At 51.0% G+C, this 55,339-nt stretch carries 64 protein-coding genes (1 of these 64 cut by a window edge); 13 read left to right on the top strand and 51 right to left on the bottom strand.

The genetic code is table 11. The annotated features are described in order from the left end of the window. The 5 genes in view from mnmE to rpmH are tightly spaced (at most 26 nt apart) and all read right to left on the bottom strand, a layout consistent with a single transcriptional unit that may run on beyond the window. Positions 1–751, bottom strand: the 5' portion of a protein-coding gene (mnmE, locus tag EJE49_RS00310) for a tRNA uridine-5-carboxymethylaminomethyl(34) synthesis GTPase MnmE (protein WP_124948415.1). Its footprint begins 587 nt before the window's first position; only the first 751 of its 1,338 coding nucleotides appear in the window; it begins with the start codon at positions 749–751; its stop codon lies off the left edge, out of view. Next, positions 738–2,384, bottom strand: a complete 1,647-nt coding sequence (yidC, locus tag EJE49_RS00305) for a membrane protein insertase YidC (protein ID WP_124948414.1) — start codon at positions 2,382–2,384, stop codon at positions 738–740. The genes mnmE and yidC overlap by 14 nt, the downstream gene beginning before the upstream one ends. 26 nt (positions 2,385–2,410) lie before the next feature. Further along, positions 2,411–2,620 (bottom strand): membrane protein insertion efficiency factor YidD, encoded by a 210-nt coding sequence (gene yidD / locus EJE49_RS00300; protein ID WP_124948413.1) that lies wholly within the window; start codon positions 2,618–2,620, stop codon positions 2,411–2,413. Next, positions 2,605–2,964 carry a ribonuclease P protein component gene (rnpA, locus tag EJE49_RS14385; protein ID WP_223246666.1) on the bottom strand — a complete coding sequence of 120 codons (360 nt, stop codon included), beginning with the start codon at positions 2,962–2,964 and terminating at the stop codon, positions 2,605–2,607. Before rnpA ends, yidD begins: the two co-directional genes overlap by 16 nt. A gap of 18 nt (positions 2,965–2,982) precedes the next feature. Further along, positions 2,983–3,129 carry a 50S ribosomal protein L34 gene (gene rpmH, locus EJE49_RS00290; RefSeq protein WP_087448179.1) on the bottom strand — a complete coding sequence of 49 codons (147 nt, stop codon included), beginning with the start codon at positions 3,127–3,129 and terminating at the stop codon, positions 2,983–2,985. Between the two features lie 677 nt (positions 3,130–3,806). Between rpmH and dnaA the strand changes: the two genes are divergently transcribed. The 4 genes from dnaA (at position 3,807) to EJE49_RS14375 (ending at position 9,219) form a co-directional block, all read left to right on the top strand. Beyond that, positions 3,807–5,144 (top strand): chromosomal replication initiator protein DnaA, encoded by a 1,338-nt coding sequence (gene dnaA, locus EJE49_RS00285; RefSeq protein WP_124948412.1) that lies wholly within the window; start codon positions 3,807–3,809, stop codon positions 5,142–5,144. Between the two features lie 218 nt (positions 5,145–5,362). Continuing rightward, positions 5,363–6,469: a DNA polymerase III subunit beta gene (gene dnaN / locus EJE49_RS00280; protein WP_124948411.1), complete on the top strand. Its 1,107-nt coding sequence runs from the start codon at positions 5,363–5,365 to the stop codon at positions 6,467–6,469. Positions 6,470–6,549: 80 nt separating this feature from the next. Beyond that, complete coding sequence (gene gyrB, locus EJE49_RS00275) at positions 6,550–8,946, top strand: DNA topoisomerase (ATP-hydrolyzing) subunit B (RefSeq protein ID WP_124948410.1); 2,397 nt, start codon at positions 6,550–6,552, stop codon at positions 8,944–8,946. 129 nt (positions 8,947–9,075) lie between these two features. After that, on the top strand, positions 9,076–9,219 hold the full coding sequence (locus EJE49_RS14375; protein ID WP_189941562.1) for a hypothetical protein: 144 nt from the start codon (positions 9,076–9,078) through the stop codon (positions 9,217–9,219). Between the two features lie 232 nt (positions 9,220–9,451). Here EJE49_RS14375 and EJE49_RS00270 read toward each other — a convergent pair whose 3' ends face one another. The 5 genes from EJE49_RS00270 to EJE49_RS00250 form a co-directional block, all read right to left on the bottom strand. Next, positions 9,452–10,063 carry a hypothetical protein gene (locus tag EJE49_RS00270; RefSeq protein WP_124948409.1) on the bottom strand — a complete coding sequence of 204 codons (612 nt, stop codon included), beginning with the start codon at positions 10,061–10,063 and terminating at the stop codon, positions 9,452–9,454. A gap of 70 nt (positions 10,064–10,133) precedes the next feature. Beyond that, positions 10,134–10,334 (bottom strand): CsbD family protein, encoded by a 201-nt coding sequence (locus tag EJE49_RS00265; RefSeq protein ID WP_124948408.1) that lies wholly within the window; start codon positions 10,332–10,334, stop codon positions 10,134–10,136. 259 nt (positions 10,335–10,593) lie between these two features. After that, entirely contained in the window at positions 10,594–11,007 is a 414-nt protein-coding gene (locus EJE49_RS00260) for a BON domain-containing protein (RefSeq protein ID WP_223246664.1), read from the bottom strand. A 166-nt stretch (positions 11,008–11,173) separates the two neighbouring features. Then, on the bottom strand, positions 11,174–11,644 hold the full coding sequence (locus tag EJE49_RS00255) for a hypothetical protein (protein ID WP_124948407.1): 471 nt from the start codon (positions 11,642–11,644) through the stop codon (positions 11,174–11,176). A gap of 122 nt (positions 11,645–11,766) precedes the next feature. Further along, the gene (locus EJE49_RS00250; protein ID WP_124948406.1) at positions 11,767–12,315 is read right to left on the bottom strand and encodes a hypothetical protein; all 549 of its coding nucleotides are present in this window, start codon (positions 12,313–12,315) and stop codon (positions 11,767–11,769) included. A 356-nt stretch (positions 12,316–12,671) separates the two neighbouring features. Between EJE49_RS00250 and cls the strand changes: the two genes are divergently transcribed. Then, positions 12,672–14,060, top strand: a complete 1,389-nt coding sequence (gene cls / locus EJE49_RS00245; protein WP_223246663.1) for a cardiolipin synthase — start codon at positions 12,672–12,674, stop codon at positions 14,058–14,060. An 11-nt stretch (positions 14,061–14,071) separates the two neighbouring features. Here cls and EJE49_RS00240 read toward each other — a convergent pair whose 3' ends face one another. The 17 genes from EJE49_RS00240 to EJE49_RS00160 form a co-directional block, all read right to left on the bottom strand. After that, complete coding sequence (locus tag EJE49_RS00240; protein ID WP_124948405.1) at positions 14,072–15,256, bottom strand: AI-2E family transporter; 1,185 nt, start codon at positions 15,254–15,256, stop codon at positions 14,072–14,074. An 11-nt stretch (positions 15,257–15,267) separates the two neighbouring features. Further along, positions 15,268–15,546 (bottom strand): YqjK-like family protein, encoded by a 279-nt coding sequence (locus EJE49_RS00235; protein ID WP_124948404.1) that lies wholly within the window; start codon positions 15,544–15,546, stop codon positions 15,268–15,270. Further along, positions 15,543–15,935, bottom strand: coding sequence for a phage holin family protein (locus tag EJE49_RS00230; protein WP_124948403.1), 393 nt, complete (start codon positions 15,933–15,935; stop codon positions 15,543–15,545). The genes EJE49_RS00235 and EJE49_RS00230 overlap by 4 nt, the downstream gene beginning before the upstream one ends. Positions 15,936–15,945: 10 nt before the next feature. Next, positions 15,946–16,260, bottom strand: a complete 315-nt coding sequence (locus EJE49_RS00225; RefSeq protein WP_124948507.1) for an ElaB/YgaM/YqjD family protein — start codon at positions 16,258–16,260, stop codon at positions 15,946–15,948. Between the two features lie 121 nt (positions 16,261–16,381). Continuing rightward, a complete protein-coding gene (locus EJE49_RS00220; protein WP_124948402.1) occupies positions 16,382–16,597 on the bottom strand; it encodes a hypothetical protein in 216 nt (71 codons plus the stop codon). 22 nt (positions 16,598–16,619) lie between these two features. Continuing rightward, on the bottom strand, positions 16,620–16,766 hold the full coding sequence (locus EJE49_RS00215; protein WP_124948401.1) for a lmo0937 family membrane protein: 147 nt from the start codon (positions 16,764–16,766) through the stop codon (positions 16,620–16,622). A gap of 42 nt (positions 16,767–16,808) precedes the next feature. Continuing rightward, positions 16,809–16,961 carry a DUF3309 family protein gene (locus EJE49_RS00210; protein ID WP_370685808.1) on the bottom strand — a complete coding sequence of 51 codons (153 nt, stop codon included), beginning with the start codon at positions 16,959–16,961 and terminating at the stop codon, positions 16,809–16,811. Positions 16,962–17,046: 85 nt separating this feature from the next. After that, on the bottom strand, positions 17,047–17,997 hold the full coding sequence (locus tag EJE49_RS00205) for an OmpA family protein (RefSeq protein ID WP_124948399.1): 951 nt from the start codon (positions 17,995–17,997) through the stop codon (positions 17,047–17,049). An 18-nt stretch (positions 17,998–18,015) separates the two neighbouring features. After that, positions 18,016–18,411: a DUF4398 domain-containing protein gene (locus EJE49_RS00200; RefSeq protein WP_223246662.1), complete on the bottom strand. Its 396-nt coding sequence runs from the start codon at positions 18,409–18,411 to the stop codon at positions 18,016–18,018. A 316-nt stretch (positions 18,412–18,727) separates the two neighbouring features. After that, positions 18,728–19,171, bottom strand: coding sequence for an outer membrane lipoprotein (locus EJE49_RS00195; protein ID WP_124948398.1), 444 nt, complete (start codon positions 19,169–19,171; stop codon positions 18,728–18,730). Positions 19,172–19,235: 64 nt separating this feature from the next. Further along, the gene (locus EJE49_RS00190; protein ID WP_124948397.1) at positions 19,236–19,550 is read right to left on the bottom strand and encodes a hypothetical protein; all 315 of its coding nucleotides are present in this window, start codon (positions 19,548–19,550) and stop codon (positions 19,236–19,238) included. Between the two features lie 161 nt (positions 19,551–19,711). Then, positions 19,712–21,082: a sensor histidine kinase gene (locus tag EJE49_RS00185; protein ID WP_124948396.1), complete on the bottom strand. Its 1,371-nt coding sequence runs from the start codon at positions 21,080–21,082 to the stop codon at positions 19,712–19,714. Then, the gene (locus EJE49_RS00180; RefSeq protein WP_124948395.1) at positions 21,069–21,758 is read right to left on the bottom strand and encodes a response regulator; all 690 of its coding nucleotides are present in this window, start codon (positions 21,756–21,758) and stop codon (positions 21,069–21,071) included. Before EJE49_RS00180 ends, EJE49_RS00185 begins: the two co-directional genes overlap by 14 nt. Positions 21,759–21,765: 7 nt before the next feature. Beyond that, positions 21,766–24,861, bottom strand: a complete 3,096-nt coding sequence (locus EJE49_RS00175) for an efflux RND transporter permease subunit (protein ID WP_124948394.1) — start codon at positions 24,859–24,861, stop codon at positions 21,766–21,768. 11 nt (positions 24,862–24,872) lie between these two features. Beyond that, entirely contained in the window at positions 24,873–26,021 is a 1,149-nt protein-coding gene (locus EJE49_RS00170) for an efflux RND transporter periplasmic adaptor subunit (protein ID WP_124948393.1), read from the bottom strand. A 3-nt stretch (positions 26,022–26,024) separates the two neighbouring features. Continuing rightward, a complete protein-coding gene (locus tag EJE49_RS00165; protein WP_189941557.1) occupies positions 26,025–27,296 on the bottom strand; it encodes a TolC family protein in 1,272 nt (423 codons plus the stop codon). 97 nt (positions 27,297–27,393) lie between these two features. Then, positions 27,394–30,060, bottom strand: a complete 2,667-nt coding sequence (locus EJE49_RS00160; protein ID WP_124948391.1) for a bifunctional diguanylate cyclase/phosphodiesterase — start codon at positions 30,058–30,060, stop codon at positions 27,394–27,396. Between the two features lie 252 nt (positions 30,061–30,312). On the opposite strand from EJE49_RS00160, the gene EJE49_RS00155 reads away from it, so the two are divergent. Continuing rightward, entirely contained in the window at positions 30,313–30,501 is a 189-nt protein-coding gene (locus EJE49_RS00155; RefSeq protein WP_124948390.1) for a hypothetical protein, read from the top strand. A 55-nt stretch (positions 30,502–30,556) separates the two neighbouring features. On the opposite strand, the gene EJE49_RS00150 is transcribed toward EJE49_RS00155, so the two are convergent. From EJE49_RS00150 to EJE49_RS00130, 5 genes are all read right to left on the bottom strand, one after another. Next, the gene (locus EJE49_RS00150) at positions 30,557–30,880 is read right to left on the bottom strand and encodes a hypothetical protein (protein WP_189941555.1); all 324 of its coding nucleotides are present in this window, start codon (positions 30,878–30,880) and stop codon (positions 30,557–30,559) included. 201 nt (positions 30,881–31,081) lie between these two features. Beyond that, positions 31,082–33,676, bottom strand: coding sequence for a type I DNA topoisomerase (gene topA, locus EJE49_RS00145; protein WP_124948389.1), 2,595 nt, complete (start codon positions 33,674–33,676; stop codon positions 31,082–31,084). Between the two features lie 14 nt (positions 33,677–33,690). Beyond that, positions 33,691–34,152 carry a Smg family protein gene (locus EJE49_RS00140; RefSeq protein WP_124948388.1) on the bottom strand — a complete coding sequence of 154 codons (462 nt, stop codon included), beginning with the start codon at positions 34,150–34,152 and terminating at the stop codon, positions 33,691–33,693. Between the two features lie 10 nt (positions 34,153–34,162). Then, positions 34,163–35,257 carry a DNA-processing protein DprA gene (gene dprA, locus EJE49_RS00135; protein ID WP_223246661.1) on the bottom strand — a complete coding sequence of 365 codons (1,095 nt, stop codon included), beginning with the start codon at positions 35,255–35,257 and terminating at the stop codon, positions 34,163–34,165. Then, positions 35,241–36,248 (bottom strand): LysM peptidoglycan-binding domain-containing protein, encoded by a 1,008-nt coding sequence (locus EJE49_RS00130; RefSeq protein WP_124948387.1) that lies wholly within the window; start codon positions 36,246–36,248, stop codon positions 35,241–35,243. The genes dprA and EJE49_RS00130 overlap by 17 nt, the downstream gene beginning before the upstream one ends. Positions 36,249–36,357: 109 nt before the next feature. Between EJE49_RS00130 and def the strand changes: the two genes are divergently transcribed. The 3 genes from def to htpX are packed head-to-tail and all read left to right on the top strand — an operon-like array spanning position 36,358 to position 38,689. Then, entirely contained in the window at positions 36,358–36,861 is a 504-nt protein-coding gene (def, locus tag EJE49_RS00125) for a peptide deformylase (protein WP_124948386.1), read from the top strand. Positions 36,862–36,870: 9 nt separating this feature from the next. Beyond that, on the top strand, positions 36,871–37,812 hold the full coding sequence (gene fmt / locus EJE49_RS00120) for a methionyl-tRNA formyltransferase (protein WP_124948385.1): 942 nt from the start codon (positions 36,871–36,873) through the stop codon (positions 37,810–37,812). Between the two features lie 28 nt (positions 37,813–37,840). After that, on the top strand, positions 37,841–38,689 hold the full coding sequence (htpX, locus tag EJE49_RS00115; protein WP_124948384.1) for a zinc metalloprotease HtpX: 849 nt from the start codon (positions 37,841–37,843) through the stop codon (positions 38,687–38,689). Here htpX and EJE49_RS00110 read toward each other — a convergent pair whose 3' ends face one another. From EJE49_RS00110 to metX, 6 genes are read right to left on the bottom strand one after another with little or no spacing between them, the layout of a single operon-like run. Beyond that, complete coding sequence (locus tag EJE49_RS00110; protein ID WP_124948383.1) at positions 38,690–39,298, bottom strand: ABC-type transport auxiliary lipoprotein family protein; 609 nt, start codon at positions 39,296–39,298, stop codon at positions 38,690–38,692. It abuts the gene before it with no gap. Between the two features lies 1 nt (position 39,299). Next, positions 39,300–40,238, bottom strand: a complete 939-nt coding sequence (locus EJE49_RS00105; RefSeq protein WP_124948382.1) for an MlaD family protein — start codon at positions 40,236–40,238, stop codon at positions 39,300–39,302. Then, positions 40,228–40,992 carry an ABC transporter ATP-binding protein gene (locus tag EJE49_RS00100; RefSeq protein ID WP_124948381.1) on the bottom strand — a complete coding sequence of 255 codons (765 nt, stop codon included), beginning with the start codon at positions 40,990–40,992 and terminating at the stop codon, positions 40,228–40,230. Before EJE49_RS00100 ends, EJE49_RS00105 begins: the two co-directional genes overlap by 11 nt. 1 nt (position 40,993) lies before the next feature. Next, positions 40,994–42,109 carry an MlaE family ABC transporter permease gene (locus tag EJE49_RS00095; protein ID WP_124948380.1) on the bottom strand — a complete coding sequence of 372 codons (1,116 nt, stop codon included), beginning with the start codon at positions 42,107–42,109 and terminating at the stop codon, positions 40,994–40,996. An 11-nt stretch (positions 42,110–42,120) separates the two neighbouring features. Then, entirely contained in the window at positions 42,121–42,702 is a 582-nt protein-coding gene (gene metW, locus EJE49_RS00090; protein ID WP_124948379.1) for a methionine biosynthesis protein MetW, read from the bottom strand. Beyond that, positions 42,702–43,844, bottom strand: a complete 1,143-nt coding sequence (metX, locus tag EJE49_RS00085; protein ID WP_124948378.1) for a homoserine O-succinyltransferase MetX — start codon at positions 43,842–43,844, stop codon at positions 42,702–42,704. Before metX ends, metW begins: the two co-directional genes overlap by 1 nt. A 17-nt stretch (positions 43,845–43,861) precedes the next feature. Here metX and EJE49_RS00080 point away from each other — a divergent pair, with 17 nt between their 5' ends. Beyond that, complete coding sequence (locus EJE49_RS00080; RefSeq protein ID WP_124948377.1) at positions 43,862–44,341, top strand: hypothetical protein; 480 nt, start codon at positions 43,862–43,864, stop codon at positions 44,339–44,341. A 9-nt stretch (positions 44,342–44,350) separates the two neighbouring features. On the opposite strand, the gene EJE49_RS00075 is transcribed toward EJE49_RS00080, so the two are convergent. From EJE49_RS00075 to msrA, 8 genes are all read right to left on the bottom strand, one after another. Beyond that, positions 44,351–45,805: an EAL and HDOD domain-containing protein gene (locus EJE49_RS00075; protein ID WP_124948376.1), complete on the bottom strand. Its 1,455-nt coding sequence runs from the start codon at positions 45,803–45,805 to the stop codon at positions 44,351–44,353. A 55-nt stretch (positions 45,806–45,860) separates the two neighbouring features. Next, positions 45,861–46,643 carry an HvfC family RiPP maturation protein gene (locus EJE49_RS00070; RefSeq protein ID WP_124948375.1) on the bottom strand — a complete coding sequence of 261 codons (783 nt, stop codon included), beginning with the start codon at positions 46,641–46,643 and terminating at the stop codon, positions 45,861–45,863. Beyond that, a complete protein-coding gene (locus tag EJE49_RS00065; RefSeq protein WP_124948374.1) occupies positions 46,633–47,466 on the bottom strand; it encodes an HvfB family MNIO-type RiPP peptide maturase in 834 nt (277 codons plus the stop codon). The genes EJE49_RS00070 and EJE49_RS00065 overlap by 11 nt, the downstream gene beginning before the upstream one ends. A gap of 6 nt (positions 47,467–47,472) precedes the next feature. Further along, complete coding sequence (locus tag EJE49_RS00060) at positions 47,473–47,772, bottom strand: HvfA family oxazolone/thioamide-modified RiPP metallophore (RefSeq protein WP_124948373.1); 300 nt, start codon at positions 47,770–47,772, stop codon at positions 47,473–47,475. Between the two features lie 81 nt (positions 47,773–47,853). Beyond that, positions 47,854–48,105 carry a pentapeptide MXKDX repeat protein gene (locus EJE49_RS00055; protein WP_124948372.1) on the bottom strand — a complete coding sequence of 84 codons (252 nt, stop codon included), beginning with the start codon at positions 48,103–48,105 and terminating at the stop codon, positions 47,854–47,856. A gap of 63 nt (positions 48,106–48,168) precedes the next feature. After that, positions 48,169–48,942: a molybdopterin-dependent oxidoreductase gene (locus tag EJE49_RS00050; RefSeq protein ID WP_124948371.1), complete on the bottom strand. Its 774-nt coding sequence runs from the start codon at positions 48,940–48,942 to the stop codon at positions 48,169–48,171. Positions 48,943–48,952: 10 nt separating this feature from the next. After that, complete coding sequence (locus EJE49_RS00045; protein ID WP_124948370.1) at positions 48,953–49,546, bottom strand: cytochrome b/b6 domain-containing protein; 594 nt, start codon at positions 49,544–49,546, stop codon at positions 48,953–48,955. After that, positions 49,543–50,217, bottom strand: coding sequence for a peptide-methionine (S)-S-oxide reductase MsrA (gene msrA / locus EJE49_RS00040; protein WP_189941553.1), 675 nt, complete (start codon positions 50,215–50,217; stop codon positions 49,543–49,545). The genes EJE49_RS00045 and msrA overlap by 4 nt, the downstream gene beginning before the upstream one ends. Positions 50,218–50,337: 120 nt before the next feature. Between msrA and EJE49_RS00035 the strand changes: the two genes are divergently transcribed. Next, positions 50,338–50,955 (top strand): RNA polymerase sigma factor, encoded by a 618-nt coding sequence (locus tag EJE49_RS00035; protein WP_223246660.1) that lies wholly within the window; start codon positions 50,338–50,340, stop codon positions 50,953–50,955. An 8-nt stretch (positions 50,956–50,963) separates the two neighbouring features. After that, positions 50,964–51,590 (top strand): DUF1109 domain-containing protein, encoded by a 627-nt coding sequence (locus EJE49_RS00030; RefSeq protein WP_223246659.1) that lies wholly within the window; start codon positions 50,964–50,966, stop codon positions 51,588–51,590. A gap of 3 nt (positions 51,591–51,593) precedes the next feature. Here the strand turns inward: EJE49_RS00030 and EJE49_RS00025 are convergent, their stop codons facing one another. The 5 genes from EJE49_RS00025 to EJE49_RS00005 form a co-directional block, all read right to left on the bottom strand. Beyond that, a complete protein-coding gene (locus EJE49_RS00025; protein WP_124948367.1) occupies positions 51,594–51,914 on the bottom strand; it encodes a DUF2442 domain-containing protein in 321 nt (106 codons plus the stop codon). 9 nt (positions 51,915–51,923) lie between these two features. Further along, entirely contained in the window at positions 51,924–52,190 is a 267-nt protein-coding gene (gene dhiT / locus EJE49_RS00020; RefSeq protein WP_124948366.1) for a type II toxin-antitoxin system toxin DhiT, read from the bottom strand. Positions 52,191–52,542: 352 nt separating this feature from the next. Further along, positions 52,543–52,857, bottom strand: coding sequence for a hypothetical protein (locus tag EJE49_RS00015; protein WP_124948365.1), 315 nt, complete (start codon positions 52,855–52,857; stop codon positions 52,543–52,545). After that, complete coding sequence (locus EJE49_RS00010) at positions 52,844–53,137, bottom strand: BrnT family toxin (protein ID WP_124948364.1); 294 nt, start codon at positions 53,135–53,137, stop codon at positions 52,844–52,846. Before EJE49_RS00010 ends, EJE49_RS00015 begins: the two co-directional genes overlap by 14 nt. 634 nt (positions 53,138–53,771) lie before the next feature. Next, positions 53,772–54,545 (bottom strand): nuclease-related domain-containing protein, encoded by a 774-nt coding sequence (locus EJE49_RS00005; protein ID WP_124948363.1) that lies wholly within the window; start codon positions 54,543–54,545, stop codon positions 53,772–53,774. Between the two features lie 104 nt (positions 54,546–54,649). Here EJE49_RS00005 and EJE49_RS14045 point away from each other — a divergent pair, with 104 nt between their 5' ends. Then, the gene (locus EJE49_RS14045; protein WP_189941551.1) at positions 54,650–54,820 is read left to right on the top strand and encodes a hypothetical protein; all 171 of its coding nucleotides are present in this window, start codon (positions 54,650–54,652) and stop codon (positions 54,818–54,820) included. The last annotated feature ends 519 nt before the right edge of the window (positions 54,821–55,339 follow it).

The following is a 55,339-nucleotide window of genomic DNA, read 5'->3' as shown; positions in this document are numbered from 1 at the left end:
TACCGGCAATTGCAGTGACTATAGCCAGATCTTCACCTGCCAGCCGGTTAAGCAAACTCGACTTTCCTACATTGGGTTGACCAATCAGAACAACGCGAATTCCATCGCGTAACAGACTGCCCTGGCGGGCTGACTGCTCGATTTCCAGCAATTGTTGCTTAATCTTCTCTAAACGCTCGAATGCTTTAGCTGCTTGTAAAAATTCCAGCTCTTCTTCAGGGAAGTCTAGCGTTGCTTCAACCAGCATACGCAAATCGATAAGACTTGCGACTAACGTATCAATCCGATTTGAAAATTCACCGGTAAGTGAACGAATTGCAGAACGTGCAGCCTGCGCCGAGCTAGCATCGATTAAATCAGCGACACTTTCAGCTTGCGCCAAATCCAGCTTGTCGTTCAAAAAAGCACGCTGAGTAAACTCACCTGGATTAGCCAAGCGCGCACCCAATTCCAGGCAACGTTTTAATACAAGATTGAGTACTACGGGGCCGCCGTGTCCTTGCAGCTCAAGAACATTTTCACCGGTAAACGAATGTGGTGCAGGAAAATATAGCACGACCCCTTCGTCCAGAACAGTGTCATCTCCGTCCAGAAAATGTGCAAAATGTGCGTGTCTTGGTTCTGGAGTCATGCCCAGCAAAGGCAGAAAAAAAGGCGTTAAATTTGAACCGGAAATCCGAATAATACCTATGCCACCGCGACCAGGCGCGGTGGCAATTGCAGCTATGGTATCGCGATCAGCGTTTTGCATGGCCGGCTTGAGCGGCCTCGTATTTACGCGTGATGACCCATTGTTGACTGATCGACAATACGTTATTCACAACCCAATACAAAACCAAGCCCGCAGGGAAGAAGAAAAAGAAAATACTGAAAGCAACTGGCATTATCATCATAACCTTCGCCTGGATAGGATCTGGAGGTGTTGGATTCAGTCTTGTTTGCAATATCATGGTTAAGCCCATGATGATAGGTAATACATAGAACGGATCCGGTGCCGACAAGTCATGAATCCAGCCTATAAATGGCGCTTGACGCATCTCCACACTGCCCAATAATGCCCAGTAAAGCGCAATAAATACCGGTATCTGCACAACGACAGGCAAGCACCCTCCCAACGGATTAACTTTTTCTGTCTTATACAAATCCATCATTGATTGATGTAATTTCTGCCTATCATCGCCATGCAACTCTTTTAACCGTTGCAGCTTAGGTGCAAGACCACGCATCTGGGCCATAGACTGATAGCTTTTTGCTGACAACGGGAAGAACATCAGTTTTATCAGTATAGTCAGAATAACGATTGCCCAACCCCAATTACCAACAACACCATGTATCTTTTGCAGTGCCCAGAAAATTGGTGCGGCAATTGGCGTCAACCAGCCATAATCAACTACATAATCTAAACCAGGTGCTAATGCAGTTAATGTTTTCTGAATCTGCGGGCCTACATACATGGGCACTTCAAATGACAGCGTTGAGCCTGGTTGAACCTTACCTTCAGGTAAAATCACACCAGCACTGTATTGATTGTTACCAATGGCTTTTGCGTAAAACTCGCGTTTGCCGCCATTTTTCGGGAGCCAGACGGATACAAAATGATGTTGGACCATACCTATCCAGCCATCATTGGCAAATTTAGGATAATCCTGCTCACCTTTATCCAGTTTTTTGAATTCTATTTTCGTAAACTTGCTTGCTTCTGTATACAAAGCAGGACCGGTAAATGTATGAACTAAACTCGACTCACCTTCTGGTGTTTTACCGTCACGCAATAGCTGAAAATACGCATCTACCGGCACAACATTAGCGCCTGGATTTGTAATTTGATACGCTACATCAATCTTATAACTATCGCGATGAAAGGTATAAAGCTTGGTTACTTTAATCCCTGTCTGAGCATCTACCCAAACCAAAGGCACCGTAAGACTCTGCTGACCTTGTGCTAACTGGTAGTTGCCAGGAACAAGCGTAAACAACGATTTATGATTAGGTAAACCCGCGCCTATTAAACCGGTCTGAGCTACGTAGGTATGATCTGGACTTTGCTCAAATAGAAATAATGGCTTATTTTTATCCAATGGATCTTGGTATTTCAACAGTGCCAAGCTTCGCAAATCACCACCATTTGCATCAATAACCGCACGCACCAGGTCAGTAGTTACTACTGCTTGCGCAGCCACTGGTAAATGATTCGCTGTATTATTAGGTGCGGCTGATACGGTAGCGGCCTGTGTCAGTGTAGGTACTGGTGCGTTAGCGTTAGCATTTGCAGGTGCGGTAACTGTTGCTGCCGGCTGTGGGGCATCTTGCTTTTGCCACGCTTCCCATAACATTAATAATGAAAAAGAAAACACAACAAAAAGAATAAGTCTCTGAGTATCCATAAATGTAACGCTTAGCTATAAAAAGATTAAGGTACTGGATCGTAACCACCAGGATTACGTGGATGACAACGTGAAACACGTTTAATTGCTAACCAGCCGCCTTTAAACGAACCATGTTTCGCAATTGCTTCAACCGCAAATTGGGAACATGTAGGCGTAAATCGACATCTTGGCCCCAACATAGGACTAATAGTGTACTGATAAATCTTTACAATTAGAATCAGGAGTTGAGACATCGTTTGGTTTTTTGCAATAAATGAATCAGTTCGTTTCGAACTAATAAAGATTCACTTCTATTGAATGGCTTTGTTACTCGCACAATATAATCCAATGCTGGTAACTCTGGTCGCTGTAAACGGAAAACATCCCTTACTATACGTTTAGCCAAATTCCGTGCTACTGCCGTGCGCAATTGCTTTTTACCAACAACAATACCTAATCGTGCAGTTTCCATTATATTAGGTTTGGCGTAGACGTTTAAAAAACGGCCTGTTTTACCACAGCGGAAATTAAAAACGGATGAAAACTCATCCGTTTTTAACAATCGGTTACTTCGCGGAAAAGTATACCGAATATTCATCTGCTAACTATCTGCGAATTACCGAGATTCACCTACGGCAAGACGAACACGACCTTTAGCACGACGTGCATTAATCACTGCGCGACCGCCTTTGGTTCTCATTCTGACTAAAAAACCATGGGTACGCTTGCGGCGAATAACGGAAGGTTGGTAAGTGCGTTTCATAACAAAATCCTAATATAAATAATTCCGTAGAACATAGCATTAGACTATTTTATTACCCTTGTTGTCAAGATAAAACATTGCCTCTTGATAAAATTAAAAATGACGGTATTCAAATAATTAAATCTTAAGATTTTAAGCAATTAGATGTTAATAAGATTATATATAAATTCAATAACAATAATAAGAGCCGGAAATTTTACCAAATAAGTCATTATTTTTACTATAAAACAATTGGTTAAATCACTATTAAAGCTGTTGTCAAATCCTTTTTGGGTTGTTGATGAATTGTGGATAACTATTTTTTTCATAAATAAAATCAAGTTATGCACAAATTGTATTCCAGTTATACCTGTATTAAATGTAGTGAATTTTGATGATTATTTAGTATTTAACATATTGAATTATATGATAATAGATGCTTATATATTATTGTTTTGTAATTTTATCTTGCTGACTTAAATTGATGCGGATTTAGATACACCACATATTGAATTAAAAATAGTGTAAAAGTTGATAGATATCTTTTTGTGCGGGGATTAAACTTAACACAGTTTTTGAACTGAAAATTACAACATATCTTTACCTTGTTTGTAGTTACAAATTCCTCCTTATTTTAGCTATATAAAATTACTTTTATCTGTATTTATTATTTTGGTTTCCAATTTTGAACTTACGTTATGAATGAATTTTGGCAAGACTCTTTATCCAAACTCGCCCATGAGCTACCCGCTCAACAATTTAACACCTGGATAAAACCTTTAAAGCCAGTAGTAACCAATAATGAATTAAGCCTAATGGCACCTAATCGTTTTGTATTAGATTGGGTTAAAGATAAATTTCTAAACCGGATCGAAGAACTTGCGCTTGATTATTTTGGTGCATCGACGGTTATTAATCTTGCGGTTGATACCGTAGCTAAAAACAAACCCAGCACAGCTACTAAATCTGTTTCGAAAACAGTTGAGCCAGTTATTGCTGCCCAAAGAAAAGAAGCCCCTAAGCGACTCAACCCTGCTTTTAGTTTTGATACGCTGGTTACAGGAAAAGCCAACCAATTGGCCCGTGCTGCTGCTATTCAAGTTGCAGAAAACCCTGGTACCGCATATAACCCTTTGTTTATTTATGGTGGTGTAGGTCTAGGTAAAACACACTTAATTCAGGCAATAGGTAATTTTGTGCATGCGAATAATCCAGAAGCGCGGATTAGTTATATACATGCAGAAAATTATGTATCAGACGTTGTTAAAGCCTATCAGCATAAAACTTTTGATGAATTCAAGCGCCATTACCACTCTTTAGATTTGTTATTAATAGATGATATCCAGTTTTTTAGTGGAAAAAATCGTACGCAGGAAGAATTTTTCTATGCTTTCAATGCGTTAATTGAAGCCAAGAAACAATTAATTATTACCTGTGACACCTATCCTAAAGAAATTGCCGGCATGGAAGATAGGTTAAAATCAAGATTCAGTTGGGGATTAACCGTCTCAATTGATCCACCTGAATTAGAGATGCGTGTTGCCATCTTGTTAAAGAAGGCCAAAGCTGAAGGGATTACCCTGGAAGAAAACATAGCATTTTTCATTGCCAAACAGGTCCGTTCCAATGTCCGCGAACTAGAAGGCGCACTTAAACGCGTGTTTGCCTATTCACGGTTTTCGAATCGCCCTATAACCTTGGAATCGGCTAAAGAAGCACTTAAAGATTTGTTAGCAGTACAAAGTCGGCAGATTTCTATCGAGAATATTCAGAAAACGGTAGCTGACTATTACAAGATAAAAATTATTGACATGCATTCCAAAAAAAGAACACGAGCACTGGTTCGACCAAGACAAATTGCCATGTCATTAGCGAAAGAGTTAACTAGCATGAGTTTGCCGGATATTGGCGCTGCGTTTGGTGGACGGGATCATACAACAGTATTACATGCATGCCGCAAAGTCACTGAACTTAAAGAAGAAGATGCTAATATAAACAGGGAATACGCATTATTACTACAAGTCCTTACTAGTTGATATATGCATAATATCGAAATACAAAATACGTATAACTTGATATTAGTTTGTGGATAAGCGCTGTTTTTAAAAAGTTGTAATAGTTATCCACAATTGATTCACACTGCTATCAGTCTTTATTAACACCATTAAGATTTAAATAACAGATTGTTTATAAAGTTAAATAATGACTTATTAGTATAAATTGAACTCTCTTATTATTGTTATTAAGGTTATATATGTTATTACTAGAAACTAATCGAGACGCTTTATTAGGGCCACTGCAAACAGTGACGGGGGTCGTTGAAAAAAGACATACCCTACCTATCTTGTCTAATGTACTAATTGAAAAATCACATAATCAATTATCTATGTTGGCAACGGATCTTGAGATACAAATTAAAATCATTACCGAGACCAATTCAACTGAAGGTGATTTTGCGATTACGGTTGCTGCCAAAAAAATGGTTGATATCTGTCGTGCTTTTAATGACAAAGCGATTATTTCATTAGAAGCGAATGACAACCAACTGCAAATTAAATCCGGAAAAAGCCGTTTTAATTTGCAGACACTGCCTGCCCAAGACTTTCCCACTATTGAAACCAGTGTCGATGCGGATAATCATATTAAAATTGCGCAAAAAACATTAAAAAACCTGATTTCCATGGTGCAGTACGCTATGGCGCAACAGGACATTCGCTATTATTTGAATGGCATGTTGCTGGTGTTGGAAGGCAATAAAATAACGGTAGTCGCAACTGACGGTCACAGACTCTGTCTGGCTGCGGATACATTGGTAGAATCAGCAACCAAGCAGGAAATTATTATTCCGCGTAAAACCATCCTGGAATTGACCAAATTATTGGGTGATACAGAAGAGCTGGTAACGGTAACGATATTTAAAAATCAAATCAGGTTTGATATTGGAAACATTCAGCTGATATCTAAAGTAATTGATGGAAAGTTTCCTGATTACAACCGCGTCATCCCCACTACACACAAGAACATACTGACCGCCGACAGGCTGCCTTTACAGCAGGCTTTACAACGTGCAGCCATTCTATCTAATGAAAAATTCCGTGGCGTGCGCTTGGTGCTCAGTCAGAATGAGCTGAAAATAGTATGCAACAATAATGAGCAGGAAGAAGCCCAGGACGAAATAGAAGTTAATTATGATGGCGATCCGCTTGATATCGGATTTAATGTTTCCTATTTGCTGGATGCATTAAATCATTTGAGCACCGAAAAGATTAATTGCCATTTCGGCGACGCCAGCAGCAGTATGTTGATGACAGTTCCTGATAATGCCAATTACAAATACGTTATAATGCCAATGCGTATTTGATTTTTAAATAGTTATTTTAAGTTATCGTTACACCCCTATGTTCCACGTGAAACATAATTATCGATTGAGTGTGTCTATATATGAATAAAGAATATGATTCAAACAGTATCCGCATTTTAAAAGGTTTAGATGCCGTACGTAAGCGTCCAGGTATGTATATTGGCGATACGTCCGATGGAACTGGATTGCATCATATGGTGTTTGAAGTATTAGATAATGCAATCGATGAGGCACTTGGTGGTTATTGTGATGACATCAAAGTTATTATTCATGCGGATAACTCCGTATCCGTTACTGATAATGGACGCGGTATTCCGGTAGATATAAAACAGGATGATGAATTCAAGCGCTCAGCTGCTGAAATCGTCATGACTGAATTACATGCCGGTGGTAAATTTGATCAGAATTCTTATAAAGTATCGGGCGGCTTGCATGGCGTGGGCGTGTCAGTGGTTAATGCACTGTCAGACTGGCTGAAATTGCGCATATGGAAAAATGGCCATGTGTATCAGATGGAGTTTCGCCAAGGGGATGCAGTTAGTCCTCTGGCAGAAACCGGTAAAACGGATCGGCATGGTACCGAAGTGCATTTCTTTGCATCAAAAGAAACATTTGGTCTGATTGAATTTCACTATGATATTTTAGCGAAACGTATCCGTGAACTGTCTTTCCTGAATAACGGAGTGAAGATAGAGCTGATTGATCAGCGTGATGGCAAAAGTGAAAATTTCGCTTTTTCCGGCGGTGTTCAAGGGTTCGTTCAGTACGTCAATCGCAACAAAACAGTTTTACACCCTCATATATTTTACGCAATGGGTGAAAAGGACGGCATGACGGTAGAAGTTTCCATGCAATGGAATGACTCCTATGCAGAAACGGTGCAATGCTTTACTAACAACATTCCCCAGCGTGATGGTGGTAGCCACCTTACCGGTTTGCGTACCGCGATGACACGCACGCTGAATCAGTATATTGAACAGAATGAGTATGCGAAAAAAGCAAAAATAGATACTACTGGCGATGATATGCGCGAAGGCCTGACTTGCGTGTTGTCAGTAAAAGTACCAGAACCAAAATTCTCCTCACAAACAAAAGATAAACTGGTTTCATCCGAGGTACAACCTGTAGTTTCCGAAATCGTCAGTCAGAAACTGACAGAATATCTGTTAGAAAATCCGAACGACGCGAAAATTATTGTTAATAAAATTATCGATGCAGCCCGTGCGCGTGATGCAGCACGTAAAGCGCGTGAAATGACACGCCGTAAAGGTGTGTTAGACGGTATGGGCTTGCCTGGAAAGCTGGCAGATTGTCAGGAAAAGGACCCTGCCCTGTCGGAAATTTACCTGGTCGAGGGTGATTCCGCAGGAGGATCTGCTAAACAAGGACGTGATCGTAAATTTCAGGCGATCTTGCCACTCAAGGGTAAGATATTAAACGTTGAAAAAGCGCGATTCGATAAACTGGTTTCCAGTCAGGAAATCGTAACCCTGATTACTGCTCTGGGCACAGGTATTGGAAAAGATGAATACAATGCGGATAAATTACGCTATCACCGCATTATTATCATGACTGATGCGGACGTGGATGGATCACACATTCGAACCTTGCTGCTGACGTTCTTTTACCGTCAAATGCCGGAATTGGTAGAGCGTGGTCATATTTATATCGCACAGCCACCTTTGTATAAAGTAAAGTTTGGCAGAACTGAACGTTACCTTAAAGATGAACATGAATTAAAAGCATTTTTGCTAGCTGAAGCCACTAAAGAATCAAAACTGATAACGGCAGAACAAGGCGGTACGGAAATCAGTGGCGCAGCATTAGAAAATATCGCCAAATCGTATTTGCTGGCAGAAGCTGTAATCGAACGCATGAGCCGGGTTATCGATGGCTCAGTAATGCATACCTTAATGGATATTGCACCTATCTCACTGGCAAATCAGGCTGATGCCGAGCAGGCAGCCAAAGTGTTGAAAGCTGCGATACAGGATCCGGCGGTAACAATTGAGGCTGAATATAACGCTGAAAATGAGGTTTATTCACTTAAAATCAATCGCCGTCATCATGGCAATGTGCAAGTAACCCGACTGGATGCTGATTTTGTGGAGAGTGGTGATTATGCCCAGATCCGTGAAACCAGCCAGGTGCTACAAGGTTTATTGGGACAAGGTGCCAAAGCTGTACGTGGTGAAAAAGAACAGTCAGTATCAAGCTTTAAAGAAGCGCTGGAGTGGCTGCTTAATGAAGTAAAACGCGGCTTGGCAATCCAGCGCTATAAAGGTCTGGGCGAAATGAACCCAAGTCAACTGTGGGAAACCACGATGGATCCGACGGTACGTCGTTTAATGCGTGTGCAAATTGACGATGCTATCAGTGCAGATGAGATATTCGTTACGTTAATGGGTGATCAGGTCGAACCACGTCGTGCATTTATTGAAACGAATGCTTTGGGTGTACGAAATCTAGATGTGTAAGTTGCTGTAATCGTCCACAAAGTTTATATATTTTCGGACACAGCGAAAGTCGTGTGTAACTGCCGGTCAGCTATCCAAAGTATGAATAGCTGACTGGCAGTAAAAGCGACAAAATTATTCAGTTACTTCATGGCCTATCACACCACCAACGGCTGCCCCGCCATCGTACCTGCAGGGCTGCCACCTGTTGCCACCGACGGCACCTACTCCAGCACCGATTGCAGTATTTTTATCCAGATTAGTCATACCTGCGCACCCACCGAGAATAAATAGCATGGTTGCAATTGCACAATTTTTGAATAGTGTTCATTTGGAATGAGACCTTTGCACGATGTAGCGAGCGCAGTTCAGATGAGGCGGAAATCAGCGAAAAAGCGGAGTGTACAAATAGTACATGAGCATTTTGAGCTGATTTTCAACGAAATATGAACAAGCGCAGTAATCGTGCAAAGGTCTCGGAATACCTCTTCATTTATTAACCGGTACTCAAGCAGATACGGGTGGATTATTTTCCGTAATGCATCTTTGCGTCGCTTGAGCACATATCCTTAGCGTTGCCGGCTAGTGCGTCACATCTTGTTTTTTCGACAGCATAATCAGCATCGCGTTTATCAGCAGCGGCATCTTGACGGGCTTCGCTGCCTATCTTTTTTGCTTTCATTTGTGCATCTGCCGATTTTTCATTGGCTGTTGTATTGGCCTCTGCACTTGTGAGTTGTGCTTTTGCATCAGACTTAGCGCTTATCAGCGCGGCTTTGGCTTCTTTTACACAGACATCCTTGATATTCCCTGCTTTGTCATCACAGCGTTCAATGGCTACGGCATAATCTGCCTTGGCCTTGATGACTATGGCATCATAGCGCGCTTGCTTTGACGGCCTATAGCTAGCATCGAGTTCTGCCTGAGCAACGTTTTTCTTGCCCTTAGCATCAACGACACAGATATCCTTGGCATTATCAGCATACACATTGCAATTGTGTTTGGCCGTTTTATACTCAGACTTAATAGTTTGTGTTATTGATTTATATTCAGTTTTCGACATGTTTTGTGCCATGGCGTTAACGCTATAAACAAGGCTGATTGCCAGAGTGATGGCACTAATATTGATTTTAGTCATTATGTTATTTCCTTAAGCAGGATTTAAATACGAAATTGGTAATTCATCACTGTTGCTGTGTTGCGCCAGTTCATTTTTGACTGGCTTGCCAATCTGCAATTTGCTTCTCGGTTTCATCTTTGGTAATGCCGTAGAGTTCCTGAATTTTGCCGGATAGCTGCTCACGTTTACCGGCAATGACGTCCAGATGGTCGTCACTCAACTTCCCCCATTGTTGCTGAATATTGCCTTTTAGTTGTTTCCAGTTACCTTCAATTCGATCCCAGTTCATGTTAATCACCTCTTAAAATTTAAATATTGGGACTTGCCGGAAGGTGCGAAATTGCACTGCGGCATTGCATGTTCACAGTCTCAATATAACCAAGTTTATGGTGGGGATAAGGTTGCGTCTGTGCGCTGGCGAACAAATAAAAAGCCCTGCTTAAGCAGGGCGTTAGAAGATACACGGAGGGGAATTATGTCACGAATTAAACGGCAATTAATGTACCCTAATTATTGAATTCAATAAGGTGATTACTCGTATGCCAAGCTTATTTAAGTCTGAGTTGATTGTCTACGTGCTTCACTCCGGCCACTGCTTCAGCCAGCGTTTTAACACGTTCGCTGTTTTGCTCGGTATCAACAGAGCCAGTCAAGGTAACCACGCCATCGACAGTATCAACACCAATCTGTAATGATTTTAGAGCGGGTTCGGCAAAAATAGCGGCTTTGACTTTGGTGGTAACTGTCGCATCATCAATAGCCATGGCGGTTTTCGCGGTTTGCGTTTCTATGCTTTTATCAACTTTGTCGACGGTCTCACCGATTTTATTACTGGCCGTCTCAGCTGCCTGGTCTATTTTTTTCCCGGCATCTTCAGCTGAGTTTTGTTTACTACAGGCTGAAACGCCAGTGAGCAACACTAATATCAGTACAATTCGTTTGGCATTTTGCATTCGATACATTGTTGCCTCCTAATATACATAAAGTAAAACGGACGAAATAAAAGATAATTACGGCACTACTAAAAGCGGATGGGCGCTAGAAACGGATTTCCAGCAGCCCATCCCTTAATGGTAGCGTCAATGCAGGAGAAATTATCCCTCCAGAGCTGACGCATATGTCAAAACATCAGTCATGACCGTTGCCGTGACCCTTGCCATTGCCATGGCCGTTACCATGACCATTACCATGCTGCTCATCCCGCTGGTCTCCGCGATTATCATTCCTGCGCTCATCTTGGCCGTAACCACGGTGTTCACGTTGCCGATTCTGATAGTAGGGTACGTAATCATGTCGGTACCAGCTATCTTGCACAAAATAGACGCGCTCACCGCAGGCATTGTATTCGCGGCAATGCTTCTCCCAGTGTTTGGCATGGCCTGGTGGCACGCGCAGATAAATAGGTGGGCGATCCCTTGGTACTTGTTGAACTATCATCGGCTGACGATAAATAACTTGTGGCGGCGGGTAGCCACCGATGTCCAGGCGACCATAGAAGCCTGGCTGGCCGATAGTGACTGAGACGCCGACATCGGCAGCGAGTGCCGGTGTGGCAATCGCTGCTGTTGCCATGGTTGCTGCAATTAGAAAACGTTTCATATGCTATCTCCTGTTGAAAATGTGTTTAATTATCGAAATCCGGATTATTCTGTCATGCATTATTCATCACGCTCCCGATTTCGCTCCTGCTCTTGACCCTCTTTAGGTGTATGCGTTAAATCCTATTCTTGCGGATTTTCATCACGTCCCTGAGGTTTTGGTACAAGCTGCTGATAACGTTGACGTACTGCAGGGTCATGTGGCCAGTAACGGTAATTTTTCTGTAGCAGTTCCTGTTGTTGCTCTATGCGTTGCGGGTAGTATTCATTTGTGTACTGACGCTGGTAGGCTGGTAGTGGTGCCGGTGCTGGCGCAGTCCCGCGTATCCATCTATCCCAACCCTTTCTGCGTTGTTCCCATTCGCGCCCCCAATGATCGCCCCAGTGTGGAGGCGCATCAGGCCGCCAGCCATAGAAATACGCCGGTGGCTGGCGATAGTAGTAAACGGGGATGCGCAGGATAAACACGGGCACATATTCGGGATCTACCCGATCCCAAGGACCGTTATACCAGATGCTGCTATACCAGTAATCATCCTGATAAATCCAGTACATGCCATCGTAAAAAAAGAAGTTTGCATTCAACTGGGGCGCGTAATAAACCGGGTAACCCGGTATGGCAACCAGGTCTGGATAAGTGGGGAGATTGATACCTATGCTTACGCTAGGCATGCGAACGCCAATGCCAACCTCAGCGGTGGATGCTGTGGAATATAATAGAAAGCCTAAAGCAATGAATATATATCGATTTTTTAGCATTGTGTGATCTCCATGCAGCAATAACTAAAGTCGGCACTGGCCGTTGACAGGGCAAGGCGTCAAGATTCACTATCGCTATCTTATCTGCATTTAGCTACATGCTTCTGTACGCTAGCGTACACTGCACCAACATAAGTACACTATCACCATTATTGATATATAGTCGAACAGTTTAGTGTATACAACTAAATGTTTGCTAAAACTGATTTGGTTTTCTTTCATTGTGCGTAGGTTGCAAGTCGTGTTTCCCCTGGGAGTATTGGTCGTACATGAAAAACCCCGTGTATTTTCACGCAGCTCAATTTGTAGCGGTATTTGCGCTATTTCTGCTTGCAGGCTGTAGTTCGATCCCTGCGCTGGTGCCAGATATGGCGATGCGGCCATCACGCCCGGTACAACTCGATGGTGCACACGGTCCTTTGAGTGCTGCGCAGAGTAAGACGATTCTCGCCAGGCTGAAAAATAATGCTACTGAGACCAATATCTTTGACAGGCATCTGGCACTGGAATCCGAGCTAGTCGGTAGCCCGCTGGTGGTGGGTAATAAGGTCACGCTACTGGTTGATGGCCCGACCACGTATAACGCCATGTTTACCGCTATAGAGCGTGCCAAAAACCATATTAATATGGAGACTTACATCTTTGAAGATGATGAAGTCGGGCAACGTTTTGCTGCACTGTTAATGAAAAAGCAACAAAGCGGGGTGCAGGTGAATCTTATCTATGACAGCGTGGGTTCAATCAACACACCTAAAGCGTTTTTTGACACGTTAAAACAGAGTGGTGTGAATGTACTGGAATTTAATCCGGTTAATCCGCTGCTCGCACGTAAAGGCTGGGATGTTAACCGGCGGGATCACCGTAAACTGCTGATTGTGGATGGGCAGGTTGCGTTCGTTGGCGGTATTAACATTAGCAGCGTGTATTCCAGCTCATCATTCCGCAGGGTTAAAATAACAAAAAAGAATCAGGCATGGCGGGACACGCATTTACGTTTGGCCGGGCCGGTTGTCAGTGAATTCCAGAAGCTGTTTATGGCAACGTGGATCGAGCAACAAGGTGAGCCGCTGGCGCCCAGAGATTATTTTCCAGTATCTAAAAATTACGGTCATGAGGTAGTGCGCGCTATTGGCAGTTCGCCCGAAGAGCCATACAGTCAGATTTACGTAACCCTGCTTTCGGCCATTAATAATGCGGAAACCCAGGTGTATTTGACCAATGCCTATTTTGTTCCCGACCCGCAATTGCTGGCAGCACTTAAACAAGCCGTTCAGCGTGGCGTAGATGTAAGGTTGCTATTACCTGCAACCACAGATTCGGCACTGGTATTCTATGCATCACGTTCGTATTACGATGAGTTGCTGAATGCCGGCATCAAAATTTATGAGCGGCAGGATGCGCTCTTGCATGCCAAAACGGCGTTGATAGACGGTGTATGGTCAACAGTAGGATCAACCAATCTCGACTGGCGTAGCTTCCTCAACAATCAGGAAATCAATGCCGTTGTACTGGGGCAGGATTTTGGTTTGCAAATGCAGGTGCTGTTCGAGCAGGATTTGGCATCGTCTAAACTGATTACATTGGAAAGCTGGCGTAAACGACCCGTCAGCAACCGGATCAAGGAACGTGCGGCGCGGTTATGGGCGCGTTTGCTGTAGTCTGCTCAACACTACTCACCAAGCACTTCTGCGACAGGCTGCAACTGCTCTACATGCTGCGATATTACTTTGATAATGACGATGATGGGGATACCTAGCAGCATGCCCCATATCCCCCATAGCCATGCCCAGAACAACAGGGAAATAAACACCGCCGCTGCATTCATCTTGGCTATCCTGCCTGTCACCCAGGTTGTCACAAAGGTGCCGACGAAAGTGGCTATCGCCAGCGACGCACCGGCCACTAATAATGCCATCGACATAGAGTCAAATTGCAAATAAGCAACCATACCAGTGGCTGCTGCGGTAAATACCGGGCCGATATAGGGAATGGTATGCAGCAGTCCCGCAGTCACTGCCCAACCACCTGCATTATCCAGTCCTATTAGGCGGAAAGCGACCCAGCTGAGTAAACCTAGCAGCATATTCGTCAATAACAACATGAACATGTATTTCTGGATTGAGTTATTAATGTCGTTGAGGATGTTAATGGTGATTTTCTTCCGTGATAGCGATGGTCCGGTAAGGCGCAGCAGTTTACGCTTGAAGGTATCACCGCCAGCTAGGAGAAAAAAGGCCAGAAAAATCACCATGGTCGCTTGGCTAATGAAGCCTAATACGCTAACCGAACCTGCCCACATCACATCACCCAGCTTGAAACCCGGTTTATCGATGACAATGTGAGTAATGCGCTGTTTGTGCCCGGGTGGCGTGCTGGTGATCTGGCTGCCCGCCTGCTCCATTTCACCCACCGCAGCTTGCATTCTCTGCATGCTACCGTCCGGGTCATTTCGCATGTTAGCCAAACCGGCAGATAGTTTGCTGGCCGCCTCGGGCAATTGTGTGAAAATGGTCTGCATCTGCCCACGTAACGAATACGTACCCAGCGCGAAGGCGCATATAAATGCCACAATCACTACGCTGGTCCCCAGTATGCGCGGTATTTTGATGCGTTCCAGCAGTATGACGAGGGGATTAAGCGTGTAAGTCAGGAAAATGCCAAGCAACAGCGGGACAAAAAATGTCTGCATCCAGTCCAATGCAAAGATTACGGCGACGGCTGCCAGTATACCCAGCGCCAGACCGCGTGCATCCACCGGGACGTGGACGACGAACGTATGGACGCCTTCAGTCGCATCAGCAGCAGGTACTGCCACTCGTTGTATATCGGCATCCTGGTCTGAGTTTGGATTCATAGCAGTTTCTTTTATTTATCGTGCAATTTACGTAGTAATTTCCACGCCACCCAGCCACGTCCCAGCCATTTGCCCAGATAGATCGGGCGCAGCGTTGCCAGCGCAAGCCCGCTACCGATAAGCCAGACAGGATGGTGCTTGAGATAACGTAATAACGTCAGTCCCTGGTCAACCCGTGTTAACGGTATGCGCCATGGCTCGATAGTCGCCGCTAGCATAACACGCTGCGCCGCCGCTAGCGCAACCAGACGCTCGCGGCGCTCAGTGAGTAGGACTAATTTCTTACTCATAATCGTGAAACGAGCTGATCTCGGTCTTTTAACAGCTCTGACATGCTCGTGGCAAATAGCCGGGGTTTGGTTTTCGTTTTATACCGGAGGCGTCCCCATGCGGCTATACCCGCCATGAGAAAGCATCCGGCAAGCGTGCCCAGCACCAGCAGGCGATGTGTGTCCCAGAAGGCGGCAACCAGCAGTATGGTTGCCAGCACAACCCCTACTCCCAGACAAAACAGGGCAGTTAGTGCCAATACCAGTAGCGACAACACGTGCTCCCGATCTTCTTCCAGATCGGCAACCAGCAGATCAAGACGCGTGTGCGCAATAGCTACCAGCGTGGAAGCGAGCGTTGTCAGTGAGGATAGCAGCCCTTTATGCTCTTCGGGTGTGTGCTCGGCCATGGCTCAGGAATTAACGGCGGCCGATGAGTAAGCCAACCACCAGACCAACACCGGCAGCAGCACCGATGGCTTTCCATGGATTTTCATGGACGTAGACATCCGTTGCCTTGGCGGCGGCTTTGGTTTTGGCAAGCAATGCATCTTGCGCTTCCATCATACGGGCTTTAGCGATTTTAAGTGACTCTTCTGCCTTGGCGCGGACTTCTATCAATTTTTCTCCCCCTTGATTGGCGGTGACTTTCAGCAGTGCTTCAGCATCCTCTACGACCACTTTGAAATCAGCGATCAGTTGTTGTTTGCTGGTTTGGTCAGCCAATGCTTCCATACCCTTTTGAGTTGTACGTTCAATTGCATTCATGGTGGATTCCTATCGTGTAATGGTTAATTGTTAAAATGAAAATTTCCAGCCAGCAGCAATTTGAATAGCTTGCCAGAGGCCGGGAGGGTTACTCCTTGCGTACAAACAGCAGCAACATGCCGGCTACGAGGGCGCCTACGCCAGCCCAGACCGGGATATTTACAGTTTCCGTACTTTTTACGGACAGTTCTATCGGGCCTAGTTTGGCTTGTTGTGTATCCTTGGTGTAAGTGAAACCACCATAGGCCAAACCCAGGGCGCCCGCTACGATCAGCGCGATTGCCAACATTTTAATTGCATTCATTTCATTATCTCCGGTCAGTTTGTTATATGCCTCGGCCTTGAATGACCCGAATCAATATCACCACAACAGCGATAATCAGCAGGATGTGAATAAATCCACCCATGGTGTAAGAGGTAACCAGACCAAGTACCCACAGAATCAGCAAGATAATTGCAATAGTCTCAAGCATGTTTATAACTCCTTATAAAAACAGATTGCCGCAATGGTTACCCTAAATTCGACCCAGCAGTAGCAGGATGATCAGGATGATGAGTACCAAGCCAAGACCACCACTCGGTGCATAACCCCACGACCGGCTGTGCGGCCAGGCAGGGAATGCACCAACCAGCAATAGTATGATTACAATCAATAATATAAGTCCCATGATGATATCCTCTGTATGTGCAGTGTCAGTGGTGCAGTCACTCGGGCATTACGTTAGCGTATTGCCCGGGAATGGCCGCAGATGATTAGCGTGGCGCGATGTTGCCGTTATCGTTGGAGATAATGATCTCGACACGCCGGTTTATCTGGCGGTGGGAAGCAGTATCATTGCTGGCAACCGGGTAGGACTCCCCGTAACCATGCGTAGCAATACGGTCGCTACTGATACCGGCATCGGTCAGTGCTACGCGCACAGCATCAGCGCGTCGTTCCGAGAGCGCCTGATTGTGCTCTTCGCTGCCGGTACTGTCGGTATAACCCTCAACCAGAACCTTGCGTTGCGGATATTGTTTGAGAAAGGTTTCCAGCTTTTGTAGGCTTTGCATGCCGTGCGGTGACAATTGCGCTTTGTTGGTATTGAACAATACATCGCCTAGCGTAATAACCAGGCCGCGCTCGGTTTTCTTGGCATTTAATGCCTTGAGCTGCATGTCCTGCTGTGCAATAAGTGCTTGATCATTGGCAGCATTAGCATTGGCGGCAGCTAAAGCGACGGCTTGCTGATCCGCAGTTTGTTGCACTATGGCAGTTTGCTGTTTGGCTGCGGCAGCTTCAGCGGTTTTCTGATCGGCGGTTTCCTGTGCAATGCCTACCTGCTGATGCGCGGCATCTGCTTCAGCTGTTCTGGCCGCCAGGCGGATTTGATCGCGCTGTGCGCTGGCGCTGGCAACGGCTAGTTCAGCTGTTTTGCGTTTGGCTGTTTCCTGCGCAATAGCGACTTGCTGGTTGGCAATATAAGCCATCTGGTTGACCGTAGCATCGCTTGCCCCCTTGCTTAATGCGGTGTCCGCCTTGGTCAGGGAATTGCCGGCTTCCTGCAATTCGACCGCTGCCAGATTGGTAACTGCAGGGTTGCTGCGCGCATTGTCGTAGCTGCTATGTGCATCGGAGAGCGCGGTGTTTTGCGGCATTGAGCTGCAACCTGAAAAAATGGCAACAGCAATCAGTGTCATAGGGAAATACAATTTTTTTTGCATGATGGACTCCGTTGATGATTAGTTGGTTTTACGGTTGATTTCCTGGCGTAGCACGCGGCTATCTTCCTGCACTGCATCTGCGGCTTTTTTTGCTTTGGCAGTTCGTGCAGCTGCACTGGCTAACTGGGCATCCACCTGCGCCTGTTCGGCAAGTTGCCGAGCCAGCACATAATCCTTATCCGTCATGGCGCGTTCGGCAGCAGCCATCTTATCCATGGCGGACTTGAGCTGAACTGGCGCAAACTCATTGCTTCCCGCATTGTTGGCTTCGGTTACTGCCGCTCTGGAAACAGCCATTTGCGCTGTCGGTGCAGGGGTGCTGGCGCAACCGGCCATAAAGATAACCGCACCAGCTGTGATACCGATTCGGCGTAGCATTTGATACGATTTACCCTGATATAAATTTTTCATCATTTGTCCCATCCATTGAGTTAAGCGTCGAACATGACCTTGGTCATGGCAATTGCTGTGATTGCAACGATTTCCAATTCAGCTGACAGCAATTCATCTGCCTGATTGTCGTACCCATCATAGGGTGCGAATATGGACGTGTCTGTGCGGTGTCGTACATAGCAGCGCTATGTGAGGAGGTTTATTTGCCGGGTTTGCAGTTGGTTTGATGCTGGCGGAAATGAATGCGGGGTACTGCGTTGTCTGTTACGGGTGCAGCGTGAAATTAAGTCTGGAGAAGCAGCCAAACCCGGTAAGGCACCGGGTTTGGGGAGTGATGCTATTGGCGGTATATCACGCCATTTTCAACGCGTACTCTGTCCCCGTTTCTAAAGCTGCCAGCGGTGGGCTGGGTTAATGTTTGGTATGAGCCATCATCCATGCGAATGGTGAATTTATAAGCATTACCGGTTCCGGTCTTGCCCTTCTCCAGTTGATGTCCCACATAAGCACCGGCAGCTACGCCACCGACTGTTGCAACCGTTTTACCCGTGCCGCCACCTACCTGATTGCCCAGGATGCCGCCGATAACGCCGCCAGCAACTGTCCCCAGTCCCATGCCGGTGCCGCCAATGCCGCCACCCTGTTGTACTATCTCGATAGACTGCACCACGCCATAACCTGAATACGGTGCATTTGCGCGCGTCCCCATGTTGTCACATGCGGCCAGGCTTAGCAGTAACAATGCAGTTAATGCCAATTTAAATTTAGTTAACATAGACATAATAAATCTCCTTCTGTTATGGACGGGCAATCAGGCAGTATACACAGATTCGTCTTGGTCCAGATTAATCTCGGTCATGCTGCTCATGGCCATGATCCCGGTCGTGCCCATTATCGCGATTACGGAATCGAACCTCCTGGGGATAGCGGTTTCTGGGCAGATCCATCCACGGGCCACTTCGGGCATTGGAATAGCTCCAGCGATTATTCTGGTAATAATAGTAATAACCACTGTAAAAATAGTAAGGTTCTACGCCTAGCTCCACTACCACCGGCAATGCTGGGGCAACCGCTAATTGCGGGCCGCGCTGTGCCGGTACCACGACGCAAGCGCTGAGCAGAATGGCCGTTAATGTTGCGGATAATATCGTTTTGTACATGGTTATCCTCCTCCTAAACAGTATGGATTTTCCTGATATCAGAATAGCGAACAGGACACGGCATACTGCCCATCATCTTGTAGCAGAGAGACTTTCAGCTTAGTTGATTACGCTAGAATTACAAGCGCGTGAGCGGCTGTGCTGTCAGCAGTCGAGAGGAATTAGGATCGGCCGGTTTGTAATGGAAAACGTACTTTTATTCGCGTACCGCGTGCATGGTCAGGGGTGGAAATGGTTAATTCGGCACCGTGTAATTTGGCAATTTCCTGAACAATGGCGAGCCCCAGTCCACAGCCATTGCCGGGGCTACCATCAACACGATAGAAGCGCTCCAGTACTTTTTCACGTTGCGATTCGGGTATGCCAATACCGTTGTCATCCACTTCCAATACTGCCCCGCCATCCTGATAACAGCGTACCGTGACATAACCATCTTCAGGCGTGTAGCGAATGGCATTATCAATCAGGTTGGCAACCAGTTCACCAATCAGCAGAGGGTCGCCCGACAGTTCGGCAGAGGTAATCTCAAACCCCAGATCAATATGCTTAGCTTTGGCACGTCCCAGCCATTGTCCGATCACATCTTCGATCAATGTGGCCAGATTTAAGTTCTGCATCGCCATCAGATGCAATGCGCCGGGTTCAGCCCGTGCCAGAGTCAGCAACTGGTTGGCGAGATGAGCCGCGCGCTGAGTGGCGGTGAGCAACTGCTCAAATGTAGCGCGTAATTCGGCAGGCATATCTTTACGCAGCGCCACCTCTACCTGGGTTTGCAGTCCGGCTAACGGGGTACGTAATTGATGCGCGGCATTGGCGAGAAACCGTTGCTGGCCATCAATAGCCGCCGCCAGATTATTTAATAGCGTGTTAAGGGATGCGATAACCGGGCGCACTTCCTCCGGCGCATGGTCTTCCGGTACCGGGCGCAAATCGCGTAGCGAGCGTGCGGCGATTTCGGCCTGCAATTTCTGGAGCGGCGTGAGGCCGCGGCTAATGCCAAACCAGACCAGCAATACCGCAGCCAGCACCATGACTAGCGCGGGTGCAATCATAATTGCCAAGATCTCGTACAGATTGCGATCGCGTTTGGAGAGGGTCTCGGCAATCTGGATCACGACAGCATCCGGGCTGTCATCCAGCTCCAGGCGTAATGCGGCAACCCGGACGTCACTACCATTGACGCTGGCATTATAAAATAGCGGTTTGGTAGTTAAATGTGGTGGAGTTGGCAGACGCAGGTTGCCTTCAAATACATGACCGTCATTAGTGGCAAGCTGGTAGTACAGGCTGTCATAGGCATCCGTGAACAGCGAGTGCAGGGATTCCGGTGCCATTTTTAGCACGGGTTTGTTATTCACTGTTTCGATGTGCTGGCTCAATGCCTGGATGGGATCCAGTAATGCTTTGTCATAGGCATCGGTAGCGGAGGTTCTGGCGATGTAAAATGCGCCAGCCGAGGCGATGGCCAGCAGGCCCAGCAGCGGGCCCAGCAGCCAGCCCAGCAATAAGCGTTTTAAGCTAGGCTGACGCATGCTGCGTAGTATCGTCAGCTTCTAACAGATAGCCAAATCCGCGTATGGTGCGAATGTTGACGCCCGCCGGCTCCAGCTTGTTGCGCAGCCGCGACATATAGACTTCGATGGCATTCGGGCTGATGGTCTCATCCCAGCTACACACAGCCTGTAAGATTTTATCTTTGCTCAACACCTGGCCTTGCCGCATCAACAGATATTCCAGCACTCCCCATTCGCGTGCGGTCAGGTTGAGCGGTGCCTGGTTCAGCCAGGCACGATGTGCCAGCGTATCCAGTATCAGGTTGCCGCATACCAGCTGGGCGCTGTTCAGCTGCACGCCACGTCGCACCAGCGCGCGCAGGCGGGCTTCGAATTCGCTTAAGGCGAAAGGTTTGACCATGTAATCATCGGCGCCTAAATCCAGCCCGCGCACCCGATCAGTTACTGCATCCCGTGCGGTCAGTATCAGCACCGGACAGGTCTGGCCACGCGTACGCAAACGCTTCAATACGCTAAAGCCGTCTATGCCCGGCAAGCCGATATCCAGCACCACCAGATCATAAGTCTCGGAACTGAGCGCCAGATCAGCGCGCTCGCCACTGTTCACCCGGTCAACCGCATAACCAGTCTGGTCCAGTGCACGGACCAGTCCGGCAGCCAGCAGATCATCATCTTCTACGATTAAAACGCGCATATACACCTCACTCAGGAATGGATTCGACAGGTTTGGAGATTGCCGCGCGCTGGAAAGCGAGTGGCAGCAGCAATAGAGTAAACAGGGTGGCTGAGACGATACCACCCACAATCACCACAGCGAATGGACGCTGGGTTTCAGAACCGATGCCGTGCGACAGAGCCGCAGGGAGTAAACCCAGCCCGGCCATCAGCGCAGTCATCAGGATGGGCCGCAGGCGCTGTACTGCGCCGTCCAGCACCGCTGTACGCATGTCAGCTCCGTTACGCAGCAGGTCGATGATCTGTTCCATCATGATGACACCATTCTGTACGGAAATCCCGGCTACGGCAATGAAGCCGACTGCCGCAGAGACGGATAAATGCAGCCCGGCCAAGCCCAGCCCGGCGATGCCGCCGATCAGGGTAAACGGCACCATCATTAATACCAGGCCAGCTAAACGTACTGATTTGAACGCCCAGAACAATAACGAGAAAATCATGAACAGGCTGATAGGCACGATGATCTTCAGGCGCTTCATGGCCCGTTGCTGATTCTCGAATTGACCACCCCAGGTGATGCTGTAACCGGGCGGTAATTTGACCTGCTCCTTTACGCGTTGCTGAGCTTCGGCCACGAAACTGCCCTGGTCGCGTCCCAGCAGGTTGGATTTGATTGACACATTACGGCCGCCCCCTTCACGACTGATGCGTGAAGCGCCCTGTTTGATGGAAATGGTCGCAATATCACTCAGTGCAATTGTTCCCGTCCCATTCGGCAGTGCGACTTGCAAATCACCGACATCATCTACCGCATCGCGATAAGGCTTGTCGAGACGCAGGGTCACATCGAAGCGCCGCTCGCCTTCGTAGAAACTGTTGACAGCCTGACCGGCGAGCGCGGTTTGAATCACGCTATTGGCATCGGCGACATTGATACCCAGGCGGCCCATCTTGGCGCGGTCGAGGACGATGTTGAGCTCGGTCTGGCCACCCACCTGAATAGCCGCCACATCGCTGGCACCGGGGGTCTCAGCAAGAATGGAAGCAATCTGGTCGGCTTTGTCCTGCAGGATATCCAGATCCGGTCCGAATACCTTCACCGAAATTTCGCCTTTGACCCCGGACATCGCTTCCTCAACGTTATCCTGTATCACCTGCGAGAAATTGGTTGGCAATCCCGGTATGTGTTTGAGCTTGGCTGTTATGCTCTCGATCAAGGCTTCTTTACTGGCGAAATGCCAGGTCTCGCGCGGTTTCAGGTCGGCCAGGATCTCCATGTTGTTGGGCCCTTTCGGATCGGTGCCATCATCCGGACGGCCGACGTGGGTGATTACATTGCCGACCTCCGGATAGCTACGCAAGATTGCGCGCACTTCGCGTTCGATGTCCTTGGTTTTATCCAGCGCAGTTTGCGGTGGCAGGCTGATGGTTAACCAGATATTGCCTTCATCCAGCTTGGGCAAAAACTCGCTACCCAGCATCGGCGCGCCGGCCAGGGCGATGACCAGTAAGGCGAGCGAACCCGCCAGTATCGTTTTGAAACGCAATTCGGCCCAAAGCAACAGAGCACGGTAGCGTTGCTGCAATGCATGCATCCAGTTGCTGTGCTTTTCTGCCATGCCGTTGTTCTTCAGCGTATAGGACAGTAAAGTCGGGATTAGCGTAAGCGTGAGGATCAAGGCACCGAGCAGTGCAAAACTCAGCGTTAATGCCACCGGGGTGAAGATTTTGCCTTCCACGCGCTGGAAGGTAAAAATCGGCAGGAACGCCAGAATAATAATGGCCTTGGAGAACAGAATCGGATGGCCCAGCTCAATTGCGGTTTGCTTGAGTGCATGAGTACGCCAGGTGACCGTATTGTGTGCCGCATTCAGGTTGCCTGCTGCCAGTCGTACCATCAATGCCTCTACCAGTACCACCGCACTATCAATGATGATACCGAAGTCGACCGCCCCAAGTGAAATCAGGTTAGCGGATACACCACGCGCATCCATCAGCACAAAAGCAAACAACAGCGCCAGCGGGATGATGGCGGCGACGATCAATGCTGCCCGCCAATTGCGTAAAAATACGATAAGTATGGTGATGACCAGTGCTGCACCCATGATCAGGTTTTCTGTCACCGTGTGCACGGTGTGCTTGATCAGTTGGGTGCGGTCATAGATGGTGTGCATCTTTACGCCGGGAGGCAGTTTTGCATTGATGTCATCGATTTTGAGCTTGAGATCGGCGACTACTTTTGCGGCATTCTGCGCTTTGACCATCTGCACGATGCCTTCGACCACATTGTCCTGATCGTTGAATGCGACTACCCCGGAACGGGTGCGTTCGCCTATGGCTACCTCACCGATGTCTCCAACTTGCACAGTCTTACCATCTTTGGCGGTGATCACCACATGAGCAATGTCACCCAGGCTATTGAACAGCCCCTGCCCGCGTACGACCAGCGACTCATCCCCGCGCCGCAATAACCCGCCGCCGGTATTGGCACTGTTAACGGCCAGTGCCTGCGCTACCTGATTCAGCGTGACGCCGTATTTTTTCAGCGCATAGGGGTTGGCTCTGACCTGGTATTCACGAATGACGCCACCAAAGCTGACCACGTCGGCTACGCCTTTAACCATGCGTAACGCCGGACGGATCTGCCAGTCCTGAATCGCACGAATCTCGGAAATCGGCATGCTGGCCGGGGCTTCCAGTACATAACGATAAATCTCGCCGACGGCAGTGGTGAGGGGTGCCAGAGTAGGTTGAACGCCGCTGGGTAGTGTGACATTCTGCAGTTTTTCCAGTACCTGCTGGCGGGCAAAGTAATCGTCCGTGCCATCGGAAAACGTCAGGGTAACGATGGATAAACCGGTGATGGATACCGAGCGCAACTGGGTAATGCGTGACACGCCGCTCATTTCGCGTTCGATAGGCAGGGTGACGGTACGCTCCACTTCTTCCGGGGCCTGGCCTATGGCCTGAGTGACCACTTGCACCTGCACATCCTGCACATCCGGGAAGGCCTCTATGGGCAGATTGTCCAGCGCATTCATGCCTAGCAGCAATAATGCGCCCGTCAACAGCAGGATGAATACGCGCTGTTGCAGCGCGAAAGTAATGAGTTTATCTAACATGGGGCGCCTCGTTATTTGGCTGCGCCAAGTTCGGAATTAAGCAACAAGGCTCCGGCAGTGACGATACGATCATTTGCTTTCAGGCCATCAACGGTATAACTGAAATCACGATCTTGAGCGCTGAGCACTACCTTGCGCTTCTGTAATACGCCCGGCGCATGCTCGATGAATACATAGCTGTATAAACCATCCGTTACCAGCGCGGTATTGGGGATGCGGAAAGCCGTGCGGCTGATATCTGCGATCAGGGTCACCCGTGCATACATTTCCGGTTTGAGCAGTTGTTCCGCGTTATCGACTGAACAGCGCACAGTAATGCGGCGGGTAACCGGATCAAGTGCCGGTGCTATTTTTTCGATGCGACCATTGAATTGCTTGTCGGGATAGGCATCGACCGCGATACTAACCGGGCGGCCTATGCGTGCTTTGGCAATCAGGTTCTCTGGCAGATCCACGCTTACCCAGACTTGATCCGGGTTGGTAATCGTGAATAACGGGTCGGCCAGATCCGGGCGGATTTCTTCGCCGGGGTTAACCTGGCGCTGGGCTACCACACCGGCTATCGGGCTGCGTAATGCGTAACCTTCATTGGTATTGCTCATGCCGTTGGGCATCAGGTTCTTGAGGCGTAACGCAGCGCGACGGGCCTCGGCATTGGACGCGGCATAATCAGACTCAGCGGCCTCCAGATCTTTGCGTGCCATGGCCTCGCCTTGATACAGGGTATGTGCGCGGTTCAGGGCTAGCTGCTTGAGTCTGACGTCGGCAGTGGCTTTTTCTGTGTCGGCAATGGCATTGCCCAGATCGGGCGCATCCATCAATAACAGGGTTTGCCCGGCGCGGACACTATCACCGAGTTCGGCTTTAATCGACAGTACACGTCCGCTGATCGGGGCGGCAATACGTGCCGTCAGGTTTTCGTTATAGGTGACCTTGCCGTTCAGCGGGTCGGCCAGCGGCACGGGCACACGCTGCACGACTTCGCTGTGTATGGCCGTAAGCTGAGGTGCGCCGGGGGCATATTGCAAGATGTCTGTATCGGCTTTGGCTTTGACTTTATATTCAGCAGGAGCGGCAGAGTGCGATTTGTACTGATAGTAAGCGCCTCCTCCAACCACGCCGGCGGCGATGAGCATGAGCCATAAATACGACTTCTTCATAATTTATTCCTGAGCAATTTTAGTGTTGGTACGCCAGATGGCGACTGAGCGTGCGTAATCGGATTGTGCGCTAAGCGCTTCGAGCTGGATGGCGCGCCAGGTACGGCGGGCATCCAGTAATTCAACGGCAGAAATGGCGCCATTGGCAAAACCGAATTCAGCGGCATTCATGGCCTTGTGCGCAGCCGGCAGCAGACTGGTTTGATAGCGGAGCAAGCGTGCCTGGCTATTCAGCAGGGCGGCGCGGGTGCGATTCAGCTCGCTTAATGCCAGGGCGCGTACGCGTTCGAGATTATCTTCAGCCGAGCTGAGCGTGATTTCCGCGTTGCGGATATCGCCTTCGAAGTTATTGCCCAGGAACAGCGGGAAGCTGATGCCTAACCCTACCGTATTTTCGGTTGCGCCCGGGTAGTGTTCCACTTGTGCGCCAACTGAAATATCCCGGGTGCGCTGGGCTCGTATCAGTTCCTTGAATTGGCGTGCGGCATCGACACGTGCCTGCGCCGCCTGCACATCGGCTCGGCGTGCGATCAAGCTGTCGAAATCAGCGGCGGTGTTGATGTCACTGGTCGCGGGCCAGTCTGCTTCGACTTGTATCTGCGCTGCCTGATTATCCAGGCCGAGCAAATAGGCTAGCGCAATACGCGCATTGGCCGCATCCGCTACGGCCTGTTCTGCGTCATTCTGGGCGCGGAGGGTGTCAACCCGGATGCGTGCCACTTCTGCCGCGGCGATATCACCAGCAGAGAGACGCAGTTCGGCTTTTTTCTGTGCCGTTGTTGCCAGTTCTGCGGCATCTGCGGTCAGCTTGATTTTTTCCTGGGCGTAAGCCACGTCATAGTAGGCGTTATACAGCGCAATGCGCTGCTGACGGGTGATATCTGCCAGGTCGGCTTCACTGGCAAGTTCCAGTTGCTGCGCGGTTTTTATGCGCAAATCACGCTTGTCACCCCGTTCGATCAGTTGGTCAATCCGTAATACCGTATCCATGCGTTTTTCATAAGGGCTGCCTGCGCCCACGCTATGTGGATTGATATTGACCGTATTGATAGAAAGTTGCGGGTTAGGGCGTGCCGCGGCGGATAATTGCGATGCTTTGGCGGACGCTACACCACGTTGCGCTACCAGCAGGTCCCGGCTGTGGGTCAGCAATAAGGCTTGCGCTTGCGGCAAGGTCAGTAGCACAGGTGCAGTCACGGCATCGTTATTCGATGCCAGAACCGTAGCGGGTGCGAGTAAAACTAGCCAGACTGATGCTGCTAAACGAATTTTCAAGCACATCTCCCGCGAGGGTAAATAAACAATTATGCCAGAACAAGCTGACAGTAATCTTAAAGCTGCATGACGATTTGTTGACAACTAGGGCATGGCTTTATGCAAGTAACGCTTCAGCACCGAATTTGGTATACAACTCATCGGGTGCGAGTGCCTTGCTGAAGTAGTAACCCTGATATTGGTCGCAATCATGCTCGCGCAGGAAATCAAGTTGCGGCTGGGTTTCCACGCCTTCTGCGACGACTTTGATATGCAGATGATGGGCCATGACAATAATGGCGGCGACCATGGCTTCATCGTTTGGATCGGTCGAAATATCACGGACAAAAGACTTGTCGACTTTGAGTTTGTCGATAGGGAAACGTTTGAGATAACTCAGGCTGGAGTAGCCAGTGCCAAAGTCATCCAGCGATAGTTCTATGCCCAGTGCTTGCAGTTGCTTGAGCAGGATGATCGAATCTTCAGGATTTTCCATGATGACACCCTCGGTGATTTCCAGGCCTACATGCTGGGGTTCAACCCCCATCTCATCAAGAATGTCGGTAAAGGTTTGTACCAGATTGGGCTGGCGAAACTGCCGCGGTGAGAGATTGACCACCATGCGCGGCAAAGCAAAGCCCTGATTGTGCCATTGTTTGAGCTGCTGGCAGGCTTGTCTGAATACCCACTCTCCCAGCGGTACGATTAATCCCGAGTCTTCAGCGATCGGGATAAACTGGCTGGGTGGGATCAGGCCCAGGCTGGGATGATGCCAGCGTAATAATGCTTCCGTGGCAATAATTTTGCCGTCGGCGAGGCTGACCAAGGGTTGGTACTGCAGTAACAGCTCATTGCGATCGATGGCCTGGCGCAGGTTATTTTCCAGCATGAGTCGTTCCGCTGCAGCGGCGTTCATCTCATGGGTAAAAAACTGATAATTGCTGCGGCCGGCATCTTTGGCGTGATACATGGCGGTATCGCTGTTTTTGAGCAGCAGGTCGACATTGTCGCCATCTTGCGGATAGACGGCAATGCCGATGCTGGCACTGGTATGCAGCTCGTGTCCGCTAATCAGGTAAGGTTCGGCCAGGCTGTCGAGTATCTTTTTCGCAACCAGCGCGGCATCTTCCGGGACGCTCAGGCTGGCGAGCAATACGATGAATTCATCACCCCCCTGGCGACCCACGGTATCGCCGGTGCGTAACGCGGCAATGAGTCGCTGCGCGACGGTTTGCAGTAATGCATCCCCAGTGTCGTGGCCGAGCGTGTCGTTAATGAACTTGAATTTGTCGAGGTCGATGAACATTACGGCGAATTGCGAGCCAGCGCGTTGCGCCCAGGCGATGGTCTGTTGAATACGGTCCTGTACCAGATTGCGGTTAGGCAAGTTGGTCAGGCCGTCATGATTGGCCAGGTGGGTGATACGGGCTTCGCTGGCTTTACGCTCGGTGATGTCACGCATGATGCCGATGAACTGGCGATGGCCAGCGAGGGAAAATTCCGACACACGCAGATCGATGGGAAAAATCTCGCCATTTTTGCGCTGTGCAGGCACTTCACGTCCGATACCAATGACGTGCGCTTCGCCCGTAGTCAGATAACGTGCGATATAGGTATCGTGCGCACTGCGGAAAGGTTCCGGCATGAGTATGGCTATGTTTTTGCCAAGCACTTCTGCGCTATGGTAGCCAAATATACGTTCAGAGCCCGGATTGAAGAGTTCGATAATGCCGGTGGCGCCGATACTGACGATGCCTTCGTCAACGTTGTCCAATAATGCACGGCTGCGTTCTTCGCTATCGCGCAGGCGGGCACTGGTTTTGTGCGCCTGTTGTTCGGAATGGATCAACCGGTTGACCAGCGGCGCAAATAGCAAGCGCAGTGCGAGCAAGGCCAAAATGATGATGCCTGCCAGCAACGGTAACAGGGCGTAGAGTTGCTGCCAGATGGGAGCATATAACTCGGCGCTGTCCATTTTTAACACCAGGCCGAGACCAAGTTTGTCGACGGGCGTGTACGCAGCGATGACTTGATGGTCACGGTAATCCTTGGCGATAATGAAACCCGTTTCTCCTTCCAGCGCATGCGTCATCGGTAACGGTACGCCTTGTGGTGTCCGTTTGGCGAGTACAAACGGTTGTGATGTAAGCGTGGTAGGAAAGCACTGCATGTTGCTGCCCTCCGATGCACATAACGCCAATTCCCCGGTTTTACCAAGGTTTTTGGCGCTGCTGAACATAAGGCTGAAGGCGGGCAGAGGGCTTTCGGCGACCACTTTGCCTACCACTTCTCCGCCATCGATGATGCTGATTTCAGCGTGTAGCAAGAGTTTGCCGGCAGATAGCAACTGCACTTGGCCGCTAGGTGTATGCAAGGGAACGCCCAAATCATAGTGTTGGGCGAAGTGCCCGGCACGGCTCAGTTCTTCGCCATTTTTATCGTACAGCGCGACAGCGCTCAGACCGGTGGACAAGAATGATTGCGTCGCGCGAGCCAACGTAGCACGGACAGACGTAATATTTTGCCGATGGTTGGCATGCTGTAGTTGCTCGATCAGCAGCGGTCGGGTCGCAATAGTGGAGATTTTTTCAATGCCACGCTGTATTTCTGATTTTGCCAGTTCTTCACGGTTTTGCAGGGAAGATTGCAAGCTGTTGCTGAGCAAGTGCTCGGCATGACGCTGCATGACATAAAACACCACTATGCCAGTGAACAAGGCAACCATGATTAGAATGGCACCTGCAACCGGAATGATCCGGTATCGATGGATAGCTTTATGCTGCATAGGCTCCACGGCGGTGTGATGGTTGATTAATTATGCGCTTATGGGCCAGTGTGCGGGTGCGTATCGTTATTATTAGCACTGGCCAGTATATGGGATTCGAGTGAATATACCATACACAAAACCTTTACACACATTACATAAGTCCTAGCGTGTGTAGCCATTATTCTGCAACATTTGCAGCCTAGAATGCAGGGTCATGCAAAAATTGGCGACTTTTGCGGCAAATTAAATTCAGATAAAGGAAAAGTAATAATGAAGTTGCAGGATTTTATGGCGAAGGCTGCGTTGAGTTTCGGGCTGATCAGCAGTGCCAGCAGTTATGCCACAGATGAAGGTTTGCGGGTGATTGATGAACATTATCAGGTGCGTGAAATGACGGCTTTGCCTGAATCCGCTCAATCACCTGTGCATCGGGTTATTCAGCCCCAGGCAAGTGAGTGAGCGCAGTGTTAGGTGGTGTTATGTACCTGCTATGCTGACAAATAGCCGAAGTGTATCAATTACCAAACCCCTGGCCCTGCCCTTTGGGATCCTCGGCGTCAAAGGGGTCGTTTAACTGGATAGCCTGAGTATTTCCCCACGCGGCCAGATCCGCGACTTGCACACCTAGCCAGTAAAACTTACCTATGGAGTCAGTGGCTTGGCCGCCTGCCAGTTGTTGATCTGCTTCAAGCAGAATGTGATGGGCGTAGGTTAATGCGCTCGCTTCATCGCGGAATACCTTCCACATGACGACCCTTTCTTGTTGCGGATCGGCTGGTAAAGTCCGTTCTTGGCCTAACAGGCTGGTTACCTGGTCATTCAAATTCGTATTGTGCATGAGTGTCTATCCTTGCATGGGGTGAGCAGTAATGGTTTATATGCCAGACAAATATGCCGGACATAGTTACCCTGCATCCAGAATACGTCAAATGAGGATGGCATTATGTACGTTAGCGTACGTTATGCAGAATTGGCTTGTTAACTCGATGCCGCCGTTGCCCCGTTACAAGGGGGTAAACGGCGGTGTGTATCTGGACTTTTAAGCCTCAGCTTTGGCTTTGGTGGTCTTCTTGACGGGTTTTGTTACGGCGGCTTTCTTGGCTGGAGCTTTTTTGGCGGCCGCGGGTTTTTTTGCCGCAGTGGCTTTCTTTGCGGGAGTGGCTGGTTTCGCTTTAGGTTTTGCCGCTGCCTTTTTGCGTATCGGTTTGCCTTTGCTGGCGCGCTCCGCGATGAGCGGTAAGGCCAGCTCAAGCGTTACGGATTCAGGCTCCATATCTTTGGGAATGGTCGCGTTGACGGCTCCGTGTTTGACATACCAGCCGTAGCGGCCTTCATTCAAGGTAACCGGTTTGCCGTCCTCGGGGTGGTTGCCCAGTGGTTTGCCGGCAGGCGCGCCTCCACGAGGAGCTCGTTCCATTAACAGCACTTCCAGCGCGCGTGGCAAGTTGATGGTGTAAACATCATCTTCTTTAGGCACGGATTTGAATTTACCGTCGTGCTGCAGATATGGACCAAAACGACCAATATTGGCAACGATGGGCAGATTGGTGTCCGGGTGAGTGCCCACTTCTCTTGGCAAAGACAGCAGTCTTAACGCGGTTGGCAAATCGGCGGTCTCGGTAGGCAGCGTTTTTGGCCATGACGCACGTCGCGGTTTGATTTTTTTGTCTTCAGGCGTTGCGCCGACTTGTACATACCAGCCGTAGCGTCCATTCAGCAACAGGATATCTTCACCCGTGGCAGGGTCGCTACCCAGCACCACCGGGCCATCTTCGTTACCGCCATGCAGTGGCCGGGTGTAGTCGCACACCGGGTACGCGGAGCAGCCGATAAACAGGCCGCGTTTGCTGGCTTGCAGGAACAGTTTGCCGCCACACTTGGGGCAGACTTCATCATCGATTGGACAGCCGCGCTCCACATCAGCCTTGGCGGTCAGGGTGCCGGAGAAGCCGTCCCAGAATTCGTGCAGCAAGGGCAGATATTTGAGCTCACCGTTAGAGACGTCATCCAGCTTGTCTTCGAGCTTGGCGGTGAAGTCGTAATCGACGTAATGCGTGAAATGCGTGGTCAGGAAGCAATTGACCAGCCGCCCGGTCGGGGTCGGCATAAAGCGTTTTTTATCCAGTATCACGTATTCGCGGTCTTGCAGCGTAGAGATGATGCTGGCGTAGGTGGATGGACGGCCAATGCCGTACTCTTCCAGCGTTTTAACCAGGCTGGCCTCGGTATAGCGCGGCGGTGGCTGGGTGAAATGCTGTTCGCCAAATAATTTATCGACCGGGATAGTTTCGCCTTCGGCCAGGATAGGCAACTTGGCATCGTCTTCCTCGGCGGCATCGTCCTGATTTTCCTGGTACACGGCAATAAAGCCGGGGAACACCAGCGTCTGGCCGGTGGCGCGGAACAGATTGGCCGGCCCGCCAACAGCAATGTCCAGACTGACGGTATCGAATTGCGCAGGATTCATCTGGCATGCCAGCGTGCGTTTCCAGATCATTTCGTACAGGCGTGCCTGATCGATGGTGAGGAATTTGCGTACGGAGTCCGGTGTGCGCGTGATCGCCGTAGGCCGGATGGCTTCGTGTGCTTCCTGCGCGTTCTTCGATTTATTGCGGAAATAAACAGGTGCTGCGGGCAGATAGTCCGGTTCGAAATTATTCTGGATGTAGTTGCGTACGTCCTCTATTGCTTCACGTGCCAGGTTGACCGAGTCAGTACGCATATAGGTGATCAAACCGACAGCACCGCTGCCGGTATCAATACCTTCATACAGTTGCTGGGCAGTACGCATGGCGCGATCAGTGGTCATGCCCAGTTTACGTACGGCTTCCTGTTGCAGGGTTGAAGTAGTAAACGGCGCTGCGGCGTTGCGTGATTTTCGTTTCTTTTCTACACGCGTAACGGTGCCGCTGTTATGTGCGGCTAACTGGTCGAGTATGCTTTGTTGCGCCTCGCCGGTAGGGACGCTGAATTGCTCCATTTTTTCGCCAGCAAACTGAACCAGACGCGCAGAGAATGTCTGGCTGGCTTTATGGCTGTCGAGATGGATGCTCCAGTATTCACGGGCAACGAACTTCTCGATTTCCAGTTCGCGTTCGACGATCAAACGTAAAGCAGGGCTTTGCACGCGGCCTGCAGACAAGCCGGGGCTGATTTTGCGCCACAATAGCGGAGATAAATTGAAGCCGACCAGGTAGTCGAGCGCACGTCGTGCCTGTTGCGCATCGACCAGCGGCATCGCGATTTCACGCGGGTTGTCTACGGCGTGCTGAATCGCACTCTGGGTGATCTCGTGAAACTCGATACGGGCGATGGGTTTTTTCGGGGTTATCTTCTTTTCCAGCAAAATCTCCGATAAATGCCAGGCAATGGCTTCACCTTCTCTATCCGGGTCAGTTGCGAGCAGGATGCGGTCGGCTTTTTTTGCCGCACGCAGGATGGCATCAACGTGGCGCTCGTTGCGCTCGATCAGTTGATATTTCATCGCAAAATCATGGTCGGTATCGACGGCGCCGGTTTTGGGGACCAGATCACGCACGTGGCCGTAGCTGGCGAGGATTTCGTAATCCGCGCCCAGGTATTTTTTCAGGGTTTTTGCCTTGGAGGGCGATTCTACAATAACAAGTACAGACATGGATGGTGTGGGGCTTAGTGAATGGAGAGACCGGTGCCGTCATTAAACAGCATGTCTTCTAATAATAAATAATCCTGGTTGGGGTTTTGACTCCACAGCACCATGAGGGCGATCCATTTGATTTTTTCCAGGCTGACATCGTCTTCATCCAGCGCCAGAACGCGGTCGATAATCCATTCGCGCTGTAATGGATTGAGCAGACCAGCGTGTTCCAGAAACAGCAGAAAGCCACGGCTCTCTGCGTCAAAGCGTTCCAGTTCGTGTGCGGCATAAACCCGGATCGCATGATGATCGGCCAAACTGGCCGGGTATTGGGCAGAATTCAGCGTGCCCAGATCAGAAAACCAGTCCAGCGCCTGATCAATTTCCAGGCCGTTAAATCCGGCCGCGTGCAGCTTGACCGTAAGCGCATCCCGATCAGGAGCCAGCTCGATCTGTGGGTAGTTTTCAAATAGAAAAATCAGTATTTCAAACATTATATCTTTACTAAACAATACGTTGGTATAGGCCGCCGGGCAAAGTTGCTACTTGCCCCATTAACTCTCTTTCCAACAGCATGGCGGAAAGCGTTTCTGCCGTCAACCCGCTGCGTGCGATTAGGGTGTCCAGATGCAGAGGGTCAAAGCCCATCGCCGTTAATAGCGCGTCATCTTCTGCGGTTGCGGCTTGTTGTCCTGTGGCGGGTGTCTGCCAGCGCAATTCATCCAGTATGTCCTGGGCAGATTCCACCAGTTTTGCGCCCTGCTTGATCAAATGGTGGCAACCGCGGGCTACCGGAGAGTGGATGGAGCCGGGTATGGCAAATACTTCCCTGCCCTGTTCCGAGGCTAAGCGTGCGGTAATCAGTGAGCCGCTTTGCAGTGCAGCTTCGACAACCAGACAGCCCAGACTCATGCCGCTGATAATACGGTTGCGACGCGGGAAGTTGCTGGCAATCGACGGCGTGCTCAGCGGAAATTCGGAAATGATCGCGCCCTGCTCGACAATCCGGTGCGCCAGCGCTTTGTTGCGCGCCGGGTAAATAATATCCAGCCCGGTACCAACCACGGCGATGGTGCTGGCCATACCTTTTAGCGCGCCATTATGTGCTGCCGTATCCACACCTAATGCCAGCCCACTGACAATAGTGAGCCCGGCATTTGCCAGACTGTGCGCAAAATTTTCCGCATTCAATGCTCCTTGCGGGGTGGTATTGCGACTGCCGACGATGGCCAGGCCAGGCTGATTTAATAATTCGCGATGGCCTTTGACATACAGCAGAGGTGGCGGATCGGTGATTTCAAGCAGGCGTTGCGGGTAATCTGCATCGGCCAGGGTAATAAGATGATTGTCGGGGTTGTCCAGCCAATCCAGGGTGGGGGTAATACGGCTCAGGTCTATGCCTTGGCTGATCTGCTGTGCAACCGCAACGGGAACATGCAGCTTGAGCGTACTGACCGTAGCAGCGTAAATCTGTTCCGGTCCGCCCAGTGCCGTGAGCAATGCACGGTAGGACTTGCCGCTCAGCCCGGACGTGAGAGCAAGCCCGAGCCAGGCGTTACGTTCATCAGGATGCAATGGTGTGTTATGGATTACGTACAAAGTCCAGCAAGTTAACCGGACGGTTAGTCTGCATCACCAGTGCGTAGGAGACTTTTTCAAAGACACGGTACACCATGATCAGGCCGGAACGGGTATCGGGCAGAGTAACGCCATCCACTTTGCCGCCATTTTTGTAAACGGCCAAGACGTTGCCTTCTTCCAGGCCGTCACGCTGACCTTTATTGATAACGATAGTCGTGTATTGTCCGGCTTCAGCCAGGCCGCCATAAGCGGAAATGACTTTGCCATTGATAACGCCGCTGGGAGCGTGTGGTACATAGCGGAATGAGTAAGTTTCATCGGCAGATTTGAGTCTGTCCTTGGCTTCGATTTCCTGCGATGCCGCAGTAATTAAGATGCGTTGTGGGTTGCCCTCAACGATAGTGCGTGCTTCACCCAGATATTCGACTTCGTAGCCCAATACTTCCTTAGTATCCGGATCGATCAGCGCTTTGCCGGGACGAAGAATTTTCCAGTTAGTGGTTTTGCTGCCGTCACTGGTAGCAAAGGCCTGATCACCGCCACCGAGTACCATGCGATCTTCTTCAGCGCTTAAAATACGCGGTGCGTTATCCAGGGCACCCTTCTCCATGACAAAAGGCTGGTTGATAAAGGCGTTGATCGCGGAGGCCGGGATAGGCAGAATGCCCGCATCATCAATGACGGTACCGCGTACTTTGGGTGAGAGCTTGACGGTGTGGCCGCTGTTAGATTTAACCAGAGACAGTCTGGGGGTAGCGCCGCTGGTATCCAGTACCACGACATCGCCCGGGTAAATCCAGTGCGGGTTTTTGATTTCGGCTTTATTCATGCCCCAGATTTGCGGCCATTTCCATGGGTCTTTCAGAAACCTGCCGGAAATGTCCCATAAGGTATCGCCTTTGACGACGGTATAACGAGTTGGCGCATTGTCTTGCAAACGCAATTCATCGGCGTAGCTTGATAAGCTCATCAAACTAGCCAATAATAAAGAGATAGTAAATTTACGCATTGAGCCCCCTCGTACCGATTTATGATTTAGTTACTATTGTATCAATCACCGTATAATATCCGATATTTTATTTAAATTCTGCATGTAATCACTTGTGTAGGCAAGTTAAATGGCCAAATTATCTATACTTCGTTACCCTGATCCACGTTTATATACAGTCGCTAAACCAGTTGAGACTGTTGATGATCGTATCCGCAAACTGGTTGCCGATATGGCCGAAACCATGTACGCCGCGCCCGGCATAGGTTTGGCGGCAACGCAGGTGGATACGCATTTGCAAGTAGTGGTGATCGATACCTCGGAAGAGCACAACGATTTGCGGGTGTTTATCAACCCGGTCATAGTGAGTGCTGACGGCATGGCCATCCATGAGGAAGGCTGTCTGTCTGTGCCCGGTATCTACGACAAGGTAACCCGTGCCGAGCGCGTTACAGTGCAGGCGCTGGATGCGGATGGCAAATCGTTTACGCTGGAGGCTGAAGGGCTGATGGCGGTGTGCGTGCAGCACGAGATGGATCACCTGCTGGGCAAAGTGTTTGTTCAGTACCTGTCGACGCTGAAGCAGAGCCGGATCAAGAACAAGCTGAAGAAACGCGTTCTGGAAACCATGTAAAATAAATTTATGCGCATAATTTTTGCCGGCACGCCGGAATTCGCCCGCGTTGCCCTCACTGCCCTGCATGATGCCGGGCACACTATTGTAGCCGTACTGACCCAGCCGGATCGCCCGTCCGGGCGCGGTATGAAACTGACCCCGAGCGCAGTCAAGCAGGAAGCGTTGCGACTGGGATTGCCCGTGCTGCAACCCGAGACCCTTAAATCCGCCGAGATACAGGCGGAATTGTCTGCATTGGGTGCGGAGGTCATGGTGGTGGCGGCATACGGCCTGATTCTGCCGCAAGCGGTGCTGGATATGCCGCGTTTTGGCTGCCTCAACATCCATGCTTCGCTGTTGCCGCGCTGGCGGGGTGCCGCACCTATCCATCGTGCTATTCAGAGCGGTGACAGTGAAACCGGCATCACCATCATGCAAATGGATGCGGGTCTGGATACGGGTGCGATGTTGCTGCGTCAGGCGCTACCCATAGCAGAGCATGACACTACCGGCAGTCTGCATGACAAACTGGCGCCACTGGGTGGCGAGATGGTCGTGGCCGCCCTGATTGCAGCCAGCACGGGTAGCTTGACCCCGCAACCGCAGCCTGATGCGGGGGTGACGTATGCGGCCAAAATCACTAAAGCCGAAGCCGAGCTTGATTTCAGCCTGAGCGCACAACAACTGGCACGTAACATCCGCGCATTCAATCCGGCACCCGGTGCATTTATGTTGTGGCAGGGCAAGCCGATTAAAGTCTGGCAAGCGCAGGTGCAGGCAGGCTCTGGTCAGCCCGGCACTGTGCTGGCGGCTAATGCGGACGGCATTGTGGTCGCCTGTGGACAGGATGCATTGCAGATTACTGAATTGCAAATGGCGGGCGGTAAACGCCAGAATGCAGCGCAATTTCTGGCCGGGCATGCGTTTGTGGCGGGATTGAATTTTTGTGAAACTCCCCCATCTAATTGATCACTCGTGATTTTTGGGAGATTTAGCAATGCTGGAAAACTGGTTTAAGACAACTATCCTGATGGCCGGTATCGTGGTGCTGTTTGCCACAGTCGGCATGCTGCTGGGTGGCAAAAGCGGAATGATGATTGCGCTGCTGTTTGCCGGCGCGATGAATGTCTACGCGTACTGGTTCTCGGATAAAGCCGTGCTGAAAATGTACAATGCTCAGCAGGTGGATGCGAGTAGCGCACCCGAGTTTTATGGCATGGTCGCCGAACTCGCGCAACGCGCCGGTCTGCCCATGCCCAAGGTGTATATTATTGATGAACCCCAGCCCAACGCCTTCGCTACCGGCCGCAACCCGGAACATGCTGCGGTTGCAGCCACCACCGGGATAATCCGCATATTAAGCCCGCGTGAACTGCGCGGGGTGATGGCGCATGAGCTGGCGCACGTCAAACATCGCGATATCCTGATTTCCACCATGTCGGCCACGGTTGCCGGTGCTATTTCCGCCATTGCGCAGTTTGGCATGCTGTTTGGTGGCGGTCACAATAACGACGAGCGTAATGTGAACCCTGTCGTTGCCATTCTGATCATGATAGTTGCGCCGCTGGCAGCCATGCTCATCCAGATGGCGATTTCGCGTTCACGTGAATTCGGTGCAGATGCGGGTGGTGCCGAAATTTCGGGTGATCCGGTGGCGCTGGCTGACGCATTACGCAAGATCGAAGCCTATGCTCATGGCGTGCCTATGCACACTGCCGAGTTGCATCCGGAAACGGCGCAAATGATGATTATCAACCCGCTCACCGCGGAAGGCGTACAGGGTTTATTTCGTACTCACCCGGCCACTGCGGAACGCGTAGCGAAATTGTTGGCCATGCGCGGCTGATTATGCGTGATCAGTTGCGCTTAACCATGCGCTGATGTCGTTGAGCAGCGCCTGCGTGGCAATATTGAACGCTGCCGCAGCTCCTGCTGCGTCATAGCTGGCGACTGGAACATCCTGTTCGAATAAACGGCGCGCAATAAGGCGATGATGCGGGATGTCGAATAACTCGGCACGCAGCGTGACATGGACATGGCCGGGGTTGCTTGTGGCGTCATGGTAGAACGCCAGCAATTCCGTAGCCAGACGCCGATCGGCGATGACATCGCTGCCAACAGCAACTACGCCGGCATACAGTTTGGCGTCAGCCATACGGCTAAACAATAATCCACTTAACCGTGTGCTGGGGCGCTCACTCCATCTGGCGAATTTGTAGCGCGCACGGGTGTTGGGCGCGCGGCTGAATACCAGAGCCTCGTTATCATCATAAACGCTGGCATGGGTGTCTTCGACCAGCAGCGTATGCGCTATGACTGGAGCCGTGCCGGGTTGAACTGTATGCGCATCGGCCAATACATAAATCATGCTGGGCAAGGCTTTGGGATTGTCGCCAAGGTTGATGCAGCCACTTAACAGGCTGATGCAGAGTGCAATTAACAGTTTATTGATCATTTTATTCTCCGGGCGCAGGTTCTGATTTGCCGGCACCAAAAATCAGCTCGCGCGGATTCGCCAGGCGTTGCCCGGTAGCGGTGATGGTGTTGGTGCTGTCGTGGACATCGCGGCTGATCTGGTTAAGCTGGTAATTGGCCGTGTTGGTCAGCATCTGCAGCTGCTTGGAGATAATTACCGACTGCTGTTGCAGATCGCTTAATGCCGCAGTGGCTTGAGTTAGCGTGTTGTTGGCATTGTCGCTGAGTTTCTGGATATTGTCGTCCAGATGCGAAGTGGTTTGCTTGAAGTTGTTGGCACTCAGCTTGACGGCATCCGAAGCATCTTCGAAACTTTGCACGGCGTGTTCGACGCGTTGTTTGTTCGCTACTAATTCGCTGGTGATTGTTTGCAGATTATGCAAAGTGGTGCTGACCGCAAGGCGGTTGTCATCCGACAGCAGGCTATTCATCTTGGTCAGCAGCTGGGCGCCATTTTCCGCCATATTCGAGAGATCCGTGGTGACTTTGTCCAGATCGGAGCTGCCCTCGGCGATGACTGGATACTGCTCTTGATCGGGTATTACGGTCAGTAATGGACTGGTGGCATCGGGATTGCTGATTTCGACTGTGGCCAGACCGGTGACGATATTGCGTTTGATGTAGGCCAGGCTGTTGGTATGGATGGGGGTGGCTTCATCGAGCTTGATGTTGACGCGCACGGCCTCTTTGTTACCGGCAACAAAGGTATAGTCGGTGACCACGCCGACCTTGACCCCGCGCAGTTTGACCGCGCTGTTGATGTCCAGGCCGTCCATGGATTGATTGTGGAAATAAATCGTGTAGTGACGGTAAGCGACGCGATCTGCTCCGCCCATTACCCATACCAGGCTGGCGGTGAGCAACAGTGCGACCAGTAATACGATGCCACCGACCAGCGTGTAGCGCGCTTCAGTTTCCATGTGTTGTCTCCAGATTGGGCGCAGAAGAGAAGTAATCCTGCAGCCAGGGGTCGTTTATTTGGCGAATCTCTGCGACACTGCCCGAGCCTAATACCTTGCCGCCTGCCAGCACTACGGCGCGATCGATAATGGATAACAAGGTATTCAGGTCATGGGTGATCAGCAATATGGTCAGGCCCAGATTATCGGCCAGCGTGCGGATCAGGTGGTCAAATTCGCGTGCCGAGATTGGGTCCAGCCCGGAAGTTGGCTCATCCAGACATAATAATTCCGGATCAAGTGCTAATGCCCGTGCCAGCGCAGCGCGTTTACGCATTCCGCCGGAAAGCTCGCTGGGCATCTTGGTGGCGGCAGAGCTGGGTAAGCCCACCATCGCCAGCTTCAGCCGGGCGAGCTGTAAACATACTGGCTTGGGTAAATTCGTGTGCTCCAGCAGCGGTGTGGCGACATTCTGTTCGACATTGAGCGAGGAAAACAGCGCGCCGTCCTGAAACAGCATGCCGAAACGCTGGCGCAGGCCTTGCATCTGTATTTCGCTGGCCGTTAAAACATCTTCATCAAATAACCGGATCTGCCCGCTGTTCGGGCGCAGCAGGCCGATAATTTCGCGTAGCAACACGGATTTTCCGGTGCCGCTGCCGCCGATGACGGCAACCACTTCACCGCGTGCCACTTGCAGGCTGACACCATCATGCACGGTATTGCTACCGAAGCGGGTCACTACCTGATCAACCTGAATGAGTATGTCCGCCATGTTAAAGATTCAGCTTCACCAGAATAATGGCGAAAATCGCATTGAGCAGGATGACGGCGACGATGCTCTGCACTACGGTCGAGGTGGTGTTGAAGCCGATGCTGCGCGCATCGCGCGCCACGGTGAAACCCATATAGCTGGCGATGATGCCGATAAACACAGCGAATACCGGGGCTTTGACCAGACCGATAACGACGGTTTTGGTAGCCAGCACCTGATCCAGACGGTTGATAAAGGTGATAGGCGTAACGCTTAGTTGCTGATCAGCAATTACCATGCTGCCGAACAGGCCGGCAATGTCTCCGACAAAAACCAGCAATGGCAGCGCGATCAGCAGAGCCATGATGCGCGGCAGCACCAGAACTGCATACGGCGATAGACCCAGTACCCTGATGGCATCGATCTCTTCGTACACCTTCATCGTGCCGATCTGCGCGGTGATGGCGGCGCCAGATCGGCCCGCCACCAGTATGGCGACAATGACCGGCGCCAGTTCCCGGCATATGGCCAGAGCCGAGCCATCCACGACAAAGATATTGGCACCGTACTGCTCGGCCTGTATGCCTAACAGATAGGCGAATACCAGGCCTAGTAAAAACATCATGCTGAATGCCAGCGGAATGGCGTAGACGAAAATGATTTCGAGCTGATTCGCCAGTTCTTTACTGCGGAAATTTTGTGGATGCCGGATCAGGTTGGCGACTTCGGCAGTCAGGATGCCGATGAAATTGACCATGCCCGCCAGATGCTTCCATGTCAGGCTGGCGCTGCTCCCCAGTCGTACCAGTAAACGATGGTGGGAGGCAGGTTGCTGCTGCTGACTGGCGCTAAAGTGCTGGCGCACCAGTTCGAAGATGGTCTGGTGTTGCGGGGAGAAGTTGGCCAGCACCAGACTATCCAGCGGAATCTGCTGAGCAGAGAGCAGATTTAACAGCGTCAGTGCGCCGCTGGTGTCCAGGCTGGTGATGCCGGCGCCATCCAGGCAGGTAGTCTCGGCTTGTGGCGTTTTTGCAAGTTGCGGTGGCTGCGCATCCAACTGAGTCAAACGCCAGTCGCCAGTAGCATGTAAATACAGCTTGTTACCTTGCGATTCCGGTTGGATGGCTGGCGCAGACATGGTGCTAGTCCTTAACCTTTGCGCTCAAAGCGGTATACGGCGAGGCTGCCCGTGAGATTGCGCAAGAAACTGACGCGTTTGCCGCCAGTCATCACGATGCGCTCGCGGATATGGATATTGAGTTTGTCGCATAGCGCTTCGAAATCATGCATGGTACACAGGTGCACATTTGGTGTGTTATACCATTGATACGGTATGTCCGCCGATACCGGCATGTGGCCGCGCAACACCTGCATGCGGTTTTTCCAGTAGCCGAAATTGGGGAAGGTGACGATGCCTTCGTGAGCCACCCTTAGCATCTCGCGCAGTATGGCTTCGGTATGGTGCATGGCCTGCAGGGTCTGCGACAGCACCACATAGTCGAAACTGTTCGAGGCGAATTCCGCCAGCCCTGCTTCCAGATCGCGCTGGATGACATTGATACCGTTCTGCACACAGGCCAGCACATTGTTGTCGGCCAGCTCTACGCCATAACCGCGCGCCTGACGCGTAGTTTGCAGGTATTTTAGTAAATTGCCGTCACCACAGCCCAGATCCAGCACCTTGGCACCGGGCTTGACCCAGTTGGCAATAAGTTGAAAATCCTGGCGCATTAAGTCGTCACCCTTTCCATATAAGCGCGAACCAAGGCGTGATAGTGCTCGTCAGGCATCAGAAATGCATCATGGCCGTGTCCGGAGACAATTTCGGCATAGCTGACATTACGGTCGTTATCCAGCAAGGCCTTGACGATTTCGCGCGAGCGCTCCGGGGCAAAGCGCCAGTCGGTCGTAAACGATACCACCAGAAAATCCGCCTGTGCGGGTTTGAGTGCCGCAGACAAGCCGGCTTCAGGGTGTTGATGGGTGGGATCGAAGTAATCCAGCGCCTTGGTCATCAGTAAATAGGTATTGGCGTCGAATGAGTCGGCAAATTTGTCGCCCTGATAGCGCAAATAGGATTCGATCTCAAACTCGACATCGTAGCCGTAGTTGAAGCTGCCTTCGCGCAGAATGCGGCCGAACTTGCTGCCCATCACATCATCGGACAAATAAGTAATATGCCCAAGCATGCGCGCCAGCCGCAATCCGCGGCGCGGATAAGTGTTGTGAGCGTAAAAGTCTCCGCCGTGGAAATCGGGGTCGGTCAGGATCGCCTGTCGCGCCACATCATTGAACGCAATATTCTGTGCCGTGAGTTTGGGTGCTGAAGCAATGACCAGACAGTTGCGTACCCGTTCCGGCAGGCTGATACTCCAGTGCAGCACCTGCATGCCACCGAGCGAGCCGCCCATGATCGCGGCAAATTTCTCTATGCCTAACAGGTCGGCCAGACGTGCCTGCGAGGTGACCCAGTCCTCTACCGTGACCAGCGGAAAAGATGAACCGAACGCCTGGCCAGTCGCCGGATTGATTGAGGCCGGGCCAGTAGAGCCATGGCAGCCACCCAGATTGTTGACGCCGATGACAAAATAGCGATTGGTGTCCACCGGCTTGTCCGGGCCTATCATGTTGTCCCACCAGCCGGGTTTTTTATCGCCGGGGGCGTAGATACCCGCAACGTGATGGTTGCCAGATAGCGCGTGACATACCAGAATAGCGTTACTCTTATCGGCATTCAGTGTGCCGTACGTCTCGTAAACGAGGTCGTAGCAAGGCAGCACCGCCCCGCTCTTCAGCGTAAGCGGCGTAGCGAAATGCGCAGTTTGCGGTGTTACCACCCCGACCGATGAATTGTTAGTTGAACCTGGCTGCATGGATATTAACTTTGAGCATGATAAATAAGATTATAGCGGTATTCCGCCCCAATCCTACAGTATTACGCGAACGCTTTTTAGCGCGCTTCACCGGCAAGACAATTATTGTGCATGATGGCCTGAGCATAGGCTGGGTCAGCGAACTGGTGAAAGAGGCTGGCGGTGGCGCGCATTTTCGTATTGATGCCCGGCGCTTGCCGGGGCGTCGCCCTACCCCCATCGAATGGGTGGTGCACCAGCATCTGTTGCCGCACAAGCTACCTATGCCATTGCTGGTTAAGGTAGAGGGTGGGCACTTACTTGTGCGGCATCTGGTGCGCAATGAAATGCCGGTCCATCCGTCGGAGATCTACTGGATGCTGACCGAGTTTCCCGATAGCTATCACTTGAAGCTGAGCGCCGCGGGCAGGAGCTTTATCGCTAGCCGTGGCATGTCTGTGGCTGATAATGCGGTGAATCTGAATGCAACCTGGGCCGGGACGGAAGATACGTTCTGACGGCTACGGTTAACTGGCGAATTCTTCCGCCCAGATCAGCGCTTTGACGTGGGCCAGATTGACCGCGTCCACACTTAGGTTGGCACTGGCTGCCAGCGCATTGATCTGGCTCTGGTTGCCTTTTTCGCAGGCGATAGCCAGTTGCAGATAGGGCGCGTAAACGCCCTGGTTGTGCAGCAATGCCTGAGTGAGATTGTCAGACAGGTTTAATTTTGCAACCGCCTGTTCCATCGGCAGATTGAGCAGCGCATCCAGCAGCGAGAATATGCCGGCGATAAACAGGCCGTCGCGATCTGCCGCGGAGAGTTGATCCTTGCCCAGGGTTTCAGCCAGACGAGCGCGGATCAGGGCATTCTGCAGCAGTATCTGGCTACGTGCGTCCTGCGAACTGCTGTTAAACAGCAGCAGCGTCAGCCAGCGGTAAAACTGGTTGTAGCCGAGCAGAATCAGCGCTTGCGAGATCGAGTCGAGTTTGCGGGAGAGACCATTGGCGGCAGAGTTGATGAAAGAAAGCAATTTGTACGACAAAACCGCATCGCGTTTGAGTACGGTTTCCAGTGCCGGGATTTCAGCCTGAGCAATGACCATATTGAGCAATTCGATCACGCGCACCCGGTTATTGTCGATGCGATGCGGAGCGTTCGGCTGGCGCTGGGTAAAGTAGTAACCCTGAAAACAGTTAAATGACATGGCCAGACAGGCATTGAAATCGTCTTCAGTTTCCACTTGCGTTGCTACCAGCATCGCACTGGACAGTTTGAGCGCGGCGATGACGTGTTTGCTTAATTCGAAGGCATTGAACTGGTGCACCTCAAAGCGTACGTACTTGGCCAAACTTAACAGCGGCGCTAATTCCGTGGCATTCACCGGATTGTCCAGCGCAATGCTGAAGCCTTCGGCAATACGTGCCTGACACTGTGCGATGGTCGCAGGTAAGTCCGTAATTTGCGTGCTATCGATGGCGAGTACCATATTTTGACCGGGCAGCATGGCCAGCCAGTCACTGCTCAACATGGGTGGTGCCATGCTGATAAATGCCATTTTGTTGCCGAGTATGGGTTTAATGTCCAGATCGATCATGCTGGCTACCAGCATCTCATCACGCATTTGCTGTATGGTCGGCGTTAACGCTGTATCAATGTTGTTCCTGAGGCTGAATTCGTAGCCGATGATATGTTGCGAAGAGTTGAGTACAGGCTGGCGTCCCAGAAAACGCTTGAGCATTTCGATGCTGTTGTTGCGCTCACCATGCGTGGCGATATCCAGGGCATCAGTGACGACCTGGTCCTGCGCTACGTCCTGGGTGTTGATGCTGAGAGGCTGATCGGCTGCTGCGGCTGCTCTGGGCTTGATAAGCGGGACCAGCTGGTCTATCGACGGCGGTGCTGGAACCGGTACAGGCGGCTTCTCGGCAACCGGTTCAACATCCTTGCTTTTCAGAAATTTGAAATACTTATCAAACATATGCCCCCCACGATGTTTACATCATACATCGCAGGTAGCAGATAGGGAATGGTGCTCAGGCTATCATGCGGCTGCCCAGAATGCAGCCCTGTGTGTGCAGTTGTCTGAGCAGGTCGTGGCCGAAGGCCAGCAGCGCATCCGGATCCGCATGGCAGAGTTCGACCGCCAGTTGATGCAGCGCCGCGCGGCCAGTCAGTTGCGCCGGGGCGAGTAGCTCGATCAGGCGGGCGCTAACGGCATTTTGCAGGCTGAAATGTATGTCATCATTCGCATCGCGGTATACCAGCAAATGTACTGCCTGATTTGGCGCGGATGCTGGCTGGTATTTGCGGCTGATCTCATGCACCGGATAGCGGTAGGCCAGATTTGCCATGACCGGGTTAAGCACCGGTATCGCATCCAGCAAATCGCCATAGGGCAAATAGTCGGCTATGTGCTGATCGAGGCAGGAAGTGGACAGTGCCAGCTCAACCCACTCGTAATGCGCCAGCTCCAGCATGAAATCCGGATAAGCGGGATCGGCCGGCCATTCCTGTTGCAGGAACTGCAAAAACTCGTCCGGTACCTGACGGAAAAAGGGCGTGCTGCAGCGATGTGTGGCAAAAAATGCGCGCAGCAGGCGTTGCCATTTGCGCTTGCCGAGCAGCCCTGATAACACCGGGAAGCAGGCGCTCACAACGGCTTCAATATTATTGAATAAAAGCGCACTGTAGGTTTGCATGCCGCGCCGATCCACGCCGCGTGGCCTGGCATGTTGTGCAGGGTCGCGGATATGACGAGTAAACTCGAGCTGGTAGTGCTGCCAGGTGGCCAGTTCTGGTGGCAGCTTAGCGGGCATGGCCATACCGTTGCTGATAACTGGCAATGCGTTCAACTTCGCTTACCAATTCCGCCAGAGGCGGGAGATTGAAGTCGCGTTCCAGCAAGGTCGGCACTACGCCGCAATGCTGATACGCGGTATCGAGCAGATCCCATACCGGCTGGATGATATCCGCGCCGTGTGTATCGATAATAAGATCGGGGGCTTGCTGATAATGTCCGGCCGTGTGCGTGTACACCACACGCTCTGCCGGCAACTGGCGGATAAAGGCGGCCGGATCATAGTTGTGGTTCACGCTGTTCACGTACACGTTATTCACATCCAGTTGCAGGTCGCAGTCCGCCTCGGTGAGCACGGCCTGAATAAAACTCAGTTCGTCCATGTCGGCTATCGGCGCGGCCACATAATAGGATGCGTTCTCGATGGCAATGCGGCGTTCCAGAATATCCTGAGTGCGACGGATGCGTGCCGCCACATAGCTGACTGCCTCGGCGGTAAACGGGATGGGCAGTAAATCATACAAGTGCCCATCGTCGCTGCAATAGGATAAATGCTCGGTATACAGAGCGATATCGTGGGTTGTCAGAAAGGATTTGACGCGCCGCAAAAATGCTTCATCCAATGGCGCCGGCCCGCCCAGCGACAGCGACAGGCCGTGGCATACGAACGGCACACGTTCGGTCAACATGCGCAAATTGCGCCCGGTCTTGCCGCCCAAGTCCATCCAGTTTTCCGGAGCGATTTCATAAAAATCGACGCTGGCGGGGAGCTGGGTGAGCAGCTCGTTAAAAAATTCGCGGCGTAACCCCAGCCCCGCGCCGGTCAGGTGCGGATTGTGCATGGCGGCTTATTTAGCGGCGCCGCATTTGCCTTCCACGGGTTTTTTGTTAGCACCACATTTAGCCTCGGCAGCTTTAGGAGCGGTCTTGGTCGCCCCGCATTTGGCTTCTTTGCCCTTCATGGATGCGCCGCAGTTCATTTCCATGGCTTTGCTGTCTTTAGGGGTGGCAGCTTCGGCGACCATGTAGCCTTTGTCCAGCTTCTGCATGGCGAAAGGATTCTGTGCGGCATGGGCGACAGGGCTGATGGCTACAGTGGCGATAAAAGCAGAGCCCAGGGTCAGGCCAAGTGTGGATTTGGTGTTCATCGTTAGCTCCAAAAATCAAAAAAGTCGGGTATCCGGTTTTCGGTTCGCAATCAGCGCGCCAATTGCGAACCTGTAGTGCTGTTATTTTGCCATATGATCTTTATTCATGCTGTCTTTACTCATGCTGCCTTTTTCCATGTCATGTTTCATCGCTTTATGGGCCTGCGGCTTTTTCGCCATCATGTCGTCATGCGCCATCGCGTCTTTTTTCATCTCGTCTTTCGCCATGGCCGGTTTGGCCATGCTGTCATGCTTCATCATGTCGTCGGCGACAGCGTGGCTGCCTGCAAATACAAAACCGGCTGCAATCAGGGTAGCAAATAATTTACGCATGTTAATCTTCTCCATAGTAACAATAAAAGCGGCGAAATTGCCGTAAATCAGGGTGCTGATTGCTCAGCAGCCCCCGAACCAGTTGTAACCCTGATCTTCCCAGTAGCCGCCTGGGTTGACGTTGGTTACATAAATAGCGGTGATGTGCTTGGGGTTTTTATAGCCCAGCTTGGTCGGAATGCGTAATTTCATCGGATAACCATACTGCCGCGGCAAGGTCTGACCATCGTAAGTAAGCGCAAGCTGTGTCTGCGGGTGCAGCGCCGTGGGCATATCGATGCTGGTGTAATAATCGTCCGCGCATTGGAAGCCGACGTACTTGGCCGACAGGTCAGCGCCGATGTGCTTGAGGAAGGTGGCGAACGGTACGCCGCCCCATTTGCCGATGGCACTCCAGCCTTCCACGCACACATGGCGCGTTACCTGACTGGCTTGCGGCAGTTGCTGCAATTGCGCCAGACTCCAAGGGCGCTTATCCGCGATCATGCCGCTGAGTTCCAGCCGGTAGCTGTCGCCATCGACGCGGGGCACAGCTTCAATGCCATAAAATGCATTAAACGGGAACGGCCGGGTAATCATCGATTCCGGGTAAGTGGGTGCCAACTTTCTGGGGTCGAATAACCAGGCTTGCACCTTGTCATTGAATGTCGATACGCGCAGCAGCGCCTGCTCAACGGCGTCCTCGTCGGTGAGCGCACATCCGCTCAGCAGTGACAGCCCGCCCAAAGTCAGGCCACGTTGTAGGAACAAACGGCGGGAAGGTTGCGGCAGGGCTTGCAGCGCGGCTTGCGCCACGGCAGCTTCGTCGAGCAACTGGATTTTTTTCGGTTTGAACATATCAGTTCCCTTAGCGACCGCGGATCATCAATAACAAGGTACGCGGAATTAACGCCACCATGAGCACATGCACAGCCACCACAGCCACCAGGGCCGACATCGCCACAAAATGCACGATGCGCGCGGTGTCGTAGCCGCCCATCAGCTCGCGCAGCAGCGGGAACTGTACCGATTTCCATATCGCCAGCCCGGACAGCACCAGCACGATGGTGTCGAGGATAATGAACAGATACGCCAGTTTCTGCGGCTGGTTGTATTGGCTGAGATCGGCATGGGCGAGCCGACCTTTGATGGCCGAGTGCATATCATGCAGTAGCCCCTTGGGTGAAATCGGTAACAGCTTGCGTTGGAAGCGGCTGGTCGCCAGATTCAGCCCCAGATACAGCAGGCCGTTGCCGAGCAGTATCCACATGGCAAAAAAATGCCACAGCAGTGCGCCACCCAGCCAGCCGCCGAGGGTGATGTCGTCAGCAAAGCGGAAATCGAAAATCGGCGATGCGTTGTAGATTTTCCAGCCGCTCATCACCATGATCACCACCGCCAGTGCATTGATCCAGTGGCTCAGGCGCAGCCACAACGGATGGATAATTTGCCCTTGATTCATTGATAGACTCCGGGAAACTCCTGGCGCAGATGTTCCAGCTTGGGCAAGTCGTTAGCAACGATATAGGGCTGGTCAGGATGCAGCGCCAGATAATTCTGATGGTAGTCTTCGGCCGGGTAAAACGCCGCCAGGGCAGCCACCTGGGTCACGATCGGAGCCGGATACAACTTCATGCTCTGCAATTGTTTGATGTAGGCTTGCGCCACCTGGCGCTGGGCGTCATTGCTGTAAAAAATGGCTGAACGATACTGCGTGCCGTGATCCGGGCCCTGGTAGTTGAGTTCGGTAGGGTTGTGCGCCACCGAGAAATAGATTTTGAGCAGTTGCCCGTAACTGATCTGTTTAGGGTCAAACACCACGCGCACAGCTTCGGCATGCCCAGTGGTGCCGCGGCTGACCTGATAGTAGCTGGCGCTGTTGGCTTGGCCTCCGGCATAACCGGAGGTGGTGCTGGTGACGCCCTTGACGTGTTTGAATACGGCATCAATACCCCAGAAACAACCACCGGCCAGCACGGCTGTTTGTTGTCCGGTGCTGCTGGTCAGATCTTGCAGCGGGTCCGGCAGGCTGCGCAATTGGCCGTCCGCCATGGCTGACCCGCTCAGCAGCAATGCAGCGCAGCCAAGTATGGCGAATTTATGCAGCAGAGGGTGCGAGTGACGCTGAAACATGATGATGTCCTTTTCATGGCTGACGGTTAAGTAACCGGGTTGCTCATTGATTCGCGGCAAGCGCAAAAAAGGTTACAAACGGCTGAAAAATTTTTCAAAATAATTAGCTGGCAGAGAAATATGCGCATGAATTCAGTGAACAGTCAGATTCGAGTAGAATGTGCGCAGCTTGAACAGGACGACACGGTAGAGATCAGCGTGACAAAAAAACCCGCAGCTTTGGAACAATTGATGCAGCAGGCGCAGGCCGGTGATAAGCACGCCTATGCCGAGCTGCTGCGGGAAACTGCGCGCTTCCTCCACCCCTATCTGGCCAAGCGCCTCAGTGCCGCCAGCGACGTTGATGACCTGCTGCAGGAAATTCTGGTTTCCATCCACAAAGCCCGCCACACCTATGACGGCAAGCGCCCATACAAGCCGTGGGTGTTCGCCATTACCCATTTTCGCCTGCAGGATTATCTGCGCAGCTACTATGCGGATAAGCTCAGGCATGCCACCGAATTATCCGAAATCGAAGATAATTTGCGCGAGCCTGTAACCTATTCCGACTTTACTTACGAATCTATTAGTGGAGAGGTCAGGCAGCTGCCGAAAAAACAGGCGGAGATACTGGACCTGATGCATCAGGACGGTTATACCGCCAAGGAAGTCGCGGAGAAAATAGGCATGAAGGAATCAGCAGTGAAAGTCGCTGCATACCGAGCGTACAAGATATTAAGAGAGAAACTGACACGATAATGGATGCAATGGAAAAACACATAGCCAGTCTGGTAGCGGATGCCGGCCAGCTACCGTCAGCGCCCAGCCCGCAGTTGCTGTGGCTGAAGTGGATGGGCGTCGCGGTCGCATACATCGCGCTGTCGCTGCTTGTCCTCGGCGTGCGCCCGGATCTGCTGGCAGAGCTGCATAGCGGTCTGTTCGTTGCCGAGATCGTTATGCTGATCGCAATCGTTGCCACCACCGCGCTCAGCGCCACCCTGCTCGCCTACCCTGACATGTATCAGCATCGTCGCCTGGTGCTGGCACCCATCGCCATGTTCGTGCTGTTTATCGGCGTGATCATCCTCGCCTGGCAGGCTGACAATCCCCCAGCCCCGCCGCCGGTACACAGCTTTGAGTGCTCGCTTACTATTGCCGTGCTCGCCCTGCTTCCTGCTGCGTGGATGTTCTACAGCATGCGCCGGCTCGCCAGCACCCATCGTCGTTCAGCCGGCATGGTAGTCATGCTTGCCGCATTCAGTATCGGTGCCATCACGCTTAGATTGTCAGAGCAGACCAACTCCATCCTGCACGTGATCGAGTGGCATTATGTACCGATGATAGGTGTGGCGCTGCTGGGGGTGTGGCTGGGGAAGGTGTTGCTGAAGTGGTGAGTATCAAGGCTCACGGATTGAATAGGCTGATGCCGGCGGTGTGTCAGGTTCATTCCGCGCAGGCATAATTTCCGGCAGGAGGCCGGTAGCATCGGCAATCATTTCCGTAATCAGAGTCTCTGGTGCAATGTCCTGCTCGTGCGGCCAGGTGACCGCGCCGAACAGGATGCCCACCTGATTGAAATAATGCACATCGCGTAACTCACGAAAAACGCCGTGATCCAGATATGGCTTCAGGTCGAAAATCCCCTTGCGGCCATCCTCGATCTCCACATGGATACGATAATCCGGCAATGGTTTAACCGTTTTGACATCCCAGTACATGGCATTACCTCACAATGGATCAATTTTGTATGGATTCTCGCCGCTAACCGCAAGTTCCCAGTCGGCCATCAATTCATCGCGGTGCAGCTCGATCCACGCCTGCACCAGCCGTAGTTGTTTACGGGGCAACTCGCCCGATAAAATCTCGCCATCGTCAATGCCTATGGAAGCCTCAAACTCTGCATATTTAGCGTGGATATGCGGCAAGTGATGATGCTTATTGTCAAGCAGATACAGGCGAATGATAATCCCGTAAAACATGGAAATGATGGGCATGACAAACTCCTGAACATTGCACAGCCTGATATTGCTACAAACGGTTGAAACAACCGTATATTCATAATCACATCATGCCGTGAACTGTAACGGATATCAAGGCCAAGCTGCTGAGGCAGCAGGATTTGCCTAAGTGTGGTGGCTTTGTTGGCATGGCAGGCCGGGCAACCCCGGTCTGCCATAGCTGGAGAATTGCTGCATAGCTAGAGTCGATATTATATTTTTGTGTCAGTTTTTGGCTTAATTTCAATAGTTCGTGCAGATTATGTTGGAATGTTAGAACCGACCCCCATACACTCAATTAGGCAATTGATGGGTTTCGCTATGCGCTACCCATCCTAAGGGATACGGGCTAACCGGCTGTCCGTTTTCGGGGGGTGCGTGGGGTCAGGCGAGAAGGTTTCTCAATCAGTCGACCCGAGACGAATTTGTGCAGCACGCTGGCAATCAGTGTTTGATAGGGAATACCTTCTTCCAATGCGCGAGCCTGGATATCCATCAGATCAGGAGAGGAAAGGCGGATATTTACACGACGATCCTTGATAAATGTGGCTTGAGCGGCCTCCCGAAATTTGCTGAGTTGCGCTTTTGACGGCGCAATGGATTTAAGCTCGCCCTTTTCGTAGGCGGCGAGGATATCCTCTTCGAAAGCATCATGTTTTTGCATCTTGTTCACCTTGATTCAAATAGTCCCGAGTAGCCTTGCGGCTAGGGATGATGGTCTTCAGAAAAAAATAATTTTCCTCTTCAACGAATGGAACCAGATAGGCGTAACCATTAAGCGCAATGACAAAAACCAACTGGTTCGGGTACTTGTCCGGATTGGGATGTTGTAGTAAATCCAACAGGCCATCGGATTCAATCACTAGCACGATTTCTTCAAAAGAAATATCACGCTCGGCTTTCAGTTGCTCGTTTTTTTCATGGCTCCAGCGAAAAGGTTTCATGCGTTCAGTATAGAAAATTGTGTGCCTTTTGTCACCACCATTAAATAGGGAAATCTCGGTCTCCCAGAGCAGTATCGGCTAATATTGCTCCGATGGCTAAAGACTACCATTTTGTTGGAACGTTAGAACCGACTCCATGCCTCTGTTACTTTGCTTGCCACTGATTGTGGTGGCGTTGGTGGGGAAGATGTTGTTGAAGTGGTGAGGTGGATTGTTTCACGGGAAACAATTGGTTGAGATATTGCCAATATTGGCATGGCAGGCCGGGGGTTGCCCGGCGGCAAGTCACTTTCTCTTGCTTGCCCAAGAGAAAGTAACCAAAGAGAACGGCACCCCGTTCCGCCGCCCCTGCGGGGTACCCTGCGTTGCTCGTCAAGCCGGGCGGCTGCGGAACTCGGCCTGCGGCCTCAGACAGTCCTCGCCGACTGCCCCCGGCTCGACTGCGCTACTCGGCGGAGGAGAGGGGATTTTAGAAGCAAAATTCAAAATCAAATTACCTATCCGGGCAATCCTGGCCTGCTACAGTTGGTGACTCGTTACATATTCAGGCTGAAGCTTAGTTTAAGCAGATAGTTTGCGGATTATGTTGGAATGTTAGAACCGATCCCATGCCATTCGCGTCCCGTTCGAATGCTTAGGTAATATTTTGGATAGTGCGACACTTCGGAAACGCCGAGCACCCCCAAAATTTGCTACCAGCCTTATCGCCGTTCTTTACAGTACGCAGAACCATTTCGGCTCCGCACTTCGGGCATGACCTTGGAGCGTCCGGATCCAAGCGATGCTGGACATTTGTTACATGCTCACGATTGGTCGCGAGCGATGGAGCCATGCGCTCTGTGCTGATTGCCGAGTACACTGCTTCAACCTCGGAGGCGGAAAGAATAGGGTTGGTTTTTGACTTGATGTATGAAATGTATCCGCCAGCGTAGGTCACACTCGGTGGCATTTTTGTTTTGAATTCGCTACCACCTACGAAGACTATGACGGAGTGAAATGTTTCTAAAGGGCGGTTGGTCAAGGACTCAAGCGCCTTGATGTGCTTGAAGTTCTGGCGAAGTGGATTTTGAAATTTGTTATTTGTTCTGAAGAGCTTCTGTGTCCACATGGCTTGATTTTCATCTCCAAATATCCAGCCGCTGTAGTTTTTTGTTTCAACAACGAATACACCAAACCGTGATACGAATACGTGATCGATTTGCGTCGTTCCGTCCGGTGTTTTGAGCGTTACGTTGTGTATTGCTCGGTACTCATTAGGATCGAGCAGGAACCTTGCCGATAGTCGGACAAGCAACTCGCCAAAGAACCCTTTGAACCAAGGAGTTTTCGCGATTCCCGCTGCAATAAGCAGGGGTAGTAGCCACCACAATTGATTAAAGATAGGTTGCAGAATGGATGTAGTGTGCATAGGTTACCTAACGAAGTAGAGCGGCCCTGACCGCCGGTTTAGGGAGGCCGCAACTACGAAGTGCGGACCTCGGCGCCGAGATGCCTGTGCCGGGGGTGATTGCCATGTTAGGCATTATTGCAACAAATAAGATAACGGGCAACACGACAAAAAGAACTGCAACGCCCAAGCAACCGCTACGTGACTCACGCGGGAAATTACTGGTTCGTGTATTCGGTTGTGCAAACCCTCCCGTGGAGGTTGAATTCCTGCTTGAAGAAACCACCGGTGGCTGAAGTGTTTGATCGTGAGAATAAGCGGGTCTGACTGCTTGAGATTCTTGCGGGGGGTGTGAGTCGCGCCACTTCTTGTGGCATGTGTTACAAAAGAAACGTCGGGTTCCCTTTTCCCAAGCGGCCACAGTCCTCTTGGTATGCGTGAACTGTTGTGAGCAACCTGCACATTCGAATCGTACGTTTGATGGGCCGCTCGATAAAGGACGCGGCCTTGCCGTTGTTCACTTGGATTTGTTTTTGGCGAAAACGACGAGAAGAATGATGGCAACAAATGCACCAACTACTGCAATGAATATGCTGTCAGGAATCTGCATCATGGTAACTGCCTAACGTAATGGAATGGACGCCCACTTCCCAATACGGCATCCAAGTGCCAAAGTAGTGGTTGTGCTTAAACAAACACTAAACATGGAAAGGGGCATCCGAAATGAAGATTACGACAATAGGCATTGATTTGGCAAAAACTATTTTTCAGATTCATGGTGTTGACCAGTATGGCAAAACTATCGAGCGCAAGCA

Source organism: Sulfuriferula thiophila (genome assembly GCF_003864975.1).
In the GTDB taxonomy this organism is placed as follows: Bacteria; Pseudomonadota; Gammaproteobacteria; order Burkholderiales; family Sulfuriferulaceae; genus Sulfuriferula; species Sulfuriferula thiophila.
Note: the sequence above shows the minus strand (reverse complement) of the source record. Positions and strands in the feature narration are given on the sequence as shown.

Coding starts and splice junctions, on each gene's coding strand:
- yidC (WP_124948414.1), bottom strand. CDS start 2,384: ATGGATACTCAGAGACTTATTCTTTTTGTTGTGTTTTCTTTTTCATTA.
- yidD (WP_124948413.1), bottom strand. CDS start 2,620: ATGTCTCAACTCCTGATTCTAATTGTAAAGATTTATCAGTACACTATT.
- rnpA (WP_223246666.1), bottom strand. CDS start 2,964: ATGAATATTCGGTATACTTTTCCGCGAAGTAACCGATTGTTAAAAACG.
- rpmH (WP_087448179.1), bottom strand. CDS start 3,129: ATGAAACGCACTTACCAACCTTCCGTTATTCGCCGCAAGCGTACCCAT.
- dnaA (WP_124948412.1), top strand. CDS start 3,807: ATGAATGAATTTTGGCAAGACTCTTTATCCAAACTCGCCCATGAGCTA.
- dnaN (WP_124948411.1), top strand. CDS start 5,363: ATGTTATTACTAGAAACTAATCGAGACGCTTTATTAGGGCCACTGCAA.
- gyrB (WP_124948410.1), top strand. CDS start 6,550: ATGAATAAAGAATATGATTCAAACAGTATCCGCATTTTAAAAGGTTTA.
- EJE49_RS14375 (WP_189941562.1), top strand. CDS start 9,076: ATGGCCTATCACACCACCAACGGCTGCCCCGCCATCGTACCTGCAGGG.
- EJE49_RS00270 (WP_124948409.1), bottom strand. CDS start 10,063: ATGACTAAAATCAATATTAGTGCCATCACTCTGGCAATCAGCCTTGTT.
- EJE49_RS00265 (WP_124948408.1), bottom strand. CDS start 10,334: ATGAACTGGGATCGAATTGAAGGTAACTGGAAACAACTAAAAGGCAAT.
- EJE49_RS00260 (WP_223246664.1), bottom strand. CDS start 11,007: ATGTATCGAATGCAAAATGCCAAACGAATTGTACTGATATTAGTGTTG.
- EJE49_RS00255 (WP_124948407.1), bottom strand. CDS start 11,644: ATGAAACGTTTTCTAATTGCAGCAACCATGGCAACAGCAGCGATTGCC.
- EJE49_RS00250 (WP_124948406.1), bottom strand. CDS start 12,315: ATGCCTAGCGTAAGCATAGGTATCAATCTCCCCACTTATCCAGACCTG.
- cls (WP_223246663.1), top strand. CDS start 12,672: ATGAAAAACCCCGTGTATTTTCACGCAGCTCAATTTGTAGCGGTATTT.
- EJE49_RS00240 (WP_124948405.1), bottom strand. CDS start 15,256: ATGAATCCAAACTCAGACCAGGATGCCGATATACAACGAGTGGCAGTA.
- EJE49_RS00235 (WP_124948404.1), bottom strand. CDS start 15,546: ATGAGTAAGAAATTAGTCCTACTCACTGAGCGCCGCGAGCGTCTGGTT.
- EJE49_RS00230 (WP_124948403.1), bottom strand. CDS start 15,935: ATGGCCGAGCACACACCCGAAGAGCATAAAGGGCTGCTATCCTCACTG.
- EJE49_RS00225 (WP_124948507.1), bottom strand. CDS start 16,260: ATGGAAGCATTGGCTGACCAAACCAGCAAACAACAACTGATCGCTGAT.
- EJE49_RS00220 (WP_124948402.1), bottom strand. CDS start 16,597: ATGAATGCAATTAAAATGTTGGCAATCGCGCTGATCGTAGCGGGCGCC.
- EJE49_RS00215 (WP_124948401.1), bottom strand. CDS start 16,766: ATGCTTGAGACTATTGCAATTATCTTGCTGATTCTGTGGGTACTTGGT.
- EJE49_RS00210 (WP_370685808.1), bottom strand. CDS start 16,961: ATGGGACTTATATTATTGATTGTAATCATACTATTGCTGGTTGGTGCA.
- EJE49_RS00205 (WP_124948399.1), bottom strand. CDS start 17,997: ATGCAAAAAAAATTGTATTTCCCTATGACACTGATTGCTGTTGCCATT.
- EJE49_RS00200 (WP_223246662.1), bottom strand. CDS start 18,411: ATGATGAAAAATTTATATCAGGGTAAATCGTATCAAATGCTACGCCGA.
- EJE49_RS00195 (WP_124948398.1), bottom strand. CDS start 19,171: ATGTCTATGTTAACTAAATTTAAATTGGCATTAACTGCATTGTTACTG.
- EJE49_RS00190 (WP_124948397.1), bottom strand. CDS start 19,550: ATGTACAAAACGATATTATCCGCAACATTAACGGCCATTCTGCTCAGC.
- EJE49_RS00185 (WP_124948396.1), bottom strand. CDS start 21,082: ATGCGTCAGCCTAGCTTAAAACGCTTATTGCTGGGCTGGCTGCTGGGC.
- EJE49_RS00180 (WP_124948395.1), bottom strand. CDS start 21,758: ATGCGCGTTTTAATCGTAGAAGATGATGATCTGCTGGCTGCCGGACTG.
- EJE49_RS00175 (WP_124948394.1), bottom strand. CDS start 24,861: ATGTTAGATAAACTCATTACTTTCGCGCTGCAACAGCGCGTATTCATC.
- EJE49_RS00170 (WP_124948393.1), bottom strand. CDS start 26,021: ATGAAGAAGTCGTATTTATGGCTCATGCTCATCGCCGCCGGCGTGGTT.
- EJE49_RS00160 (WP_124948391.1), bottom strand. CDS start 30,060: ATGCAGCATAAAGCTATCCATCGATACCGGATCATTCCGGTTGCAGGT.
- EJE49_RS00155 (WP_124948390.1), top strand. CDS start 30,313: ATGAAGTTGCAGGATTTTATGGCGAAGGCTGCGTTGAGTTTCGGGCTG.
- EJE49_RS00150 (WP_189941555.1), bottom strand. CDS start 30,880: ATGCACAATACGAATTTGAATGACCAGGTAACCAGCCTGTTAGGCCAA.
- topA (WP_124948389.1), bottom strand. CDS start 33,676: ATGTCTGTACTTGTTATTGTAGAATCGCCCTCCAAGGCAAAAACCCTG.
- EJE49_RS00140 (WP_124948388.1), bottom strand. CDS start 34,152: ATGTTTGAAATACTGATTTTTCTATTTGAAAACTACCCACAGATCGAG.
- EJE49_RS00130 (WP_124948387.1), bottom strand. CDS start 36,248: ATGCGTAAATTTACTATCTCTTTATTATTGGCTAGTTTGATGAGCTTA.
- def (WP_124948386.1), top strand. CDS start 36,358: ATGGCCAAATTATCTATACTTCGTTACCCTGATCCACGTTTATATACA.
- fmt (WP_124948385.1), top strand. CDS start 36,871: ATGCGCATAATTTTTGCCGGCACGCCGGAATTCGCCCGCGTTGCCCTC.
- htpX (WP_124948384.1), top strand. CDS start 37,841: ATGCTGGAAAACTGGTTTAAGACAACTATCCTGATGGCCGGTATCGTG.
- EJE49_RS00110 (WP_124948383.1), bottom strand. CDS start 39,298: ATGATCAATAAACTGTTAATTGCACTCTGCATCAGCCTGTTAAGTGGC.
- EJE49_RS00105 (WP_124948382.1), bottom strand. CDS start 40,238: ATGGAAACTGAAGCGCGCTACACGCTGGTCGGTGGCATCGTATTACTG.
- EJE49_RS00100 (WP_124948381.1), bottom strand. CDS start 40,992: ATGGCGGACATACTCATTCAGGTTGATCAGGTAGTGACCCGCTTCGGT.
- EJE49_RS00095 (WP_124948380.1), bottom strand. CDS start 42,109: ATGTCTGCGCCAGCCATCCAACCGGAATCGCAAGGTAACAAGCTGTAT.
- metW (WP_124948379.1), bottom strand. CDS start 42,702: ATGCGCCAGGATTTTCAACTTATTGCCAACTGGGTCAAGCCCGGTGCC.
- metX (WP_124948378.1), bottom strand. CDS start 43,844: ATGCAGCCAGGTTCAACTAACAATTCATCGGTCGGGGTGGTAACACCG.
- EJE49_RS00080 (WP_124948377.1), top strand. CDS start 43,862: ATGATAAATAAGATTATAGCGGTATTCCGCCCCAATCCTACAGTATTA.
- EJE49_RS00075 (WP_124948376.1), bottom strand. CDS start 45,805: ATGTTTGATAAGTATTTCAAATTTCTGAAAAGCAAGGATGTTGAACCG.
- EJE49_RS00070 (WP_124948375.1), bottom strand. CDS start 46,643: ATGCCCGCTAAGCTGCCACCAGAACTGGCCACCTGGCAGCACTACCAG.
- EJE49_RS00065 (WP_124948374.1), bottom strand. CDS start 47,466: ATGCACAATCCGCACCTGACCGGCGCGGGGCTGGGGTTACGCCGCGAA.
- EJE49_RS00060 (WP_124948373.1), bottom strand. CDS start 47,772: ATGAACACCAAATCCACACTTGGCCTGACCCTGGGCTCTGCTTTTATC.
- EJE49_RS00055 (WP_124948372.1), bottom strand. CDS start 48,105: ATGCGTAAATTATTTGCTACCCTGATTGCAGCCGGTTTTGTATTTGCA.
- EJE49_RS00050 (WP_124948371.1), bottom strand. CDS start 48,942: ATGTTCAAACCGAAAAAAATCCAGTTGCTCGACGAAGCTGCCGTGGCG.
- EJE49_RS00045 (WP_124948370.1), bottom strand. CDS start 49,546: ATGAATCAAGGGCAAATTATCCATCCGTTGTGGCTGCGCCTGAGCCAC.
- msrA (WP_189941553.1), bottom strand. CDS start 50,217: ATGTTTCAGCGTCACTCGCACCCTCTGCTGCATAAATTCGCCATACTT.
- EJE49_RS00035 (WP_223246660.1), top strand. CDS start 50,338: ATGCGCATGAATTCAGTGAACAGTCAGATTCGAGTAGAATGTGCGCAG.
- EJE49_RS00030 (WP_223246659.1), top strand. CDS start 50,964: ATGGAAAAACACATAGCCAGTCTGGTAGCGGATGCCGGCCAGCTACCG.
- EJE49_RS00025 (WP_124948367.1), bottom strand. CDS start 51,914: ATGTACTGGGATGTCAAAACGGTTAAACCATTGCCGGATTATCGTATC.
- dhiT (WP_124948366.1), bottom strand. CDS start 52,190: ATGCCCATCATTTCCATGTTTTACGGGATTATCATTCGCCTGTATCTG.
- EJE49_RS00015 (WP_124948365.1), bottom strand. CDS start 52,857: ATGCAAAAACATGATGCTTTCGAAGAGGATATCCTCGCCGCCTACGAA.
- EJE49_RS00010 (WP_124948364.1), bottom strand. CDS start 53,137: ATGAAACCTTTTCGCTGGAGCCATGAAAAAAACGAGCAACTGAAAGCC.
- EJE49_RS00005 (WP_124948363.1), bottom strand. CDS start 54,545: ATGCACACTACATCCATTCTGCAACCTATCTTTAATCAATTGTGGTGG.
- EJE49_RS14045 (WP_189941551.1), top strand. CDS start 54,650: ATGTTAGGCATTATTGCAACAAATAAGATAACGGGCAACACGACAAAA.